This is a genomic window from Leclercia sp. 119287, from assembly GCF_009734485.1.
Lineage (GTDB): Bacteria > Pseudomonadota > Gammaproteobacteria > Enterobacterales > Enterobacteriaceae > Enterobacter > Enterobacter adecarboxylatus_C.
This window is the reverse complement of sequence record NZ_CP046445.1, coordinates 4,811,093-4,868,763: the sequence shown is the minus strand read 5'-3', so window position 1 is coordinate 4,868,763 and position 57,671 is coordinate 4,811,093. Positions and strand designations below refer to the sequence as shown.

The window sequence follows — 57,671 nt, the reverse complement described above, 5'->3', positions numbered from 1 at the left end:
AAAATGGTCGCCTTCTCTAACTACTTTTTTGATACCACCCAGGGACATAGCCAGATAAATGGCTGCACCGTGCGCAACGTGTATATCAAGGAAGCCTTTGATACCGGCATCCGTTACGATTTTAAAGGTAACTTTGACCTGCAGGGCCTGGAAAACGGCATCGAAGAAGTGGGGCCGGGCAACGTCCCTTATATTGTCGCGACCATTACCAGCAACTCCGCCGGTGGGCAGCCGGTGTCGCTGGCAAACCTGAAAGCGATGTACGCGATTGCCAGAAAATACGATATTCCGGTGGTGATGGATTCCGCGCGCTTCGCCGAAAATGCATACTTCATTCAAAAACGTGAAGCGGAATATAAAGACTGGACTATCGCGGAAATTACCCGGGAGACATACAAGTACGCGGATATGCTGGCCATGTCGGCCAAAAAAGATGCCATGGTGCCGATGGGCGGCCTGCTGTGCATTAAGAATGACGACTATTTCGACGTCTATACCGAGTGCAGAACATTGTGCGTCGTCCAGGAGGGCTTCCCGACCTATGGCGGTCTTGAAGGCGGCGCCATGGAGCGTCTGGCGGTAGGCCTGCACGACGGCATGGGTCAGGACTGGCTGGCATACCGTATTAATCAGGTCCAGTACCTGGTGGACGGCCTGGAAGCCATCGGCGTCGTTTGCCAGCAGGCGGGCGGTCATGCTGCCTTTGTGGATGCCGGTAAGCTCTTGCCGCATATTCCTGCAGAGCAGTTCCCGGCGCAGGCGCTGGCCTGTGAGTTATACAAAGTGGCCGGTATTCGGGCAGTGGAAATTGGCTCGTTCTTACTGGGCCGCGATCCGAAAACCGGTAAGCAGTTACCCTGCCCGGCAGAGCTGCTGCGTTTAACCATTCCGCGCGCCACCTATACGCAATCGCATATGGATTTTATCGTCGAAGCCTTTAAGCACGTTAAAGAAAATGCGATGAATATTAAAGGATTAACCTTTACCTACGAACCTAAAGTATTACGTCACTTCACTGCCAGACTCAAAGAAGTTTAACCTTCTGTCCCCGGGTGGCTAAATGATTTTAGCCACCCGCAAAATAAATAGTTCAATAACATCAGGCTTACCATAATTGATGGGGGCACCATGGATAACGCTTTAGAATTAGAGACTAAACACTCATCGGTTTGGGGTGTCATGGTTATAGCAGGTACCGTTATTGGCGGGGGAATGTTTGCTTTACCCGTGGATCTGGCGGGAGCCTGGTTTTTTTGGGGCGCGTTTATTTTAATTATCGCCTGGTTTTCAATGCTTCACTCCGGACTATTATTGTTAGAAGCAAATTTAAACTATCCCGTCGGTTCCAGTTTCAATACCATCACTAAAGATTTGCTTGGCAATAAATGGAATATCGTCAGCGGCTTCACGGTCGCCTTTGTACTTTATATCCTGACGTATGCTTATATCTCCGCAAACGGTGCCATCATCAGTGAAACCATTGCCATGAATCAGGGGACCCATGTTAATCCCCGGATAGTGGGTGTCTGTACGGCAATCTTCGTTGCAGGCGTACTGTGGTTCAGCTCACTGGCGGCCAGCCGCATTACCTCGCTGTTTTTAGGTATTAAGATCATCGCCTTTATCGTTGTGTTCGGCTCCTTCTTCTTTCAGGTCGATTATTCAATCTTACGAGACATCAACGTTACGCCGGCCAGCAATACCACCTACTTCCCCTATATCTTTATGGCCCTGCCCGTCTGTCTGGCATCGTTTGGGTTTCATGGCAACATTCCCAGCCTGATCATCTGCTACGGCAAGCGAAAAGATAAACTGATAAAAAGCCTTGTCTATGGCTCGCTGCTGGCCCTTTTTATCTACCTGTTCTGGCTCTATTGCACGATGGGGAACATTACACGCGACAGCTTCAATGAGATCATCTCGTCCGGGGGCAATGTTGACTCGCTGGTAAAATCCTTCCTCGGCACCCGACAGCATGGGGTGATCGAATTTTGCTTACTGGTTTTCTCCAATTTAGCAGTGGCCAGCTCGTTCTTCGGGGTCACCTTAGGCCTGTTCGATTATCTTGCCGACCTCTTTAAACTCGATAATTCACCGTCCGGTCGCCTGAAAACGATTATGCTGACCTTCCTGCCGCCCACCCTGCTCTACCTGATCTTCCCGAACGGGTTTATCTACGGTATTGGCGGGGCGGGATTGTGCGCCACCATATGGGCGGTGATTGTCCCGGCAATCCTGGCGCTGAAAGCGAGACAGAAATTCCCGAATAAGACTTTCACCGTCTGGGGCGGTAGGGTTGTCCCCTCGCTGGTGATCCTGTTCGGGGTCGTGGTCATCGTTTGCTGGTTTGGGAATACCTTCCATTTCTTACCGCGCTTTGGCTAAACCCGCTCATCAAAAGGTGATTTCCTGTCAGGAAATCACCTTTGTCCAAATGGCAACTCGCCACCTTCCCTTTCTCCCCCTATGCTTCTTGCCTGACTCTATGGGGGTGTTATGGCTCGTTTTCTGTTTTGTAGTTTTGCGCTGGTGCTGCTTTATCCATCGGGCATTGATATGTATCTGGTGGGTTTGCCACACATCGCCCGCGATCTGGATGCCAGCGAAGCGCAGCTGCATATCGCGTTTTCGGCCTACCTGGCGGGGATGGCGTCATCAATGGTGTTTGCCGGAAAGATTGCCGATAAAGCCGGACGGCAGCCGGTCGCCATTACCGGGGCGGTGATTTTTGCACTGGCCTCCGTGCTCTGTTCAATGGCAGAGGAGAGTTCGCTATTCCTTACCGGACGCTTTATCCAGGGCGTCGGCGCAGGCGGCTGCTACGTGGTGGCTTTTGCCATCCTGCGCGATACTTTAAGCACCCAGCGTCGCGCCAAAGTGCTCTCCATGATGAACGGCATCACCTGCATTATCCCGGTGCTGGCGCCGGTGGTGGGTTACCTGATTATGCTGCAGTTTCCGTGGCAGAGCCTTTTCTGGACGATGGCGGCGATGGGGATGCTGGTCTTTATCCTGTCGATCGCGGTACTGAAAGAGACCCACCCCGGAGCGCAAAACCGGGAGCATAGCGCGTCTGTCCCGCCTGACGAGAAGCTGCTCAACCGCTTCTTCATCAGCCGGTTGCTGGTCACCACCCTGAGCGTGGCGGTGATCCTCACCTATGTAAACGTTTCCCCGGTGTTGCTGATGGAAGTGATGGGCTTCGATCGCGGAGAATATTCCACGGTGATGGCATTAACCGCGCTGGTCAGTATGGCGGTCTCGTTCTCGACGCCGTTTGCGCTGAACATCTTCCGCCAGCGCACCTTGATGCTGACCTCCCAGGCGCTGTTCCTGGCGGCAGGTGTGATTCTGGCGACCGCCGGTTCACAGGCGATGATGCTTGTCGGTATTACCCTGATTTGCGCCGGGTTCTCCGTCGGCTTTGGCGTGGCGATGAGTCAGGCACTCGGCCCGTTCTCGCTGCGTGCAGGCGTAGCCAGCTCGGTGCTGGGTATCGCCCAGGTCTGCGGCTCTTCGCTATGGATTTGGCTGGCAGCCATAATGGGACTCAATGCGCTGAATATGCTGATCGGGGTGCTGATTGGCTGTAGCATGCTCTGCATCACCCTACTTTTGTTTATCCGGCCCGCAGCGCATCATGAAGAAGCCCCTCAGCAGTCTCGATCTTAACCTGTTGTTGTGCCTGCAGCTTTTGCTGCAGGAACGCAGCGTCACCAAGGCCGCGAAACGGATGAACGTTACCCCTTCCGCGGTGAGTAAATCGCTGGCGAAGCTGCGCGACTGGTTTGACGATCCGCTGTTTGTGAAGACTCCGCTGGGGCTGCTGCCGACGCCGCTGACGGTGAGTCTGGAACAGGATCTGGCCGACTGGATGCAGATAGGCAACCAGATCCTCGATAAATTCCACCCTGACTCCCCCGGCGGCCTGACGTTTGAGCTGGCGGCGGAAACCCCGCTGATGCTGATCCGCTTTAATGCCCTGCTGGAACAGGTGAACCAGCGCTATCCGCAGGCCACGGTGAAGATGCGCCACTGGGATTATGATTCGCTGGACGCCATAACCCGCGGGGAGGTCGATCTCGGCTTTACCGGGCGCGAAACACATCCCCGCTCCCGCGAGCTGTTAAAGCTGATGCCGTGGTTTATTGACTACGAAATTTTGTTCAGCGATCGCCCGTGCGTCTATCTGCGCGAAGATCATCCTGCGCTACAGGAGGAGTGGAACCTCGAAACCTTCCTGCGCTATCCGCATATCAGTATCTTCTGGGAGCGTAGCGACACCTGGGCGCTGGATGAAGTGCTGAGAGAGATGGGGCGTACGCGCAATATCGCCATGAGCCTGCCCGGCTTTGAGCAATCGATGTTTATGGCGGCGCAGCCGGGCCATAACTACATTGCCACCGCCCCGCACTACTGCCATCACTACAATCAGCTCCACCAGCGGCAGCTGGTTACCCTACCGATCCCCATTGATGAGGCGCAGGCACTGAAGCTCACCGTGCCCTTCACCCTGATCTGGCATAAGCGTAACAGCCACAACCCCAAAATCCTCTGGCTGAGAGAGACCATCAAGGCGTTATACGGCCCGCCGTTGCGTTAGACGCCTTGTTTTCGCCTAAGAAAATGTAAAGTTCCGCCGCAAAACTTCCCTTACTCCCATTTAGCCATTAAAACAGTAAGCGAGTTAAGCGATAATCATGTAACCGTTTAACCTGACGACTGACCATTATCACGGAGCGAAAAATGGCTACGCATTTTGCAAGAGGGACGCTGACCGAGGGGCGGCTGGTTTCAACCAGACTCTCTTTAAACTGTCAAAACGAAGCGCGGATGCTTCCTGAACATCGCCGCACACGGTTTCTGGCTTCCCGGATGTTGCTCGCTGAACTATTGTTTATGCTTTACGGCACCAGCGAGCTGCCGAAGGTGATTACCGAACCAGAGGGTCGCCCTGTGTTCGCCGATCCGGAGCTTCCCCGCTTTTCCATTGCCTACGCCGGCAATATCGTGGGCCTGGCGCTGACAACAGAAGGCGATTGCGGTCTGGATATGGAGCTGCAGCGGGCGCTCCGCAGCCCGGATGGCTCTCACGCCCATGACACCTACCCGCTCTCCAGCAACGAGAACTTATGGGTGCGCAACCAGAACGACCCCCACGAAGCCAGAGCGCAGCTGATTACTCTGCGTCAGAGCATCCGTAAGCTGTCGGGCGACGCCAGCGACTGCGCCAGCCTGCTGCAACTGTTACCGGGCTCCGGCCGTCTACGGGCCGCCAGAGCCGCACAGGTAGAAGCCTTAAGCGACGCTGAAGATGTTCTGATCTGGTCTATCGCCGTCACTCCGGCCATTGAACGGCTAAAAATTTGGGAGTTCGACAGCCGCCTCGGATGGCAGAGTCTGCCGGACGTCCCCGCCCGTGCGAACGAACCGGCCGCGCGCCTGATGCGCCTAACCAGTCTACCGGCGGAAAAAGCGATTATTCTCACCTGACCTTTCAAGAAGGAGTAGTGATGTCTGATACGTTAAAGGTTGTTACGTTACTGGGAAGCCTGCGCAAAGGTTCATTTAACGGGATGGTTGCCCGCACGCTGCCGAAGCTGGCGCCCGAGGGCATGGACATTACCGCCCTGCCGTCGATCGGCGATATTCCGCTGTACGACGCGGATGTGCAGCAGGAAGAGGGGTTCCCGGCTGCGGTAGAAGCGCTGGCAGCGCAGATCCGCGAAGCGGACGGCGTGGTGATTGTCACTCCGGAATATAACTATTCCGTGCCAGGTGGCCTGAAGAACGCCATTGACTGGCTCTCCCGTCTGCCGGAACAGCCGCTGGCGGGTAAACCGGTGCTGATCCAGACCAGCTCCATGGGCGCGATTGGTGGCGCACGCTGTCAGTATCATCTGCGCCAGATCCTGGTGTTCCTGGATGCGATGGTGTTGAACAAGCCGGAGTTTATGGGCGGCGTGATTCAGAACAAGGTCGACCCGCAGACGGGTGAAGTGATTGATCAGAGCACCCTTGACCATCTGACCGGTCAGCTGAGCGCGTTTGGGAAGTATATTCAGCGGGTTAAAGCGTAAGCAGTCCGACCCCCTCCCACAGGGAGGGGGCTTTCTGTTTATCAGGCATCAATAAACGCAATCTTCAGCACGAACAGCAGCGCAACGACCATCACGCATGGGCTGATTTCACGCCAGCGTCCGGTGCCCGCCTTCATCACGCAGTAAGAGATAAAGCCCAGCGCAATCCCTTCGGTAATAGAGAAGCTGAACGGCATCATCACCGCGGTAATAAACGCCGGAACCGCTTCGGTCAGGTCGTCCCACTTCACGCGCGACAGGCTGGAGGTCATCAGCACGCCCACGTAGATCAGCGCACCGGCGGCGGCATACGGCGGTACCATGCCCGCCAGCGGTGAAAGGAAGATCACCAGCAGGAACAGCAGGCCAACCACTACCGCGGTCAGACCGGTACGGCCACCGACCGACACCCCGGAAGAGGATTCGATATAGGCGGTCACGGACGAGGTCCCGATAAAGGAGCCAGTGACGGAAGAGATACTGTCCACGAACAGCGCCTGCTTCATGCGCGGGAATTTGCCCTTCTCATCCGCCAGACCGGCTTTGTCGGTCACGCCAATCAGCGTCCCGGAGGAGTCAAACAGGTTCACCAGCATAAAGGAGAAGATCACCCCGGCCAGACCCAGGTTCAGCGAGCCCGCCAGATCGACGTGGCCAATCACGGTGGTCACGCTCGGCGGCGCAGAGACGATGCCGCTGTAGTGCACGTCGCCCAGCATCCAGCCCAGCAGGGTAGTAACGATAATGGAAACCAGCACCGCCGCGTGGATGTTGCGGGAGGCCAGAATCGCGATGATGAAGAAGCCCAGCACGCCCAGCAGCACGCTGTGGGAGGTCAGTTTACCGATGCTGACCAGAGTTTCCGGGTTTGCCACGATCACACCGGCGTTTTTCAGCCCCATCATGCCGATGAACAGGCCGATTCCGCTGGTGATGCCCACGCGCAGGCTGACCGGGATATTGGCAATCATCCAGTAACGCACGCGGAAAATGGTCAGGATCAGCAGACCGACGGCACCCCAGAAGATAGCGCCCATCCCCACCTGCCACGGCAGGCCCATCGCCTGGACCACCACAAAGGCGAAGAAGGCGTTCAGACCCATCGCCGGTGCCAGCGCAACCGGCAGGTTAGCGAACAGCCCCATCAGGATGCTGCCGAAGGCGGCGATAAGGCAGGTAGTAACGAAGACGGCACTGGTATCCATGCCAGCAACGCCCAGAATTTGCGGGTTCACAAAAACGATATAGACCATCGTCAGGAAGGTGGTGAAACCGGCGATCACTTCGGTGCGTGCCGTCGTGCCGTGTTCGCGCAGTTTAAACACGCGCTCAAGCAAACCCGTGCCAGAAGCCTGGGTAGTGTGTTGTTGACTCATCATCTATTTCCGAACAAGGAGGGAAAATTCGTCGCTATCCTATACCAAAATGCGACAATAGGGGCGGTTGAGAGGCACTTTTTTTCATTGAATTTGCTTATACGGCAACGATTGCGTCTCAACGTTATGCAGCACGTAAACGTTAAACTTGTTAAGAAAGGGAAATGCATGTCTCAGATTGATGCAGTATTTTTCGACTGCGACGGTACGCTGGTCGACAGTGAGGTCATCTGTTCCCGGGCGTATGTCACCATGTTCCAGGAATTTGGTATCACGCTCGATCTCGAAGAGACGTTTAAACGCTTTAAGGGCGTGAAGCTCTACGAAATCATCGACATCATTAACGCCGAACACGGCGTCAGCCTCGCGAAAGCGGATCTGGAGCCTGTTTACCGCGCCGAGGTCGCACGCCTCTTCGACTCCGAACTGGAAGCGATCAATGGTGCCAGCACCCTGCTGGATTCGATGGCGGTGCCGATGTGTGTAGTCTCTAACGGCCCGGTGAGCAAAATGCAGCACTCTCTTGGCAAGCTGCAGATGCTGCACCATTTCCCGGAAAAACTGTACAGCGGCTACGATATCCAGCGCTGGAAACCCGATCCGGCCATGATGTTCCATGCCGCGAAGGCGATGAACGTCAACGTGGAGAACTGCATTCTGGTGGACGACTCCAGCGCGGGTGCGCAGGCGGGGATCGCCGCAGGCATGGAGGTATTCTACTTCTGTGCCGATCCGCACAACCCACCGCTGGACCATCCGAAGGTGACGACCTTTACCGACCTGGCCCAGCTGCCGGAACTGTGGAAAGCGCGCGGCTGGAATATCACCCGCTAAGCCTGATAAGCCGTAAAGCGACTCGCTTTACGGCTTTTTGCTATTTAAACAGTTTCTGGACGAAGTCCGCATAGGCCGGTCGCCAGACATCCATCTCATGATTCAGACCCGGATATTCGTGATAGTCGAACTTAATCTGGCGTTTCTCAAGCTCCTGCTTCAGCCCGGCGATATCCTTGCCCGTCACGGCATCTTTTTCACCTACCACAACGGTGAAATTGCGTAGCTGCTTATTGATGGCCTGCGGATCGTTGAGCCGCGCGCTGACGCCCGCATCCGGTACGCTGGTAGTAGTGACGCCGCTAAAGGTGGCCAGCCAGCCAAAGCGTTCAAGATGGTTCATGCCGGAGACCAGCGCCTGATAGCCACCCTGGGACAACCCCGCCAGCGCACGTCCTTCGGCATCATCACGCACATTAAACCGCTGGCTTATGAGCGGTATGATGTCGTTCATCAGCTCCCGATCGGCAGCCTGGGCATTCAATGGATAGAAGGCTTTGCGTCGCTCGTTCGGCACGAAGGTTTCAGGCACAATGCCGGCGGCGTCGGTTTCGGTATCCGGCACCACCACCAGCATCGGGGCAATCTTTCCGGCCGCGAGCAGGTTATCCATAATCTGCGCAATACGCCCCTGATCGATAGCCGAGCGCCCTGTATCACCAAAGCCGTGATAGAAGTAGAATACCGGCAGCGGTTTCCCCTGTTCGCTGTAGCCCGGCGGCGTCCAGACGAAAAGCTGACGCTCCGACTTTAGCGCCGCCGAATGATAGGTCAGGGTAATAAGATCGCCGTGCGGGACCGGGTTAACGTCCAGAATACTGCCCGGCACCAGCACCATGCTGGTGTTCACCTGACGTTGTGGTTTGGTCATTGCCGTGCCGGTATCAATACTGCGTACACCATCAACGTTGAAGAAATATTCATACAGATTGGGCTGCATCACCGGCCCCCGCCAGCTCCAGATACCCGAAGCGTCTTTGGTCATCGGATGAATGTTTTCCGGGGTCGGGGTCCCCACCACCACCGATACGCTTTTCGCCGCCGGGGCGAAGTAGCGATACGTCACCGTATTATCGGCATTTACCTGGGTGACATACTGGCTCAGCGGATAAGCGGGATCCGGGGCAGCGGGAAGATCTGCCGCGAAAGCCGATGGGCCGAGTGCAAGACAGAGCGTAATAACGGATAAAGCTGTTTTCATTCTTTTCATTAATAGTGTCCTTTATGCGATCCAGTTACCACCAGATTTCAGCCTGCGCGCCAATGGCAAACTGATCCTTTTTTTGGTCTTCGAAGGTGAAATTATCTAATTCCGTCTCTTCGGCTTTAATATAAGTGCCATAAAAACGCAGTTCCGGGCGGGAGGTCAACATACTGGTATTCACTTTGAAAGTATGGAACAGCGTGGTTTTATAGCCTGATTCATAATATTTCTTGCCGGTCAGATCGGTGTTTTGCTGTTTGAAATAACCCAGCTCAACGCCTGACTGATTATATTGATCCCAGATATACGCCGGACGCACAACGGCGCGAATGGACTCGAAATCGGAATGGGCCCCGGTTTCATAGCTGTAAACGTCATTGCCGAAGGAGTACACCAGCGCGCTGGCCATGATGACGTCATCCCGTAGATACATCTCGCCCTGCGAGGTCACGCGCACCGCCGTCCCGTTGGTATGGTCGCCATAATATCTGCCGTTGGAGGTGGTAAAAGGGCTGGAACCGGCATAGCGCGAGAAGCTGCTGGCGATGGAGTTATTCGCCACCAGCACGGAATACTCATTAAATCCGCCGCTATCCAGTTTTTGCGTTAAGGTGGTGCCGACCATCCAGGTGTCTTTCCACGGATAATAGCCGTTATTATCCTGGTTATACTTCTCGCCTGAGCTTTGATTGGCCGCGACGTAGCGCCCGCTGACCATCAGCGAGGCTTTATCCCATAGCGGCAGTTCTTTATAACGCAGGTCGATGGTATTGGTGTTCAACTGCTGCTTGTTTTTGAGCTCGCGATCGTAGTCATCCACGTCTTCCCGCACCAGCGCAATATCCACCTTGCCGGGTCCCACTTTCCAGTTTTCCAGCCCTACGCCCGCTGCGGCATCCGTTCGTTGGGTTTTCCAGTCCAGCATCTGGATTTCGATCTTCGGTGCACCGTGCTTCCCGACCCAGAAATCGGCCTCCGGGGCAAACGGCAGGAACCCCTGAGTAGTCACGTACATATCGGAAAATTGCAGATAGTTTTCGCCGCCCGCGTTATCGCCAAACCAGCCGGTGGAGTACTGTTGGCCGACGTTGCCATCCAGCATCACAATGGCATCGACGCGTTTATTGCCTTCGTTATAGACCCGCTGCTTAAGCTGCAAATCGAACCAGCCCGAATATTCATTACCGAAGCGCCCCAGGGAGCCAATGGCCCAGGATTTTGGCGAACCATGCGATGCGGTGCCCCAGCCGGAGCGGAAATAGCCGTTATAGCTAAAGCCAATTTCATCTTTCACAAATTTACTGAAGTCTTTCATGGTGATGGAGGAATAAACCGCCTCGGTATGGGCATCCTCTGTTTTGACCAGTACGGCGTCGGGTTTTTTCGCCGGGCGGGCGGTCTGCGTTTTGACGATCTCCTTATCTTTATACTGCTGAAGCTCTGCCTGAGTCTCTTTTAGCGCCTTTTCCAGTAATTCGAGGCGCTGCTCCACCGTTAATGGCGCAGACACGGCCTGACCGAGGGGTGCCATCATTAAAATGGCCGAGGTAATAAGGGTTCTCCTGAACATAATATAAGTCCCTGTTAATTTATCTTTTAAAATAAAAAAACCTGAAAGCGATTAGCCTCCGCAAGGAGATAATCACTTTCAGGTTTTGCCCGCTTAATAGCGGTAACAATCCATTTTTGCTTAATAACGTTATTAGCACATTAACGTATTTCAGTGGCTCGCGTTAATATCGGGATGTTTTAGGGTAGAAGAGAAAAGAAAACAACCGGGAAAAGTTTGAAATGTGACTGACGGCAATGTTATTACGTGGGGAGGAACAGCGTTATTCGTAGAGGAAATATTTTGATATTTAAATATAACGCCAGCAAAGCTGGCGTTAGGGGGAAAATTACTCTTTCGGATCTTTTCCGGCGAGCATTTTGTCCAGTTCATCCCCGCCGACGTGACGGAAATCCTGTCCTTTCACGAAGTAGAAGATATATTCGCAAATGTTCTGGCAGCGGTCACCGATACGCTCGATAGAGCGGGCGCAGAACAGGGCGGTCAGGACGCTTGGGATGGTGCGAGTATCTTCCATCATGTAGGTCATCAGCTGACGTACAATGCCTTCGTACTCCTGGTCGACCTTCTTGTCTTCACGGTAAATACGCACCGCTTCATCCAGATCCATACGCGCAAAGGCATCCAGCACGTCGTGCAGCATCTGCACGGTGTGGCGACCCAGCGACTCCAGGCTCACCAGCAGCGGCTGGTGCTGCTGGGAGAACTTCTCCAGCGCGGTGCGGCAGATTTTGTCCGCCACGTCGCCAATACGTTCCAGCTCGGCGATGGTTTTGATGATCGCCATGACCAGACGCAGGTCGCTCGCCGTCGGCTGACGCTTGGCGATGATGCGCACGCAGGCTTCGTCGATCGCCACTTCCATCATGTTGACGTGTTTGTCACCTTCCACCACGCGCTTCGCCAGCTCGCTGTCCTGGTTGTGCATTGCGGTGATCGCGTCAGAAAGCTGCTGCTCGACCATTCCGCCCATGGTCATCACCTGGGTGCGGATGCTTTCCAGCTCTGCGTTGAACTGGCCGGAAATGTGTTTATTAAGATTGAGGTTGTCCATGGTTAACTCCAAATCAACCGTAGCGGCCAGTAATATAATCTTCGGTTTGTTTTTTGGCGGGTTTGGTGAACAGATCGTCCGTGTTACTGAACTCAATCAACTCGCCCAGGTACATAAACGCCGTGTGGTCAGAACAACGCGCAGCCTGCTGCATGTTGTGGGTCACGATCACGACGGTGTAATCCTGTTTTAATTCGGTGATCAGCTCTTCGATACGGCCGGTAGAGATCGGATCCAGCGCTGAGCACGGTTCATCCAGCAATAACACTTCCGGGCGAATGGCGATACCACGCGCAATGCACAGACGCTGCTGCTGACCACCGGAGAGAGAGTATCCGCTCTGGTGAAGTTTATCTTTGGTTTCGTTCCATAATGCGGCCTTGGTCAAGGCCCACTGCACGCGCTCGTCCATATCGGCGCGGGAGAGCTTCTCAAACAGACGCACGCCAAAGGCGATGTTGTCATAGATGGACATCGGGAACGGCGTCGGTTTCTGGAACACCATGCCCACTTTCGCACGCAGCAGGGCGATGTCCTGGGTATTGGTCAGAATGTTGTCGCCGTCCAGCAGGATCTCGCCTTCAGCGCGCTGCTCCGGATAGAGCGAATACATTTTGTTAAAGGTACGCAGCAGCGTGGATTTCCCGCAGCCCGACGGACCGATGAATGCCGTAACCTGGTTTTTGGCAATATCCAGGTTGATGTTTTTCAGGGCATGGAACTTGCCGTAGTAGAAGTTCAGATCACGAACCGCAAGTTTACCCGGGGCAGTATCGACCATACTCATTGACTCATTTCCTCATCCGGCGCCGCAGAGTGCCACGCCGTCAATAATTAACCGTGTTTCTTCTTCGCGAAAATAACGCGCGCCAGAATGTTCAGTAACAGTACGCACAGGGTAATAATCAGGACCCCGGCCCAGGCCAGCGACTGCCATTCGGCAAACGGGCTCATCGCAAATTTAAAGATGGTCACCGGCAGGTTGGCAATCGGCTGCATCATGTCCGTGCTCCAGAACTGGTTGGAGAGCGCGGTAAAGAGCAGCGGCGCGGTTTCACCGGCAATACGGGCCACGGCCAACAGTACGCCGGTCAGGATCCCGGAGATGGACGCCTTCAGAGTAATGGCAGAGATCATCTTCCACTTCGGCGTACCCAGCGCGTAGGCCGCTTCACGCAGGCTGTCCGGTACCAGTTTCAGCATGTTCTCGGTGGTACGGATGACGATAGGCACCTGCAGAAGCGCCAGCGCAATCACCCCGGCCCAGCCGGAGAAGTGCTCCATCTGCGCCACCACGATGGTGTAGACGAACAGACCGACCACAATCGACGGGGCAGAGAGCAGAATGTCGTTAATGAAGCGGATCACTTCCGCAATCCAGGATTTACGGCCGTACTCCGCCAGATAGATCCCCGCCATGATGCCGAGCGGCGTACCGAACACGGTCGCCCACAGGATCAGCAGGCCGCTGCCCGCCAGGGCGTTTGCCAGCCCGCCGCCGGCGGTATTGGGTGGCGGGGTCATCTCGGTGAACAGCGCCAGCGACATGCCGTCGATACCGCGCGTTACCGTGGAGAACAGGATCCAGACCAGCCAGAACAAACCGAATGCCATCGTCGCCATCGAGAGCGTCAACGCGAGGCGGTTCTTCATGCGGCGCTTCGCCTGCATTTTGCGGCGAGATTCCGCCAGCTCCACGGTGTTTTGCATTTCGAGCGTTGCCATTAGCGTGCCCCCTCATTTTTCGCCAGGCGCATGATCATCACTTTGGAGATCGCCAGGACGATGAAGGTGATAACAAACAGAATTAAGCCCAGTTCCATCAGCGCGGCAACGTGCAGGCCCGATTCCGCTTCAGCGAATTCGTTAGCCAGCGCCGAGGTGATGCTGTTGCCCGGCATATAGAGCGAGGCGCTGTCGAGCTGGTAGGTGTTACCGATGATAAAGGTCACGGCCATGGTTTCACCCAGCGCGCGGCCCAGACCCAGCATGACGCCGCCAATTACCCCATTTTTGGTGAACGGCAGAACGATACGCCAGATAACTTCCCAGGTGGTGCAGCCGATGCCGTAGGCCGACTCTTTCATCATCACCGGGGTTTGTTCGAAGACATCGCGCATCACCGCCGCGATGTAAGGAATAATCATGATGGCAAGGATGACGCCTGCGGCCAGGATCCCGATACCGAATGCCGGACCGGAGAAAAGGGCGCCCACAAACGGGATGGCGGAGAGGACGTTGCCCACCGGCTCCTGGAAGTAAGTCGCGAACAGCGGCGCAAAGATAAACAGGCCCCACATGCCGTAAACGATACTCGGGATCGCCGCCAGCAGCTCGATGGCGATACCCAGCGGACGCTTCAGCCAGTTCGGCGCCAGTTCAGTCAGGAACAGGGCGATACCAAAGCTCACCGGCACGGCAATCAGCAGGGCGATAAACGAGGTCACCAGCGTGCCGTAGATCGGCACCAGCGCACCGTAGATATCGTTCGGGGCATCCCACTCTTTGGTCCACAGGAAGGAGAAACCAAATTTCTGGATGCTCGGCCATGAGGAGAAAATCAGAGACACGATGATGCCGCCCAGCAGCAATAGCACAATCAGCGCAGCCAGTCTTACCAGCGCGCTGAAAATCATGTCACCTTTTTTACCCGGAGGGTTAAATGCAGGCTTGGTTGCAGCCATAAATTACTCTTCTGTTTGAGACGTCTTACGAATATGCCCGGTGGCGCTGACGCTTACCGGGCCTACAGGTGGAGCCGTAGGGCGGGTTAGCGCCAGCGCCACCCGCCATCTTCGTCAAAAATATCCTGTTAGTACAGCGCTTTACCGCTGCTGTCTTTCACGTTGGTTTTCCATGCAGCACGAATCTGCTCAACCACGCTGTCCGGCAGGCTGGCGTAATCCAGGTCGTTCGCCTGTTTGTTGCCGTTTTTGTATGCCCAGTCGAAGAACTTCAGCACTTCAGTACCCTGCTCAGGTTTCTTCTGCTCTTTGTGAACCAGGATGAAGGTAGTGGAGGTGATTGGCCACGCGCCTTCGCCTTTCTGGTTAGTCAGGTCCTGAGCGAAAGATTTGCTCCAGTCAGCGCCTTTAGCCGCGTTAGCAAAGTTCTCTTCGGTCGGGCTTACTGGTTTACCGTCAGCAGAAACCAGCTTGGTGTACGCCAGGTTGTTCTGCTTCGCGTAAGCATATTCTACGTAGCCGATTGAGCCAGGCAGACGCTGTACGAAGGCAGCGATACCGTCGTTACCTTTCCCGCCCAGACCGGTTGGCCAGTTAACGGTAGAGCCGGAACCGACTTTCGATTTCCACTCTTCGTTCACTTTCGCCAGGTAGCTGGTGAAGACGAAGGAGGTACCGGAACCGTCAGCGCGACGAACCACAGCGATGTTCTGCGAAGGCAGTTTCACGCCCGGGTTCAGTTTGGTGATGGCTTCGTCATCCCATTTTTTGATTTTGCCGAGGTAGATATCACCCAGGGTTTTGCCATCCAGCACCAGCTCGCCGGACTTCAGGCCAGGGATATTCACGGCCAGCACAACACCACCGATAACGGTCGGGAACTGGAACAGGCCTTCCTGCGTCAGTTTTTCATCAGACAGCGGAGCGTCAGATGCGCCGAAATCAACAGTATTCGCGGTAATTTGTTTAACGCCACCGGAGGAGCCGATACCCTGGTAGTTGACCTTGTTACCAGTTTCTTTCTGGTAGGTATCAGCCCATTTGGCATACACCGGCGCAGGGAAGGTTGCACCAGCGCCAGTCAGGCTTGCCTCTGCGAATACAGAGAACGCGCTCATCGATAAGGTCGCGGCGACAACAGTTGCGACAGTGGTACGCATAACTTTCATAATGTCTCCTGCAAGATTTTCGTAAATCGTTGTTTAGTGGCTACGATGAGCAAAATAGGACAAAGAGGTGACAGATAAATGTACGAATTATGACAGTTTTATGACAGCGAGAATTTCGCTTTGGGAAAATTAAAATAAAGGTTAAATATCAGCAGGTTGAATATCATTATGACGCTAAGATTTCAGAAAAATTTTCTTTCTGTGACACTGAAAAAGTTAGCTGAAGATGACAGTTTGTCATTAAAAAACGCGGATAAAAAAGCTCCACCCGAAGGTGGAGCCTGAAGGGATTACTCTACGGTAACGGACTTCGCCAGGTTACGCGGCTGGTCAACGTCGGTACCTTTAATCAGCGCGACGTGATACGCCAGCAGCTGCAGCGGTACGGTATAGAAGATTGGCGCAATCACCTCTTCCACATGCGGCATCTCGATGATGTGCATGTTGTCGCTGCTGACGAAACCGGCATCTTTATCGGCGAAGACAAACAGCACGCCGCCACGGGCGCGGACCTCTTCGATGTTGGATTTCAGTTTTTCCAGCAGTTCGTTGTTAGGTGCCACCACGATCACCGGCATATCCGCGTCGATCAGCGCCAGCGGGCCATGTTTCAGCTCGCCTGCGGCATAGGCTTCCGCGTGGATGTAGGAGATCTCTTTGAGCTTCAGGGCACCTTCCAGCGCGATCGGGTACTGATCGCCACGACCGAGGAACAGGGCGTGATGCTTGTCGGAGAAGGCTTCCGCCAGCGCTTCAATGCGTTTGTCCTGAGAGAGCATCTGCTCAATACGGCTCGGCAGCGCCTGCAGGCCGTGTACGATGTCATGCTCAACAGAGGCATCCTGGCCTTTCAGACGAGCCAGTTTCGCCACCAGCATCAGCAGGACCGTCAGCTGGGTGGTGAACGCTTTGGTGGAGGCCACGCCGATTTCGGTGCCGGCTTTGGTCATCAGCGCCAGATCGGATTCACGTACCAGAGATGAACCCGGCACGTTACAGATCGCCAGCGAACCGAGGTAACCCAGCTCTTTGGACAGACGCAGCGCCGCCAGGGTGTCGGCGGTTTCGCCGGACTGCGACAGGGTGATCATCAGGCTGTTACGGCGTACGGCCGATTTGCGATAGCGGAATTCAGAGGCGATTTCCACGTCGCACGGCACACCGGCCAGGGCTTCAAACCAGTAGCGGGAGACCATACCGGAGTTGTAGGAGGTACCGCAGGCCACGATCTGAATATGCTCGACGTTAGCCAGCATCTCGTTGGCGTTAGCCCCCAGCTCATTCAAATCCACTTCGCCGTGGCTGATGCGCCCGGTCAGGGTGTTTTTGATGGCGTTTGGCTGCTCGTAGATCTCTTTCTGCATGTAGTGACGGTAAGCGCCTTTATCGCCGGCGTCATACTGCAGATTAGATTCGATATCCTGACGCTTCACCGGCTCGCCAGTTTTATCAAAGATTTTCACGTCGCGACGGGTCACTTCCGCAATATCGCCCTCTTCCATGAAGATAAAGCGACGGGTGACCGGCAGCAGCGCCAGCTGATCGGAGGCGATGAAGTTTTCGCCCATCCCCAGGCCAATCACCATCGGGCTGCCCGAGCGAGCGGCCAGCAGGGTGGACGGGTCACGGCTGTCCAGGATCACGGTGCCGTAGGCACCGCGCAGCTGGGGGATCGCACGCAGTACGGCTTCACGCAGCGTACCGCCCTGCTCCAGCTCCCAGTGAACCAGGTGAGCAATCACTTCGGTGTCGGTTTCAGACACGAAGGTATAACCGCGCTCAGTGAGTACTTCGCGCAGCGGCTCGTGGTTTTCGATGATGCCGTTATGCACCACCACAATGTGTTCAGAGACATGCGGGTGCGCGTTGCCTTCAGAAGGTTCACCGTGGGTCGCCCAACGGGTATGGGCAATGCCTGTGCCACCGTGCAGCGGAGTTTCTTCCGCAGCCTGGGCCAGCATGTTTACTTTACCGAGGCGGCGCAGACGGGTCATGTGCCCTTCTGCATCGACCACTGCCAGACCGGCAGAGTCATAACCACGGTATTCCAGACGACGTAACCCTTCGAGAAGGATTTCAGCAATATCACGCTGCGCGACTGCGCCAACAATTCCACACATAGTTTTAGATTCCGAATAGAGGCTTTCGCCTGCGTTGTCGCTGACCTGTATTTACCCTTCGTCTTTCACGCCGTGACTGCGTTGGCTTCACGTCTTCGCCACGGTCACTTACTTAAGTAAGCTCCCATGGACTCATACGCTTGCCGCCTTGCCACAACGCGAAATCCGTTGGGTATGCCCTTTTCGGGCGCCCCGAGCCTTGTAGAGAGTGGGGTTATTTTTATGGGTACTGCTTATAGGCGGGGGATTATGTTATCCCCTCATCCCGAAAATGCTTTTACTTCTTCACCGGGCGTTTCCAGCCCTGCTTCTGCACCTGCGGCACGCGACTGATGACCAGCTCGTTTTCCGCCACATCGCGCGTAACGGTAGTGCCTGCGGCAATGGTTACGCCTTTGCCGATAGTCACTGGCGCCACCAGCTGCGAATCGGATCCGACAAACACGTCGTCGCCAATGATGGTTTTAAACTTGTTCGCGCCGTCGTAGTTACAGGTGATGGTCCCGGCGCCGATATTCACGTTGTCGCCAATCTCAGCATCTCCCAGATAGGTCAGATGCCCTGCTTTAGAGCCCTTACCCAGACGCGCTTTTTTCATTTCGACGAAGTTGCCGACGTGAGCGCCTTCAAGCAGTTCAGCGCCTGGACGCAGGCGGGCGAACGGCCCAATGGTACAGGCAGCCTCCAGATGGGCATCTTCCACCACGCTGTAAGGGCTGATTTCGCAGTCGTCACCAATCACGCTGTTTTTGATCACGCAACCGGTGCCAATTTTGACGCGGTTACCCAGCGTTACGTTGCCTTCCAGAATAACGTTAGTATCGATTTCGACGTCGCGCCCGTGATTGAGCACCCCACGCAGATCGAAACGCGCCGGATCGCGCAGCATTACGCCCGCCAGCAGCAGCTTTTCTGCCTGCTCGGACTGATAAATACGCTCAAGGCGGGAAAGCTGAAGGCGGTTATTCACACCGTCCGTTTCGCTGATGCGCGCCGGATGAACGGCAGCAATCTCACGGCCTTCCTGATACGCCATCGCAATGATATCGGTGATGTAGAATTCACCCTGCGCGTTGTTGTTGTTCAGCTGCGACAACCAGCGTTTCATGTCCGCGCCGTTGGCGATCAGAATACCGGTGTTAATTTCCTGGATTTCACGCTGCGCATCGGTCGCATCTTTGTGCTCAACAATACCCGTCACCTTGCCGTTTTCACGGGTGATACGGCCATAACCGGACGGATCGTCCAGCTTAACGGTCAGCAGGCCAATGCCGCCCTGCGGCTTCGCGGCACGCAGGCGAGCCAGCGTCTCCACGGAGATCAGCGGCACGTCACCGTAAAGCATCAGGATATCTTCGTCGTCGGAGAAGAACGGGGCCGCCTGCTGCATGGCGTGACCGGTGCCCAGCTGTTCTGCCTGCAGCACCCAGTTGAGCTTGTCATCACGCAGCGTCTGCTTCAGCAGATCGCCACCGTGGCCGTAGACCAGGTGTACCTGGCTCGCGCCCATTTCATTCGCAGCATCAATGACATGCTGCACCATCGCTTTCCCTGCCAGGGTGTGCAGCACTTTTGGAAGATCGGAATACATGCGGGTGCCTTTGCCTGCGGCAAGAATGACCACGCTCATTGCATTATTCAACATACACGTCCTGACTGTAATTTGAGTGAAAAGTAAAACTCTTTGGCGTTGAAAATTCTACATATTTTGCGCCATAAAATGGGGTGGCGCTAAAACGCGCAACTTCGCCTGTTGAGGGCTGTTTAAAGGTTCTTTTTACAGCAGAGTAAAGGACTTTGCCTATGGAATATAGCGTCCTTTAAAGAAGTCTCCAGCCCTCACAGCATGTTAGCTATTTTTTCGCTTCATGAATAAAGCCTTCCATAACCAAAACGCTGTTTTAATTATCGAAATGTGTGACCTGCAAAAAAGAAACGCCGTTTTATTCTGATGATAATAGCGCTCAATTATTACTCAGGAGAATAAGATGAAATCTAGATTACCTCTGGCCCTGATGATGTGTAGCGCATTTTCCGCAACAGCCGCCGAACAGCCTCATGTCTGGAAAGCCATTGCATTCGGGCAATCAACGGATGTGAATTTTTCATCCAACGTGCTGCCCGAAAAAATCGGCACCAACGATGTAACAATCGACGGAAAAAAGCTCACGCCGCAGGATAGCGTGGATCTGACAAAAGCGATCACGGTGGAGAGCCGTGGCGGCAAAATTGCCAACTCCCACGACGGGTTAACCTTTTTCTATACCGAACTGCCGGCGAGCGAGAATTTCGTCCTGCAGGCCAACATCCGGGTGGATCAGTTTGGACCGGAAAATGGCGCGAAACCCGCCGCGCAGGAGGGCGCCGGGCTGCTGGTGCGGGATATCCTCGGCAACCCGCGTCAGCAGCCGTTAAAAACCGGCTATGAAGAGTTCCCCGCGGCGTCGAATCAGGTGATGAATGCCATCATGACCCAGGATAAAAAAGATCATCAGCGGGTAAAAATGCAGGCCATCACGCGGGAGGGGATAACCCGGCCGTGGGGCAATGCCGGGGCAGCCATTAAAAAACAGAGTTACAAAGAAGAGGTGGACCTGAGCCAGACGCCAGAGTTTCGCCTCAAACTGCAGCGCACGGACGACGGATTTATTACTGCCTGGGCCCCGTTGGACAGCGACAGCTGGATCAGTAAGAGCGTGCCGCGCGCGGATCTGATTTCGGTGCAAAACCAGGATCGCTATTACGTCGGCTTCTTCGCATCGCGTAATGCCAAAATCACGGTGACTAATGCCTCGCTGACGACCACCAGCGCCCATACCGTCTCTTCGACGCCGTGGCATCCGGAGCCGCTACCGGTCGTGGTGCAGCTGGCTTCCGGAAACAGCAGCGCTACCGGGGATTATCTTCTGCAGGCGCGCGCCAATGAAGATGGAGTATTCAGCGTCCGGCAAAATGAAGTGGTGATCGGTAATGAGAAAACGGTAAAAGCGGGAGAGATGTACACCCTGCCCGCCCGTCTTGAGCAGACCAGCAGCACCTTTACGGTGGCCTTTACCCCGTCTCAGGGTGAGCCGGTGAGCCAGCAAATCACAGTGGAACGCGTCGCGGACAGGGATACGGCTCTTCTTTATGCCGCACCAGACGGCAAAGCGGACGCAAAAGGCACAGCCGATGCGCCGCTGGATCTCGCCACCGCCATCGCGCTGCTGGCCCCCGGCGGTAAGCTGGTGCTGAAAAGCGGCGATTATCCTCGCAGCGAGATCCCACTCTCAGCCAGCGGCAGCCGCGACAAGCTCAAAACGCTGCAGGCTGAGGGCAAAGTGGTGATCCGCGGCCTCCTGCTGGACGCCAGCTACTGGCATATCCAGGGTATCGACGTCACGGAGAAAAGCTTGCGCATCCAGGGGAGCCATAACCTGATCGAGCGCGTCACGGCGTACCGCAATGACGACACCGGGATCCAGATCTCCTCCCCGGAGAAGATTGGCCGGCCGTTATGGGCGAGCTATAACCGGGTAGTGGATTCCGAATCCTATGCCAATGAGGATCCCGGCAAGATTAATGCCGATGGTTTCGCGGTGAAGATGCGGGTAGGCGATGGCAACAGGCTGGAGCATTGCAATGCCCACGACAATATTGATGACGGTTTTGACCTGTTCAACAAGATTGAAGATGGCGCAAACGGCGTGGTGGTGATCGAAAACTCGGTAGCCAGCAACAATACCAGTAACGGCTTTAAGCTTGGCGGGGAAGGGCAGCCTGTGGCGCACCAGATCCGCAACAGCAAAGCCACTGGCAATCATCTGGACGGGTTCACCGATAACTTCAACCCGGGCAAGCTGGTAGTGGAGAACAACCTGGCGGTGGATAACCAGCGATTTAACTACATCTTCCGCCCGAGCCCGTACGGAGACGTCACAACGCAAGGGACGTTTACCGGCAACCTGTCGATCCGGAATCAGCCTGGTGAATATGATGATGCGGTCGTGGGGACCATTGATAACACTAACTACTTTATCGTGAAGGGGAAAAGCGTGAATACAGACGGGAAGGAGTTAGACAAAACGCAGGTGCAGACCCAATAACCAGAGCGGCGCTTCGCTTATCACACTACGGTAAGCGTGGCGCCACCCGGCACATCAGCACTTAGTGGTTGAACGTACCGAAAGAAACGTTCATGTTGCTGAAGAGGGCGATGATTTTGTTAATGATTTTCATGATGGCATCCTGATATTTTTGGAGTTCAGTTATGTGACCTTCATCACAAAACGAAGTCTACTCCGGACCATTTCGCCGATCAATCTTTTTGTGAGATAAATCACAAAATAATAAAACATCGTTTTAGTTTCACATTTACTGAAACAGAGCCATAAAAAAAGCCAGTCTGGAAACCAGACTGGCTTTCGTACTTTCAAGCCGGTGTTACATCGCTTTTTTGGTCAACTCGATAACGCGCAGTTTCGCGATCGCTTTGGCCAGCTCTGCAGACGCCTGAGCGTAATCCACGTCGCCATGAGAGCTCTTAATGTGCTCTTCTGCTTTACGCTTCGCTTCCAGAGCTCGTGCTTCGTCGAGATCCTGGCCACGAATTGCGGTATCAGCCAGTACGGTCACGCTGCCAGGTTGCACTTCAATCATGCCACCAGACAGATAGATAAACTCTTCATGACCGAACTGTTTAACGATGCGGATCATACCAGGCTTAATGGCGGTGAGCAGCGGGGCGTGTCCCGGGAAGATACCCAGTTCACCTTCGCTACCCGTTACCTGGATTTTCTCGACCAGACCAGAGAACATTTGTTGCTCTGCGCTGACGACGTCCAGGTGGTAAGTCATTGCCATATCACCCTCCGATTAAGGCGTTAAAGTTTTTTGGCTTTTTCCACGGCTTCGTCGATGGAACCCACCATATAGAACGCCTGCTCCGGCAGGTGATCGTATTCGCCTTCCATGATGCCTTTAAAGCCACGGATGGTGTCTTTCAGCGCAACGTATTTGCCCGGGGAACCGGTAAATACTTCTGCTACGAAGAACGGCTGGGACAGGAAGCGCTGGATCTTACGTGCGCGTGCTACCACCAGTTTGTCTTCTTCTGACAGCTCATCCATACCCAGGATGGCGATGATGTCTTTCAGTTCCTGGTAACGCTGCAGCAGGGACTGTACGCCACGCGCGGTGTCGTAGTGTTCCTGACCAACAACCAGTGGATCCAGCTGACGGCTGGTGGAGTCCAGCGGGTCAACGGCCGGGTAGATACCCAGAGACGCGATCTGACGGCTCAGTACCACGGTTGCATCTAAGTGCGCAAAGGTGGTGGCTGGAGATGGGTCAGTCAAGTCATCCGCAGGTACGTATACCGCCTGAACGGAGGTGATAGAACCGGTTTTGGTAGAGGTGATACGTTCCTGCAGAACACCCATCTCTTCCGCCAGGGTCGGCTGGTAGCCTACCGCTGATGGCATACGACCCAGCAGTGCGGATACTTCCGTACCGGCCAGGGTGTAACGGTAGATGTTGTCAACGAACAGCAGTACGTCACGACCTTCGTCACGGAACTTCTCAGCCATGGTCAGGCCGGTCAGCGCAACGCGCAGACGGTTTCCTGGTGGCTCGTTCATCTGGCCGTAAACCAGGGATACTTTGTCCAGAACGTTGGAGTCGGTCATTTCGTGGTAGAAGTCGTTACCCTCACGAGTACGCTCACCCACGCCTGCAAACACGGAGTAACCGGAGTGCTCGATCGCGATGTTACGGATCAGCTCCATCATGTTTACGGTTTTACCCACACCCGCACCGCCGAACAGACCGACTTTACCGCCCTTCGCGAACGGACACATCAGGTCGATAACTTTGATGCCGGTTTCCAGCAGTTCCTGAGAGCTGGACAGCTCTTCATAGGAAGGTGCTGCGCGGTGGATAGCCCAACGCTCTTCTTCACCGATGTCGCCTTTCATGTCGATCGGCTGACCCAGGACGTTCATGATACGGCCCAGGGTTGCTTTACCTACTGGTACTTCGATTGGGTGTTCGAGGTCTTTAACTTCCAGACCACGACGCAGACCGTCGGAAGAACCCATGGCGATGGTACGCACGATACCGCCGCCGAGCTGCTGCTGAACTTCCAGCACCAGGCTCTCATTACCATTCTGAACCTCAAGAGCATCGTACACGCGCGGTACGGCATCCTGAGGGAACTCGACGTCAACCACGGCGCCGATTACCTGGACAATTTTTCCAGTAGCCATCTTGAATCCTCTACGAATTAACCTGGTTATACCGCGGATGCACCACCGACGATCTCGGTGAGTTCCTGAGTAATGCTGGCCTGACGAGCTTTGTTGTATACCAACTGCAGCTCTTTAATCAGGCTGCCGCCATTGTCGGTCGCGGCTTTCATCGCCACCATACGTGCGGCCTGCTCGCTGGCCAGGTTTTCTACCACGCCCTGATAAACCTGAGATTCAACATAACGACGCAGCAGGGTATCCAGCAGCGGTTTTGGATCCGGTTCATACAGGTAATCCCAGGCTTTATGCTTCAACTCTGGCTCGTCTGATGCCGGTAGCGGCAGCAGCTGAGTGAGGGTCGGAGCCTGTGACATGGTGTTAATAAATTTGTTGCTGACAACGTACAGCCTGTCCAGACGGCCTTCATCATAGGCCTGCAACATCACTTTTACCGGGCCGATCAGTTCGGACAGGGACGGGTTATCACCCATACCGGTCACCTGGGCGACAATATTGCCACCTACGGAATTGAAGAAAGAGACGCCCTTGGAGCCGATCATCGCGATATCGCTCTGAACGCCTTTATCGGACCATGCTTTCATATCCGCCAGCAGCTTTTTGAACAGGTTAATGTTCAAGCCACCACACAAACCACGGTCGGTCGACACCACCAGGTAGCCCACGCGCTTAACGTCGCGTTCTTCCAGGTAAGGGTGCTTATATTCCAGATTACCGCTCGCAAGGTGACCAATCACTTTGCGCATGGTATCTGCATAAGGACGGCTGGCCGCCATACGTTCCTGCGATTTACGCATTTTGGAAGCGGCGACCATCTCCATCGCTTTAGTGATCTTTTGCGTGTTCTGGACGCTTGCGATCTTACTACGTATCTCTTTTGCGCCGGCCATGAGCTTCTCCTCAATGCCTTGCGGCCTGCCCTAAGACAGACCGCCAGACGTTACCAGGACTGGGTTGCTTTGAAGGAATCGAGCAGGCTCTTCAGCTTGCCTTCGATTTCGTCGTTATAGCCACCGGACTGGTTGATCTCTTGCATCAGTGGAGCATGGTCACGGTCAGCGAAAGCCAGCAGAGCGGCTTCGAAGCTACCGATTTTCGCCAGTTCTACATCTCCCAGATAACCACGTTCTGCTGCGAACAGTACCAGGCCCTGCTGTGCGACTGACATAGGGGCATACTGTTTCTGTTTCAGCAGTTCGGTCACTTTCTGACCGTGGTCCAGCTGTTTACGGGTTGCATCGTCAAGGTCAGATGCAAACTGGGAGAACGCTGCCAGTTCACGATACTGTGCCAGCGCGGTACGAATACCACCGGACAGTTTCTTGATGATCTTGGTCTGCGCTGCACCACCCACACGGGATACGGAGATACCCGGGTTAACCGCCGGACGAATACCGGAGTTAAACAGGTTGGTTTCCAGGAAGATCTGACCATCGGTAATGGAGATTACGTTGGTCGGAACGAACGCAGAAACGTCACCCGCCTGGGTTTCGATGATTGGCAGCGCGGTCAGAGAACCGGTCTGGCCTTTCACTGCACCTTTGGTGAAGTTCTCAACGTATTCCGCGTTAACGCGGGATGCACGCTCCAGCAGACGGGAGTGCAGATAGAATACGTCGCCCGGGAATGCTTCACGTCCTGGTGGACGACGGAGCAGCAGGGAAACCTGACGGTATGCAACGGCCTGTTTGGACAGGTCATCATAAACGATCAGTGCATCTTCACCGCGGTCACGGAAGTATTCGCCCATTGCGCAACCGGCATACGGTGCCAGGTATTGCAGTGCAGCAGATTCAGAAGCGGTAGCAACAACAACGATGGTGTTAGCCAGCGCGCCGTGCTCTTCCAGTTTACGAACCACGTTAGAAATGGTGGACGCTTTCTGGCCGATAGCCACGTACACACATTTGATGCCGGAGTCGCGCTGGTTGATGATCGCATCGATTGCCATCGCGGTTTTACCGGTCTGACGGTCACCGATGATCAGCTCACGCTGGCCACGGCCGATTGGGATCATGGCGTCAACGGACTTATAACCGGTCTGCACCGGCTGGTCGACGGATTGACGGTCGATTACGCCCGGTGCGATAACTTCGATTGGCGAGAAGCCATCGTTATCAACCGGACCTTTACCGTCGATTGGCGCACCCAGGGTGTTCACCACGCGACCCAGCAGGCCGCGGCCAACTGGAACTTCAAGAATACGGCCAGTACACTTGACCTTCATGCCTTCGGCGAGGTCAGCGTAAGGACCCATCACAACTGCACCTACGGAGTCGCGCTCCAGGTTCAGTGCGATAGCGTAACGGTTACCCGGCAGGGAGATCATTTCACCCTGCATACAATCGGCCAGGCCGTGGATGCGGATAACACCGTCGCTTACAGAAACAATAGTACCTTCGTTGTGAGCTTCACTCACAACACTGAACTGAGCAATGCGCTGCTTGATCAGTTCGCTGATTTCGGTGGAATTCAGTTGCATGCTCCAGTCCCCTTAAGACTGCAAGACGTCTGCAAGGCGCTCAAGACGGCCGCGTACGCTGCCATCAATGACCATATCACCCGCACGGATGATTACGCCCGCCATTACAGACTTATCGATATTGCAATTCAGCTTCACTTTGCGTGACAGACGTTTTTCCATCGCGGCGGTGATTTTCGCAAGCTGTTCGTTACTCAGCTCAGTCGCAGAAGTTACGTGAACTTCAACGGTGGCTTCACTGAGGGCACGCAGGTGCTCGAACTGCTCAAGAACATCCGGGAGCGCTTTCAGACGACCATTTTCTGCCATTACCCGAATCAGGTTCTGACCGTTGGTGTCCAGCTGCTCACCGCAAATGGCGATGAACGAAGTGGCGAGGGTTTCCGGTGCCAGTGCACCCGAAAGCATCTCAGCCATGTGTTCGTTTTTCGTTACCTCAGCGGCAAACGCCAGCATGTTCTGCCAGCGATCGACATTTTGGTGTTCGATAGCAAAGTCAAAAGCTGCTTTGGCGTAGGGGCGAGCTACCGTAACAAATTCAGACATCAGCCCCTCCCTCCTTACAGTTCAGCGACAAGTTTGTCCACGATGTCGCTGTTAGCAGCTTCATCCACGGAACGTTCGATGATCTTCTCGGCGCCAGCAACAGCCAGAATCGCGACCTGCTTACGCAGCTCTTCGCGAGCACGTTTACGCTCGGCATCAATTTCTGCCTGCGCTTGCGTCACGATTTTAGTACGTTCCTGTTCTGCTTCAGCTTTCGCTTCGTCCAGGATCTGAGAACGACGTTTGTTCGCCTGCTCGATGATTACCTGGGCTTCCGCTTTCGCTTTTTTCAGCTGGTCGGTCGCGTTGGCCTGTGCAAGGTCCAAATCTTTCTTAGCGCGTTCTGCAGAAGCCAAGCCGTCAGAGATTTCTTTCTGACGTTTTTCGATGGCTGCCATTAATGGCGGCCATACATACTTCATGCAGAACCAGACAAAGATAACAAACGCGATGGCCTGGCCGAGGATTGTTGCGTTCATGTTCACAGCACAATACCTCTTTAAATTTACAACTGTGGCTTAGGGTTTAAATCTACTTACTACGCGACAGCAAACATCACGTACAGACCCAGACCTACAGCGATCATCGGGATAGCATCCACCAGACCCATAACGATAAAGAACTGAGTACGCAGCAGAGGAATCAGATCCGGTTGACGCGCTGCGCCTTCCAGGAATTTGCCCCCGAGGATGCCGATACCGATCGCAGCACCGATAGCCGCCAGACCCATCATCACAGCGGCAGCCATGTACAGCAGATCCATATTCAGGTTTTCCATGACAGTCTCCAGTTTGTTTCAGTTAAAACGTAGTAGTGTTGGTAAAGAATCAGTGCTCTTCAGACGCCATCGACAGATAGACGATCGTCAGAACCATGAAGATAAAGGCTTGCAGCGTAATGATCAGGATGTGGAAAATGGCCCATGGCACATTCAGAACCCACTGTGACCACCACGGCAGAAGACCCGCGATCAGAATGAAAATCAGCTCACCCGCATACATGTTGCCGAACAGTCGCAGACCGAGAGAAATCGGTTTGGACAGCAGGCTAACGCCTTCCAGGATCAGGTTGACCGGAATAAACGCCCAGTGGTTGAACGGCTGCAAGGTAAGCTCTTTCACGAAGCCGCCTACACCTTTCATTTTGATGCTGTAGAAAAGAATCAGGATGAATACGCCCAGTGCCATAGACAGGGTGATGTTCACGTCAGCAGACGGCACCACACGCAGAGCAGGCAGACCGAAGATATGCTCGCCGATAAACGGCAGCAGGTCGATCGGCAGCAGGTCCATCAGGTTCATCAGGAAGACCCACACAAAGACGGTCAGCGCCAGCGGTGCAATCACCTTGCTCTTGCCGTGGTACATGTCTTTGACGCTGCCATGGACGAAGCCAATGATCATTTCGATGAAAGTCTGGAATTTCCCTGGCACGCCGCTGGTTGCGCGTTTGGCAACGCCGCGGAAAATGGCCAGGAACAACAGACCCAGTACCACCGAGAAGAACATGGAGTCGATATTGATCGTCCAGAAGGTGGCTGGGGGGTTATGCGGATCCACCAGCGAGAATGTACGCAGGTCGATCTGAAGGTTGTTCAGATGGTGACCTATGTAATCCTGCGGCGTCATATTTTCTGAAGCCATGATGCCTTTTACCCTTTGTTATTGATTACAGCTGGCGCCAGAATTTGTACCACCAGCACCAAAACCCACGTCACTATCAGCGGCAAAAATACCACTTTAAAAACAGCCAGCGCCACCACCAGAAGGGCAAAGGTCAGCAACACCTTACACACTTCGCCCAGAGCGAAGGACCAGGCCATGCGGCCTTTGGCAGGTGTATGCGCCTGATGACGCCAGGCAAAAATCATAAACAACATATTCGGCACAACAACAGCCAAACCTCCGCTTACCGCAGAGATGCCCCAGAAGGGGTCTTTGAGGCAGAACAGCAATCCGCTTGCTATCACCGCCAGAAACTGAATGAACAGAAGCTTACGAGCAACGTTTCGACTCAAGAGCGACACAGACATCACGTTTTTACTCCTGCTCCCTTCGAGGTATGCCGCGTGTCGTATAAAACGTCCTTTAGGGCTCAGAGTCAAGCAGCAAAAAGCGGTCAAATTATACGGTGCGTCCCCGTGATTTCAAACAATAAGTAGCGAAAAGGTGAATAAATGTTTAAATATTTTTCCCCAGCGCTATTTCTTAACTTTTCGTCAAACTGTGAATGACTCGTCAAAACTGCAAACTGCGCGGAAACGTTGGCGATAAAGCGTGCACGAGATCACAAAATACACATTTACGATAAGGTCGAATAAATTAAATCAGTAAATCGTTATATTTCATCTTTCTGATATTAAAGCGTAATTTCAGCAACTATTTTCAAAACAGCCCTGTATACAAGAGAAACCTTTTATTGACATTTATAATAAATATTTAACATTGCAATCTGGTTACTCTTTCCTACTTTTAGCAAGCTGATATTTTCGGTGTTTATTATATTATGGGTTAACTACACGCTCAGGTTAACCCAAAGAAAATCCATAGTAAAAAAGCGGTTAAATTAAAGCTGTTTATTTCTTAAGCATTCGTCTGTTTTTTAACATACTAAGAACAGCACAAATTCCACATTTTTTATTATTTTTTTAAAAATTGTTTGGCTTAACGATCACCAGATGACGTTCACCTTCCAGCTGCGGAACGCGCAATTTAATAGCGGACTCTAGTTCAAACCCGGCAGGCAACTGTGCAATTTCGTCTTCCGGCAGGATCCCTTTCAGCGCATAAAAGCGCCCATTCTGCGCAGGCAGATGCTTACACCAGTCGATCATGTCATTGAGCGAAGCAAATGCCCGGCTGATCACGCCGTCAAACGGCGGTTCGGCGGGAAACTCCTCTACCCTACTCTGCACCGGATGAATATTTTCCAGCTTCAGCTCATGTTGAACCTGTCGCAGGAAGCGCACGCGCTTGCCCAGGCTGTCCAGCAACGTGAACTGACACTCAGGACGCACGATAGAGAGCGGGATACCAGGCAAGCCCGGACCGGTGCCTACATCAATAAAACGTTCGCCCTGGAGGTGAGGCGCCACGACGATGCTGTCGAGAATGTGACGCACCAGCATCTCATTCGGGTCGCGAACCGAGGTGAGGTTATAGGCCTTGTTCCATTTGTGCAGCATATCGACATACCCCACCAGCTGATTTTTCTGGTGATCGGTGAGCGAAATACCGGCTTGATCCAGCAGACGAGTGAGTTTGTTGAGCACGGTGAATACCTGTTGAGATGCGTTTTGGCGGGTGGCGCTACGCTTACCCGCCCTACGGAGTTCTGTAGGCCCGGATCGCTACGCATCACCGGGCAGTTCTTACGATTATGCGCTGCGGCGCAGCATACCCTGTTTTTTCAGCCACACCAGCAGAATGGAGATGGCCGCAGGGGTGACGCCGGAAATACGCGATGCCTGGCCGATGGATGACGGCTTATGGTCATTCAGCTTGGCGATCACCTCGTTGGAGAGGCCGTTAACCTGACGATAATCCAGCGTGGCCGGGAGGATGGTACTCTCGTTGCGCTGCTGTTTCTCGATTTCATCCTGCTGACGGGCGATATAGCCTTCGTATTTCACTTGGATTTCAACCTGCTCGGCGGCCTGCACGTCTTCCAGACCCGGCGCGAACGGCGTCATCTGGATCAGCTGGTCGTAGGTCATCTCCGGACGACGGAGCAGATCTTCCCCGCTGGCTTCACGCGAAAGTGGCGCAGACAGGTGAGCGTTCACTTCGTCTACAGACTCGGCGGTTGGGTTGACCCAGGTGGACTTCAGGCGCTGACGTTCACGCTCGATGTTCTCCAGCTTCTCGTTGAAACGCGCCCAGCGCGCGTCATCCACCAGACCCAGCTCACGGCCGATTTCGGTCAGGCGCAGATCGGCATTGTCTTCACGCAGCATCAGACGATATTCCGCGCGAGAGGTAAACATGCGGTACGGCTCTTTGGTCCCCAGGGTGCAGAGGTCATCCACCAGCACGCCAAGGTAAGCCTGAGAACGGCCCGGCGCCCAGCCCTCTTTCTCGGCCGAGAAGCGCGCGGCGTTCAGACCGGCCAGCAGACCCTGCGCAGCAGCTTCTTCGTAGCCGGTGGTACCGTTGATCTGGCCCGCGAAGAACAGCCCCTGGATATATTTGCTCTCCAGGGTTGGCTTCAGGTCACGCGGATCGAAGAAGTCATACTCGATGGCATAGCCCGGACGGACAATCTTCGCATTCTCCATCCCCTGCATCGAACGGACGATCTGCATCTGTACGTCGAAAGGCAGGCTGGTGGAGATACCGTTCGGGTAGATCTCGTTGGAGGTCAACCCTTCCGGCTCGAGGAAGATCTGGTGCTGGTTACGATCGGCAAAGCGCATCACCTTGTCTTCGATCGACGGACAGTAGCGTGGGCCGATCCCTTCGATCACCCCGGCATACATCGGGCTGCGATCGAGGTTACTGCGGATCACGTCATGGGTTTTCTCGTTAGTGTGCGTGACATAGCACGGCACCTGGCGCGGATGTTGATCCACGTTGCCCATGAACGAGAAGACCGGCATTGGATTATCACCATGCTGCTGTGCCAGCACGCTGAAATCAATGGTGCGGGCGTCAATACGCGGCGGCGTGCCGGTTTTCAGGCGGCTGACGCGCAGCGGCAGCTCGCGCAGACGGCGCGACAGCGGAATGGACGGCGGATCGCCAGCACGGCCACCGCTGTAGTTATCCAGTCCGATATGAATTTTGCCATCAAGGAAAGTCCCGACGGTCAGCACCACGGCTTTGGCACGGAACTTCAGACCCATCTGGGTCACGGCACCGACGACACGATCGTTTTCGACGATCAGATCCTCAACTGCCTGTTGGAAGATCATCAGGTTCGGCTGATTCTCCAGCGCGGTACGCACCGCCTGACGATAGAGCACGCGGTCTGCCTGTGCACGGGTGGCACGAACGGCGGGACCTTTGCTCGCGTTTAGTATCCTAAACTGAATGCCGGCATGGTCGATCGCGGTTGCCATCAGGCCGCCAAGTGCATCCACTTCTTTTACCAGGTGTCCTTTCCCAATGCCGCCAATCGCCGGATTACAGGACATCTGTCCTAGCGTGTCGATATTGTGTGTCAAAAGCAGGGTCTGTTGACCCATTCGCGCCGCGGCCATTGCGGCCTCGGTGCCTGCATGACCCCCGCCAATGATGATGACGTCAAAAGGATCCTGATAAAACATGGTGGTCTGCCTCGCGTAAAGCGGTAAGAAAATGGATTGAAGCCCGGGCCGTGGATTCTACTCAACTTTAGTCGATCGAGAAAGCACTGGGATCCTGGCTATTAAAAAGAAGATCTTTTTATTTAGAGATCTGTTTTATTGTGATCTCTTATTAGGATCGCGGGTTTCTGTGGATAAGCCGGATCTCCCGAAGAAGATCATGCGTTTAGAGAGGATCGTTTGCTGTGAATGATCGGTGATCCTGCAACGTATAAGCTGGGATCAGATCGCGATGTTATACACAGCACAAAAAGTCATCAAGGGTTGTTCTTGGGATAACTACCGGTTGATCCAAGCTTTTAACCAGAGTTATCCACATCTGATCGCACGATCTTTAATCGGTTTTGAGTAAATTTTTCCATTCAGCCAGCCAAAGTTCCGCTGGATCTTCCGGAATATCGTGATCGAGGATGTTGATCTTCAGCGTTTCACCGATCTGTTGTGCCCCACAGGATTTCAGTTCGGTCTCGACTTTCTCAACTGCGCCGCAGAAGGTGTCATATTCCCGGCTGCCGATGCCGATCGCCCCAAAACGGACGTTCGCCAGGTCGGGCTGCTGTTCTTTTAACTCTTCATATAAAGGAAGAAGGTTATCCGGAAGATCGCCTGCACCGTGGGTGGAGGTGATCAACAGCCAGATCCCGTCGTTCGGCAGATCTTCTAACAACGGCCCGTGCAGCGTTTCAGTGGAAAAACCCGCGTCTTCCAGCTTTTCAGCCAGGTGTTCCGCGACATATTCAGCCCCGCCAAGGGTGCTGCCGCTGATTAGAGTAATATCTGCCATGGATCGCTCGCTCATATAAAGAGGGATCATTGTACGCTGTGAGCGAGCTGGGATCTACCTGTGGAAAATGTGGGTATGAATTTGCTCGATCAGGGGCGGATGGTACGCATGATCGGGTTCTGCAGGGAGATCAACGTCTCGGTGGACTGAATTTCATCGATTGTTTGGATCTTGTTGATAAGTACCTGCTGCAGGGCGTCGATCGATCGGCACATCACCTTAATAAAGATGCTGTAGTGACCGGTGGTGTAGTAGGCCTCGGTCACTTCATCCAGTGCGTTGAGCTTTGCCAGTGCGGAAGGATAGTCTTTGGCGCTCTTCAGGATGATGCCGATAAAGCAGCAGACGTCGTACCCCAACTGTTTAGGGCTGACGTCGATATGTGCCCCGGTGATGATACCCGCCTGCTTCATCTTCTCTACGCGCACATGAATAGTCCCTGGACTGACGCCAAACTGTTTGGCCAGTTCGGCATAGGCAGTACGGGCGTTAGCCATCAGGGCCTCAAGGATGCCGCGGTCCAGATTGTCGATCTGATAATTTTCCATAGTTTTTTCTTATGAAGATTAATGAATCACTCTATTTTAGCGGGTAATTTTATCGAATCAAAAGTGATAGCGGAGTTTTATTGTTGGATTATTGAAAGAGGTTCTTTTTTGTTGCTTAATCAATGCCAACAGGACGCAGGAGTATAAATAATGAAAACCGCTTACATCGCACAACAACGCCAGATCAGTTTCGTTAAATCCCATTTTTCCCGCCAGCTGGAAGAGAAGCTCGGTCTTATTGAAGTTCAGGCACCGATCTTAAGCCGCGTGGGCGACGGGACGCAGGACAACCTGTCTGGTTGCGAAAAAGCGGTACAGGTGAAAGTGAAAACACTGCCAGACGCCCAGTTCGAGGTGGTTCATTCCCTCGCGAAGTGGAAGCGTCAAACCCTGGGACAACACGACTTCAGCGCGGGCGAAGGGCTTTACACGCACATGAAAGCTCTTCGCCCCGATGAAGACCGCCTTACCGCCATTCACTCTGTGTACGTTGACCAGTGGGACTGGGAACGCGTTATGGGTGATGGGGAACGTCATACCCGCACGCTGAAGGCGACGGTAGAAGCCATTTATGCCGGGATCAAAGAGACCGAAGCGGCGGTCAGCAAAGAGTTTGGTCTGACCCCGTTCCTGCCGGAGACGATCCAGTTTGTTCACAGCCAAGAGCTGCTGACCCGCTTCCCGGATCTGGATGCCAAAGGTCGTGAGCGCGCGATCGCTAAAGAGTTAGGGGCCGTATTCCTGATTGGGATCGGCGGCAAGCTTTCTCATGGTCAGCGTCACGACGTTCGTGCGCCGGATTATGATGACTGGAGCAGCGAAGGCGAGAGCGGCCTGGCGGGCCTGAATGGCGATATTCTGGTGTGGAACCCGATTCTGGAAGATGCGTTTGAGCTCTCTTCCATGGGGATCCGCGTCGATGCCGAAGCGCTGCAGCGCCAGCTGGCAATCACCGGTGATGAAGATCGTCTCAAGCTGGAATGGCACCAGGCACTGCTGCGTGGTGAGATGCCTCAGACCATCGGCGGCGGCATTGGCCAGTCTCGCCTGACCATGTTACTGCTGCAGCTCTCCCACATCGGCCAGGTTCAGTGTGGCGTATGGCCGCAGCAGGTGCGTGACAGCGTGGATGCGCTGCTGTAATTAGCGTTTCCAGCGCCGCAACAGGCGGCTACGCAGCCCGGTATCAAAGCGCCAGATATGATCGAAGATGCGCATGATGCCGGGTTTTCCATGAGTGGACATCGCCACCGCGTGAAAACGATGCTGATGCTCCCGCTGCAACACCTTCACCTTACTCACCACCTCATCCGGCAGCCGCTGGGCAATAAAATCCGAGATCACCACCGCGTCGGCGTCATACCACTCTCCGCCCTGCATCCGCTCGATAATGGCGCGAAAACAGCTGGCGAGATCGGTCCCGCCGCGAAAACGCTGGCTTAAGAAGCGGATCGCCTGCTCGAGGCCATGCTGGCCTGACAGCTCGTAGCCCACCACCTCGCTGGAAAACAGCATGATAAAGCAGCGTCGTCTGTCGGCCAGCGCCACACGCATCAGCGCCAGGCAAAATGCTTTGGCGCACTGTTCATTGAAGCCGCCCATTGAACCGGAAGTGTCCACGCAGACGATAAACGGCCCGCGGGGCTGTTCGTCGAAATCCTGATGCACCGCCGGACGCTGGCTGACCTTCTCCCGCCACGCATCGCCATGCAGCCGGTAGGTCAGGAGCTGCTTCTCCACCAGCCGACGGTAAAATTCATACTCCAGCTCGGTGATACCCAGGGTTGCCAGCTCGGGCGGCAGCAGGCGCAAAATGTCGTCGCTCTGCTGCAGTCCATCCACCTGCTCCGGCACCGTTGCCGGTTCACGCACCAGGGTGCGGAAGGTTTCCAGCGGGGCATCCTTTTTTGGCACCGACTTCGCCTCCCGGGAGCGGCCCAGCTGTTCTGCCAGCTGCATCAGCTCCGGCTGCTGGGCCAGGAAGTCGCCATAGCGAACGATAAGCTGATAGTCCCCGCGCTTGAGCTGACCGGCGCTCATATCCCACAGGCGACCGGCAGCGTTTTCATTTTCAACCAGCACTGGCTCCAGCGCCCCGGCTAAGGTCATGCGCTCCTGCACTTCGCTGAGCAGCTGTTCGCGCTCCTCTTCCAGTAGCTGCTGATTCAGGGAAGTGGCCTGTACCACCAGGCTCAACCGCCAGCGCTGTAAAAAGAGGGTATGCAGTGCGGGCGTAAAGGTGGCGTTATCCACCACCAGCTGCCGGGCCTGGCTGGCGTACGGGGAGTGAAGCTTGTCCAGCAGGGTTAAAATCTGCGGCAGCTGGACGATCAGCTGGGGCGTGGAGAGCAGTTGGCTTTGCTGATAGCACATCACCTCTTCGGTGAGCTCTGGCGGGACGCGGGTATCTTTCAGCCTTTTGCGCAAGTTTTCCCGCCAGCACGGGAGATCGTCAGTAATGGCGGTTTTAAGCCGGGGAAATTTTTCGAAAAAGATCGCCAGCTGCGGCGAGGCCAGCAGGGTCAGGATGATCTCTTCGATCATGCCCTCCTCGCCGACGGCGAGCATAACGTTGAGCGTATCCAGCGTCAGCATTGACGCGCCTGTTTGATCTGCGCGCTCACATCCTGCAGGCTGGATTCAATTCGCCCCAGCCAGTCGCTGTGGATAAACAGACATTTTTGCTGCTCGCTAAAGCGGGTGTGCTGCAGATGCCACTGGTTATCCAGCGCTTCCAGCTGCTGTTTGATCTCTTCCGGGACGCTGTCAGAGGCGGTCCCTGGCAGCGCAAGGCGCGATCCCTGCAGGCTGACGTCGCGGATCACCAGATGCAGACTCCCGTCCACTTCCATATTGAGCTGCTGGGCAAAGCCGATGCCGTTGAGTTTGCCGCGGATCTCGCCGCCTTTAGTCAGCCACAGCGACAGGGCTTCGCGCTCAATGGTGATGTGAATCACCTGCATATCATGAAGCTTAAGCGGCTGCTGGAGGAGTAGCGTCAGGGTGGTCTCGCTCAGTTCGGCCGGTAATTCATAGTGCGGACGCCGGGCAAACATGCCGCTCTGACGGCTGACGCGCAGGGCGGTTTTGTCGCTTTGCTGCTGCTGAAGCTGAAGGCGGCGCTGGGTGATGGCCCCGAGCTGGTTCAGCATCTCCTGCTGTCCCCAGGCGTGCCCGGTCATCAATATTTCCAGCTGCTGCTGCATCAGGTTCATGCCGTTGGCGTCATGCCACAGGCAATCCTTCAACAGGATCAGATCGATAGGGGCAACCGCATCGCGACCGCTGAACAGGGCGCTGGCCTGCAACAGGCGAATGGCTTTCTTCCAGCGGCGATCGGAGACGTAAGGCGCACCCGGCAGGGCATCCAGCTGCTGGCGCAGCATAAAGACCAGGTCGAACACCGCATCCGGCAGTTTGATTTTGCCAATGTCCTGCTGCCACTGCTGGTACTCTTCGTCAGTGACCTGTAGCGCAGCGGGCACCGGGTTATCGTTTTCATCCTGCTGGCTAATCAGCAGCGAGCGGAAGTTCGCTTTGTCCTGCACCTTGTCGAGCCAAAGGCGGATCAGCATGCGGTCATATAAGGCTTCCAGACTGCTGTCGGCTTCCGGCAGTTCGTTGGAGGCTGCCACCAGCAGGCGCATTGGGATTTTTTCTTCAAACGCGCCATTGCGGAACCGGCGTTCGTTGATGGCGGTGAGCAGGGTATTCAGGATCGCCGGGCCAGCTTTCCAGATTTCATCGAGAAACACGATCTCCGCTTCCGGGAGATAGCCCGCCGTTAAACGTTCATAGCGTCCTTCATCTTTAAGCGCCTGGATGGATAGCGGGCCGAACACCTCTTCCGGCGTGGAAAAACGGGTCATCAGATACTCAAAGGCTCTGGCATGCTGAAACGCGAATTTCAGCCGGCGGGCAATCAGGCTTTTTGCGATGCCGGGCGGCCCCAGCAGAAAGACGCTTTCGCCGCTCAATGCCGCAAGTAAACAGAGGCGGATGGCATGGCTACGTTCAAAGAGCCCTTTTTCCAGCGCGCCGCTGAGACGGGAAATTCTTTCTGCTAATAAATGAGTGTGAGCCATAATTGTTTTGCATCCTTTCGCCGTAAACCCGGCTAATTGAAGCGAGTATAGACGTTTCGTTCGGGGCTGGTAATAGACTGAACTACGGTGCTATTTTCTTTGCGCTATGTTAATGACGGCGCATTTAGGGGTACGATTCTACGATTAATCGTGCATACTGTGCGCTTTTTGTGGGCCAAGGGACTAAGCACACATTTGTTATATAAACGAAAAGACTAGTCTATGAGCACTGATAATAAGCAATCATTACCCGCAATCACGCTTGCGGCGATCGGGGTTGTCTACGGTGATATCGGCACCAGCCCGCTTTATACGCTTCGTGAATGTTTGTCCGGTCAGTTTGGTTTTGGCGTGGAACGCGACGCTGTTTTTGGTTTTTTGTCTCTCATCTTTTGGCTCCTTATCTTAGTCGTCTCCGTTAAATATCTCTCCTTCGTCATGCGTGCTGATAACGCCGGTGAAGGTGGGATCCTGACCTTGATGTCGCTGGCCGGGCGCAACACCTCGCCCAAGATGACCTCTTTCCTGGTCATTATCGGGTTGATTGGTGGCAGCTTCTTCTATGGCGAAGTGGTGATCACGCCGGCGATCTCCGTGCTGTCGGCAATCGAAGGGCTGGAGATTATCGCGCCGCAGCTCGATGAGTGGGTGGTTCCGCTGGCCATTATTGTGCTGACCCTGCTGTTTGTGATTCAGAAACACGGTACCGGGCTGGTGGGGAAACTCTTCGCGCCAATTATGCTCGCCTGGTTCCTGATCCTGGCGGTGCTGGGGTTACGCAGCATTATTGCTAACCCGGACGTGCTGCATGCGCTGAACCCGATGTGGGCAGTGCACTTCTTCCTCGAATACAAAACTGTATCGTTTATTGCGCTGGGTGCCGTGGTGCTGTCCATCACCGGGGTTGAAGCGCTGTATGCCGATATGGGGCATTTCGGCAAACTGCCTATTCGCGTGGCATGGTTTATTGTGGTGCTGCCATCGCTGGTGCTGAACTACTTCGGTCAGGGTGCGCTGCTGCTCAAACATCCGGAAGCGATTAAAAACCCGTTCTTCCTGCTGGCGCCGGACTGGGCGCTGGTGCCGATGCTGATCCTCGCGACGCTGGCAACGGTGATTGCCTCCCAGGCGGTGATTTCAGGCGTCTTCTCCCTGACGCGTCAGGCGGTACGTCTGGGTTATCTCTCCCCGATGCGCATCATTCATACGTCGGAGATGGAGTCGGGCCAGATCTACATCCCGTTCATTAACTGGCTGCTCTATTTCGCGGTGGTGATTGTTATCGTCAGCTTTGAACACTCCAGTAACCTGGCGGCCGCCTACGGTATAGCCGTTACCGGGACGATGGTGCTGACTTCAATCCTCTCCACTACGGTGGCCTACCGGAACTGGCACTGGAATAAATTCCTCGTGGGGATGATTCTGGTTGGCTTCCTCTGTATTGACGTGCCGCTGTTCTCAGCTAACCTCGACAAGATTGTCTCCGGCGGCTGGCTGCCGTTGACGCTGGGGATGGTGATGTTCCTGGTGATGACCACCTGGAAGAGCGAGCGTTTCCGCCTGCTGCGCCGGATGCACGAACACGGTAATTCTCTCGAGGCGATGATTGCCTCGCTGGAGAAATCTCCGCCGGTGCGCGTGCCTGGCACCGCGGTCTATATGTCGCGCGCGCTGAACGTGATCCCCTTTGCCCTGATGCACAACCTCAAGCACAATAAGGTGCTGCACGAGCGGGTGATCCTGCTGACCCTGCGAACGGAAGATGCGCCGTACGTGCATAACGTTCGCCGCGTGCAGATAGAGCAGCTGTCGCCCACCTTCTGGCGGGTGGTGGCCAGCTACGGCTGGCGCGAAACCCCGAACGTGGAAGAGGTGTTCCACCGCTGCGGTCTGGAAGGCTTAAGCTGCCGAATGATGGAAACCTCGTTCTTTATGTCGCACGAGTCGCTGATCATCGGTAAACGTCCGTGGTATCTGCGCCTGCGCGGCAAGCTCTATCTTATCCTCCAGCGTAACGCCCTGCGTGCGCCCGACCAGTTCGAGATCCCGCCTAACCGCGTGATTGAGTTAGGGACCCAGGTCGAGATTTAGTTAGTGCCCGGCGGCGCTTCGCTTGCGCGGGCCTACGGTTTTGTAGGCCGGGTAAGCGCAGCGCCACCCGGCAAATCCCCTCTTAAATCCCTCCCTCATTTCACTTAGCGAAACGTTTCGACGACGATCACAAATCTGCAACGCCATGGTGGTTTTCTGCGCATCGGTGAGATTAAACTGACGCCAGCGAAACGTTTCGCTAGTGGAGCAAGAATATGAAGAAAGGCACGGTACTCAACTCTGAAGTCTCATCGGTCATCTCCCGTCTTGGGCATACCGATACGCTGGTGGTGTGTGATGCGGGTTTACCCATTCCCCACAGCACAACGCGTATTGATCTGGCGTTAACCCAGGGCGTGCCCTCGTTTATGCAGGTGCTGGATGTGGTGACAACCGAGATGCAGGTTGAGGAAGCCATTCTCGCAACGGAAATCCAACAACATAATCCGCAGCTCCACGAAACGTTGCTTGGCCATATCAAGCAACTGCAACAACACCAGGGAAACACCATAAAAATAAGCTACATAACGCACGAGCAGTTCAAGAAAAATACCGCTGACAGCCAGGCGGTTATCCGCAGCGGGGAGTGTTCCCCGTATGCGAATATCATTCTCTGTGCTGGCGTCACCTTCTGAGGCCATCATGGACGCACTCCTGCAACTGAAAGGGATCGATAAGTCGTTCCCGGGCGTTAAAGCCCTCTCTGGTGCCGCACTGAATGTCTACGCCGGCCGCGTGATGGCGCTGGTGGGTGAAAACGGCGCCGGCAAATCCACGATGATGAAAGTGCTGACCGGCATCTATCAACGCGACGCCGGTTCGCTACTGTGGCTGGGAAAAGAGACCACCTTCAACGGCCCGAAATCCTCCCAGGAAGCCGGGATTGGCATCATTCACCAGGAGCTGAATCTCATTCCGCAGCTGTCCATCGCGGAGAACATCTTCCTGGGTCGTGAGTTCGTTAACCGCTTTGGCAAAATCGACTGGAAACAGATGTATGCCGAAGCCGACAAGCTGCTGGCGAAGCTGAATCTGCGCTTTAAAAGCGATCGGCTGGTGGGCGAACTCTCCATTGGCGATCAGCAGATGGTGGAGATCGCCAAGGTGCTGAGCTTCGAATCCCGGGTCATTGTGATGGATGAGCCGACCGACGCCCTCACCGATACCGAAACCGACTCCCTGTTCCGCGTGATCCGCGAGCTGAAAGCGCAGGGGCGCGGCATCGTTTATATCTCCCACCGTATGAAAGAGATCTTCGAGATCTGCGATGACGTGACCGTCTTCCGCGACGGGCAGTTTATTGCCGAGCGTGAAGTGGTGACCCTCACCGAAGACACGCTGATTGAGATGATGGTGGGCCGTAAGCTGGAAGACCAGTATCCGCGTATCGATAAAGCCCCGGGCGATATACGTCTGAAGGTCGATAATCTCTGCGGCCTTGGGGTGAATGATGTCAGCTTTATCCTGCGTCAGGGGGAGATCCTTGGCGTGGCCGGGCTGATGGGTGCCGGACGTACCGAGCTGATGAAAGTGCTGTATGGCGCCAGCCCACGCGCCAGCGGATACGTCACCCTTGATGGGCATGAAGTTATCACCCGTACACCGCAGGATGGCCTGGCGAACGGCATCGTCTACATCTCCGAAGACCGTAAGCGCGATGGCCTGGTGCTGGGCATGTCGGTGAAAGAGAACATGTCCCTGACCGCGCTGCGCTACTTCAGCCGCAGCGGCGGGGGTCTGAAGCATAAAGACGAACAGCAGGCCGTCAGTGATTTTATCCGCCTCTTCAACGTCAAAACCCCGTCGATGGAACAGGCCATCGGTCTGCTTTCGGGCGGTAATCAGCAGAAAGTGGCGATTGCCCGCGGCCTGATGACCCGTCCGAAAGTGCTGATCCTCGATGAGCCAACCCGCGGCGTGGACGTTGGCGCGAAGAAAGAGATTTATCAGCTCATCAACCAGTTTAAGGCTGACGGGCTGAGCATCATTCTGGTCTCTTCCGAGATGCCAGAGGTATTAGGCATGAGCGATCGCATTATCGTCATGCATGAAGGGCATCTCGGCGGTGAATTCAGTCGCGAGCAGGCCACCCAGGAAATTCTGATGGCTGCCGCTGTGGGCAAGCTTAATCGCGTGGATCAGGAGTAAGAAGATGACTACCCAGGCTGTTTCTGGACGCCGTTATTTCACTAAGGCATGGCTGCTGGAACAAAAATCGCTGATTGCCCTGCTGGTGCTGATCGCGATTGTCTCCACCATGAGCCCGAACTTTTTTACCGTTAATAACCTGTTCAACATTCTTCAGCAGACTTCCGTCAACGCCATTATGGCGGTAGGGATGACGCTGGTGATTTTGACGTCGGGTATCGACCTGTCCGTCGGTTCCCTGCTGGCGCTCACCGGCGCGGTTGCCGCTTCAATTGTAGGGATTGAAGTCAACGCGCTGGTGGCCGTAGCAGCGGCGCTGGCGCTGGGTGCCGTAATTGGTGCTGTCACCGGAATGATTGTGGCGAAAGGCCGCGTGCAGGCGTTTATTGCTACCCTGGTGATGATGCTGCTGCTGCGCGGTGTGACCATGGTCTACACCAACGGCAGCCCGGTTAACACCGGCTTCACCGACAATGCCGATCTGTTTGGCTGGTTCGGTATCGGCCGCCCGCTGGGTATCCCGACGCCGGTCTGGATCATGGGTCTGGTGTTCCTGGCGGCGTGGTACATGCTGCATCACACCCGTCTCGGTCGCTATATCTATGCTCTGGGCGGTAACGAAGCGGCAACGCGTCTGTCCGGTATCAGCGTCAATAAAGTCAAAATTATCGTCTACTCCCTGTGCGGCCTGCTGGCCTCGCTGGCGGGCATTATCGAGGTGGCGCGTCTCTCCTCTGCCCAGCCAACGGCGGGTACCGGTTATGAGCTGGACGCCATCGCTGCGGTGGTGCTCGGCGGTACCAGCCTGGCGGGGGGTAAAGGTCGTATCGTGGGGACGCTGATCGGTGCGCTGATCCTTGGCTTCCTGAACAATGGTTTGAATTTGTTAGGTGTTTCTTCCTATTACCAGATGATCGTCAAAGCGGTAGTGATTTTGCTGGCGGTACTGGTAGACAACAAAAAACAGTAACTGACGACACTACAGGACATCTTTGATATGAACATGAAAAAACTGGCTACCCTGGTTTCTGCTGTCGCGCTGAGCGCAACCGTGAGTGCAAACGCCATGGCGAAGGACACCATCGCGCTGGTGGTTTCTACCCTGAACAACCCGTTCTTCGTCTCCCTGAAGGATGGCGCGCAGAAAGAAGCCGACAAACTGGGCTACAACCTGGTGATCCTGGACTCCCAGAACAACCCGGCGAAAGAGCTGGCTAACGTGCAGGACTTAACCGTTCGTGGCACCAAAATTCTGCTGATCAACCCGACCGATTCCGATGCGGTAGGTAACGCCGTGAAGATGGCAAACCAGGCCAACATCCCGGTGATCACCCTGGACCGTCAGGCGTCTAAAGGCGAAGTGGTCAGCCACATTGCCTCTGATAACGTGCTGGGCGGCAAAATCGCCGGTGACTATATCGCTAAGAAAGCGGGTGAAGGCGCCAAAGTTATCGAACTGCAGGGCATCGCCGGGACTTCCGCAGCGCGTGAGCGTGGCGAAGGCTTCCAGCAGGCCGTTGCGGCCCATAAATTCAACGTGCTGGCCAGCCAGCCGGCAGATTTCGACCGTACTAAGGGTCTGAACGTGATGCAAAACCTGCTGACCGCTCACCCGGACGTTAAAGCGGTATTCGCACAGAACGACGAAATGGCGCTGGGCGCGCTGCGTGCCCTGCAGACCGCCGGTAAATCTGATGTGATGGTGGTTGGATTTGACGGCACGCCTGATGGTGAAAAAGCGGTAAACGATGGCAAACTGGCTGCGACCATTGCTCAGCTTCCGGAGCAGATCGGCGCGACTGGCGTGCAGACTGCTGACAAAGTGCTGAAGGGCGAGAAAGTTCAGGCCAAATACCCTGTTGACCTGAAACTGGTCATCAAGCAGTAATATGCGATTCAGGCAGCTCCCGGGTGCCTGAGGGACAATATATAAAGAAAAGCGTGGCATACGCCACCGGGTAACTCCGGTGGCGCTCTCTGATGGACACTTCAATGATGAAAACCGCAGGTAAGCTCGTCGTCCTTGGCAGTATTAATGCCGATCACATTCTTAACCTTGACGCTTTCCCGACGCCGGGCGAGACCGTAACGGGTCATCGCTATCAGGTCGCCTTTGGCGGCAAGGGCGCAAACCAGGCGGTCGCAGCCGGACGCAGCGGTGCCAACATCGCCTTTATCGCCTGTACCGGCGATGACGATACCGGTGAGCGCGTGCGTAAACAGCTGGCAAGCGACAACATCGATATTGCACCGGTCAGTGTGGTGGAAGGCGAATCAACCGGCGTGGCGCTGATTTTCGTCAACGCGGAAGGTGAGAATGTCATCGGTATTCATGCGGGTGCCAATGCGGCGCTAACGCCGGAACGCGTGGTGGCGCAACAGGCGCGTATCGCCGATGCCGACGCCCTGCTGATGCAGCTGGAATCGCCGGTAGAAAGCGTGCTGGCGGCGGCAAAAATTGCCCATAAAAATCATACCACTGTCGTACTTAATCCCGCGCCTGCCCGTGTATTATCAGACGAGCTGCTGGCGCTGGTGGATATCATCACCCCTAACGAAACCGAAGCCGAAAAGCTGACGGGCATTCGCGTTGAAAACGATGACGATGCGGCGCGCGCGGCGAAAGCCCTGCACCAGAAAGGCATCGGTACGGTCATCATTACCCTTGGCAGCCGTGGCGTATGGGCCAGCGTTGAGGGAGAAGGTCGTCGCATTCCCGGCTTTAAGGTGAAAGCTGTCGATACCATCGCGGCGGGCGATACCTTTAATGGTGCGCTGGTCACGGCGCTGCTGGAAGGTGAGCCGCTGGACACCGCGATCCGTTTTGCCCATGCGGCGGCGGCCATTGCGGTAACGCGCCCTGGCGCACAGCCTTCTGTACCATGGCGCAATGAGATCGATGAATTTTTCAGTCAGCAGAGGTAGCGTTTGGCCACAATGAAAGATGTCGCCCGCATGGCGGGCGTCTCTACTTCGACGGTCTCCCATGTCATTAATAACGATCGCTTCGTCAGCGAGGCGATCCGGGAGAAGGTTGAAGCCGCAGTTAAATCCCTCAATTATGCACCTTCCGCCCTGGCGCGCAGTCTGAAGCTCAACCAGACCCGCACCATTGGCATGCTCATCACCGCCAGTACCAACCCCTTTTACTCTGAGCTGGTGCGCGGCGTGGAGCGCAGCTGTTTTGAGCGCGGCTACAGCCTGGTGCTCTGCAATACCGAAGGCGACGAGCAGCGCATGAACCGTAACCTGGAGACGCTGATGCAAAAGCGCGTCGACGGCTTATTACTTCTGTGTACCGAAACGCATCAACCCTCACCCGAGATTATGCAGCGTTATCCTTCCGTTCCCACGGTGATGATGGACTGGGCACCGTTCGACGGTACCAGCGACCTGATTCAGGATAACTCGCTGCTGGGCGGGGACATGGCGACACAGCATCTGATTGATAAGGGCCATACCCGCATCGCCTGTATTACCGGTCCGCTGGATAAAACCCCTGCCCGCCTGCGGCTGGAGGGCTTTCTGGTCGCGATGGCGCGCGCCGGTCTGCCTGTGCCTGACGGCTATCAAATTACCGGTGACTTTGAATTTAGCGGCGGGTTTGAGGCGATGCAGTCGTTACTGGCGCAGAAAGATCGCCCGCAGGCGGTCTTTATCGGTAACGATGCGATGGCGGTGGGAGCTTATCAGGCGCTCTATCAGGCGGGACTTCGTGTCCCGGATGATATCGCCGTGGTGGGGTATGACGATATCGAACTGGCGCAGTATATGACGCCGCCGCTCACCACCATTCATCAGCCAAAGGATGAACTGGGCGAGCTGGCGATTGACGTGTTAATCCATCGAATCGCCCAGCCCGGGCTGCAACAACAGCGGCTGCAGCTTACTCCTGTTCTGATGGAACGCGGGTCGGTTTAGGTTTGTGCCGTTCTTTAATGAGGTTACGACCGTCTTTCGGTTTTAACAGCATAAAGACCAGGGCAGAAACCACCGTCAGCACGCCCATGGTGATAAAGGTGGAGTGGAACTGTTCGACAGTGTTGTTACTGTCGAACCCTTCGTAAAAACGCAAGACCGCCGCACTGACCGCCACCCCCAGACTGATCGACAGCTGCTGCGTGACTGCCAGCATACTGTTACCGCCGCTGGCGTTCTCGTCGCTGAGGTCGGCAAGGGTAATGGTGTTCATTGAGGTGAACTGGATGGACATCGCCATCCCCAGCACAAACAGCGGCAGGATCAGCATCCACACCGGCAGCGCTGCCGACTGTAGTGAAAATTGCGCAATCATCACGCCGATAAACACCGTCACCCCGACCAGCGTCCGGCGGTATCCCAGGCGGCGTAACAGCTGGGTCACGCCGGATTTAGCCAGGATCGACCCCACCGCCGTGGGCGCCATCATGCAGCCCGCAATCAGCGCCGGATAACCGAACCCGACCTGCAACATCAGCGGCATCAGGAAAGGAACACAGCCGGTACCCAGGCGTGAAGCGATATTTCCGGCAATGCCTACCGAGAAGGTGCGCGTGTTAAACAGCGAGAGTGAAATCAGCGGCGTAGGATGGCGGCGCGCATGACGTATATAAAGAAGAAAAAGAACAATACCGCTGAAGATGATGGAGACGGCCAGCCAGGTCGCCACCACTTTCTCACCGAACAGCTCCATGCCGCTGGAAAACAGCACCAGGCTCAGTCCAAACAGGAAGAACCCGCCCATATCGAATTTGCGCCGCGGGGTGGTGAAGTTCGGCATAAATTTGCGGGCATAGAAAATACCGGCGATCCCAATAGGAATATTAATGAGGAATATCCAGTGCCAGCTGGCCCAGGTAATCAGCACGCCCCCCAGCACCGGACCGAGGATCGGCCCGACCAGACCGGGCATGGTGACGAAGTTAAGCACCGGCAACAGTTCGCTGCGCGGATAGGCCCGTAACAGCGCCAGGCGCGCAACCGGCATCATCATCGCACCGCCAACCCCCTGAATTACCCGGAACACAACCAGTTCACCCAGCGAACTGGAGAGTGCGCAGGCCAGTGAGCCCAGCGTAAACAAGGTGACCGCCAACATAAAAACACGCCGCGTGCCAAAGCGATCGGCCAGCCAGCCGCTTACCGGGATCAGCATCGCAACGGTAAGGGTATAGCTGATGATGGCCGACTGCATTGCCAGCGGAGAACGGTTAAGGCTTTGGGCAATCGCCGGGAGAGCGGTATTGAGGATGGTGGCGTCCAGCGCCTGCATAAAGAAAGCCATTGCCGCGATCCATGGCAAACCCGCCATGCTGCGTGCTTTTTTTACTGTCATTCGATTTCCTGTTGTTTGTTGCTACCGTGTCGGTGTGGCAAGCAGTGCCTGGCTGGCCGTCATGGCGCGCAGCCCATCTCTATCCTGAATGGCATCAACGATAGCCTGGTGTAAATCCAGCTTCACCACCTCGTCCTGAGTAATAGAGGTAAAGTAGGTGTGATAGACAGAGTGAAAGAGCGAGGCAAAAGAGGTCAGGAACGGATTACCGCTCATCTCATAGATATGCTCGTGCCAGGCCATATCCACTTCTATCCAGCGTTCGCGGTTAAAGTGTTTCTTCAGATGCACCATCTCATCCATCAGGGTATTTAGCCGCGCTTTTTGTTCTGCCGTACCGATCGTGGCGGCCAGCAGGCAGGCCTGCGGCTCCAGGCTGCTGCGCATGACCAGGAAATGGTCGATGACCTGATGGAAGTTGTCTTCCGTCATCCACCAGGAGAGTAACTCCTGATCGAGGAAGTTCCAGTTGCCCTGAGGCATAACGCGCGTACCGATGCGCGGACGGGGAAGTACCATCCCTTTCGCGGTTAAGGTTTTTACAGCTTCACGCACGGCGGTTCGGCTCACGCCAAACTGCTCACCCAGTTCCAGTTCGCCCGGCAGGATACTGCCTGGCAGATATTCACCCGCCAGGATCCGCTGTGCCAGCTTTTCTGCCAGCACATAGGAGAGGTTTTTTTGTGCCGCCAGCTGTTGCGCGCTCAAAGGCATAACGCATATTCCTTGATTCTTAATGCTAGTAAGTATGCCATCTGCAGGATAGTTGTGGTTGGTAAAACGACAATTAGCGCAATTTCTGGCTAAAAGATGGGTCTTTTGGTGAAAAAAAGCACGGTTGATTAGTTTTTTTAAATTTACTCTTGTCACCGCCGAAGAACTCCCTATAATGCGCCTCCACTGACACGGAATAACGGCAAACAAGCCGCCGGGTCAGCAGGGAAAAGCGTGAAATTATCGCTTGACTCTGAAAGAGGAAAACGTATTATACGGGACCTCGCAACGGTGAGCGAAAGCCGCGTTGCACTGCTCTTTAACAATTTATCAGACAATCTGTGTGGGCACTCAAAGTGACATGGATTCTTAATGTCTCCGGACAATAAATGAATACCAAAGTCTCTGAGTGAACATACGTAATTCATTACGAAGTTTAATTCACGAGCATCAAACTTAAATTGAAGAGTTTGATCATGGCTCAGATTGAACGCTGGCGGCAGGCCTAACACATGCAAGTCGAGCGGTAGCACGGGGGAGCTTGCTCCCTGGGTGACGAGCGGCGGACGGGTGAGTAATGTCTGGGAAACTGCCTGATGGAGGGGGATAACTACTGGAAACGGTAGCTAATACCGCATAATGTCGCAAGACCAAAGAGGGGGACCTTCGGGCCTCTTGCCATCAGATGTGCCCAGATGGGATTAGCTAGTAGGTGGGGTAACGGCTCACCTAGGCGACGATCCCTAGCTGGTCTGAGAGGATGACCAGCCACACTGGAACTGAGACACGGTCCAGACTCCTACGGGAGGCAGCAGTGGGGAATATTGCACAATGGGCGCAAGCCTGATGCAGCCATGCCGCGTGTATGAAGAAGGCCTTCGGGTTGTAAAGTACTTTCAGCGAGGAGGAAGGCATTGTGGTTAATAACCACAGTGATTGACGTTACTCGCAGAAGAAGCACCGGCTAACTCCGTGCCAGCAGCCGCGGTAATACGGAGGGTGCAAGCGTTAATCGGAATTACTGGGCGTAAAGCGCACGCAGGCGGTCTGTCAAGTCGGATGTGAAATCCCCGGGCTCAACCTGGGAACTGCATTCGAAACTGGCAGGCTAGAGTCTTGTAGAGGGGGGTAGAATTCCAGGTGTAGCGGTGAAATGCGTAGAGATCTGGAGGAATACCGGTGGCGAAGGCGGCCCCCTGGACAAAGACTGACGCTCAGGTGCGAAAGCGTGGGGAGCAAACAGGATTAGATACCCTGGTAGTCCACGCCGTAAACGATGTCGACTTGGAGGTTGTTCCCTTGAGGAGTGGCTTCCGGAGCTAACGCGTTAAGTCGACCGCCTGGGGAGTACGGCCGCAAGGTTAAAACTCAAATGAATTGACGGGGGCCCGCACAAGCGGTGGAGCATGTGGTTTAATTCGATGCAACGCGAAGAACCTTACCTACTCTTGACATCCAGAGAACTTAGCAGAGATGCTTTGGTGCCTTCGGGAACTCTGAGACAGGTGCTGCATGGCTGTCGTCAGCTCGTGTTGTGAAATGTTGGGTTAAGTCCCGCAACGAGCGCAACCCTTATCCTTTGTTGCCAGCGGTCCGGCCGGGAACTCAAAGGAGACTGCCAGTGATAAACTGGAGGAAGGTGGGGATGACGTCAAGTCATCATGGCCCTTACGAGTAGGGCTACACACGTGCTACAATGGCGCATACAAAGAGAAGCGACCTCGCGAGAGCAAGCGGACCTCATAAAGTGCGTCGTAGTCCGGATTGGAGTCTGCAACTCGACTCCATGAAGTCGGAATCGCTAGTAATCGTAGATCAGAATGCTACGGTGAATACGTTCCCGGGCCTTGTACACACCGCCCGTCACACCATGGGAGTGGGTTGCAAAAGAAGTAGGTAGCTTAACCTTCGGGAGGGCGCTTACCACTTTGTGATTCATGACTGGGGTGAAGTCGTAACAAGGTAACCGTAGGGGAACCTGCGGTTGGATCACCTCCTTACCTTAAAGAACCTGCCTTTGCAGTGCTCACACAGATTGTCTGATGAAAAGCAACGAGCAAGACGGCTGCGAAGTCGCGACACATCGTGTCCCCTTCGTCTAGCGGTTAGGACTCCGCCCTTTCACGGCGGCAACAGGGGTTCGAATCCCCTAGGGGACGCCACTTGCTGGGTGTGAGTGAAAGGCACAACCAATCAGTATCTCAAAACTGACTGTTAAGTCATGTTTGAGATATTTGCTCTTTAAAAATCTGGATCAAGCTGAAAATTGAAACGACACGCCGTGTCTGTTCTCCGTAATAAGAGCAGATAAGCGGTGTGTCAGAGTCTCTCAAATTTTCGCAATCATGAAGTGAAACATCTTCGGGTTGTGAGGTTAAGCGACCAAGCGTACACGGTGGATGCCTAGGCAGTCAGAGGCGATGAAGGACGTGCTAATCTGCGATAAGCGTCGGTAAGGTGATATGAACCGTTACAGCCGACGATTTCCGAATGGGGAAACCCAGTGTGACTCGTCACACTATCGTTAAGTGAATACATAGCTTAACGAAGCGAACCAGGGGAACTGAAACATCTAAGTACCCTGAGGAAAAGAAATCAACCGAGATTCCCCCAGTAGCGGCGAGCGAACGGGGAGCAGCCCGGAGTCTGAATCAGCATGTGTGTCAGTGGAAGCGTCTGGAAAGTCGCAGGGTACAGGGTGATACTCCCGTACACGAAGATACACCTGCTGTGAACTCGAAGAGTAGGGCGGGACACGTGGTATCCTGTCTGAATATGGGGGGACCATCCTCCAAGGCTAAATACTCCTGACTGACCGATAGTGAACCAGTACCGTGAGGGAAAGGCGAAAAGAACCCCGGCGAGGGGAGTGAAAAAGAACCTGAAACCGTGTACGTACAAGCAGTGGGAGCACCCTTGTGGTGTGACTGCGTACCTTTTGTATAATGGGTCAGCGACTTATATTCTGTAGCAAGGTTAACCGTATAGGGGAGCCGAAGGGAAACCGAGTCTTAACTGGGCGTTAAGTTGCAGGGTATAGACCCGAAACCCGGTGATCTAGCCATGGGCAGGTTGAAGGTTGGGTAACACTAACTGGAGGACCGAACCGACTAATGTTGAAAAATTAGCGGATGACCTGTGGCTGGGGGTGAAAGGCCAATCAAACCGGGAGATAGCTGGTTCTCCCCGAAAGCTATTTAGGTAGCGCCTCGTGAATTCATCTCCGGGGGTAGAGCACTGTTTCGGCTAGGGGGCCATCCCGGCTTACCAACCCGATGCAAACTGCGAATACCGGAGAATGTTATCACGGGAGACACACGGCGGGTGCTAACGTCCGTCGTGAAGAGGGAAACAACCCAGACCGCCAGCTAAGGTCCCAAAGTCATGGTTAAGTGGGAAACGATGTGGGAAGGCACAGACAGCCAGGATGTTGGCTTAGAAGCAGCCATCATTTAAAGAAAGCGTAATAGCTCACTGGTCGAGTCGGCCTGCGCGGAAGATGTAACGGGGCTAAACCATGCACCGAAGCTGCGGCAGCGACACTATGTGTTGTTGGGTAGGGGAGCGTTCTGTAAGCCGTTGAAGGTGTGCTGTGAGGCATGCTGGAGGTATCAGAAGTGCGAATGCTGACATAAGTAACGATAAAGCGGGTGAAAAACCCGCTCGCCGGAAGACCAAGGGTTCCTGTCCAACGTTAATCGGGGCAGGGTGAGTCGACCCCTAAGGCGAGGCCGAAAGGCGTAGTCGATGGGAAACAGGTTAATATTCCTGTACTCGGTGTTACTGCGAAGGGGGGACGGAGAAGGCTATGTTGGCCGGGCGACGGTTGTCCCGGTTTAAGCATGTAGGCGGAGGTTCCAGGTAAATCCGGAACCTTGTTAACGCTGAGGTGTGATGACGAGGCACTACGGTGCTGAAGCAACAAATGCCCTGCTTCCAGGAAAAGCCTCTAAGCATCAGGTAACATCAAATCGTACCCCAAACCGACACAGGTGGTCAGGTAGAGAATACCAAGGCGCTTGAGAGAACTCGGGTGAAGGAACTAGGCAAAATGGTGCCGTAACTTCGGGAGAAGGCACGCTGATGTGTAGGTGAAGCCCCTGCGGGTGGAGCTGAAATCAGTCGAAGATACCAGCTGGCTGCAACTGTTTATTAAAAACACAGCACTGTGCAAACACGAAAGTGGACGTATACGGTGTGACGCCTGCCCGGTGCCGGAAGGTTAATTGATGGGGTTAGCGGCAACGCGAAGCTCTTGATCGAAGCCCCGGTAAACGGCGGCCGTAACTATAACGGTCCTAAGGTAGCGAAATTCCTTGTCGGGTAAGTTCCGACCTGCACGAATGGCGTAATGATGGCCAGGCTGTCTCCACCCGAGACTCAGTGAAATTGAAATCGCTGTGAAGATGCAGTGTACCCGCGGCAAGACGGAAAGACCCCGTGAACCTTTACTATAGCTTGACACTGAACACTGGTCCTTGATGTGTAGGATAGGTGGGAGGCTTTGAAGCGTGGACGCCAGTCTGCGTGGAGCCATCCTTGAAATACCACCCTTTAATGGCTGGTGTTCTAACGTAGACCCGTGATCCGGGTTGCGGACAGTGTCTGGTGGGTAGTTTGACTGGGGCGGTCTCCTCCTAAAGAGTAACGGAGGAGCACGAAGGTTAGCTAATCCTGGTCGGACATCAGGAGGTTAGTGCAATGGCATAAGCTAGCTTGACTGCGAGAGTGACGGCTCGAGCAGGTGCGAAAGCAGGTCATAGTGATCCGGTGGTTCTGTATGGAAGGGCCATCGCTCAACGGATAAAAGGTACTCCGGGGATAACAGGCTGATACCGCCCAAGAGTTCATATCGACGGCGGTGTTTGGCACCTCGATGTCGGCTCATCACATCCTGGGGCTGAAGTAGGTCCCAAGGGTACGGCTGTTCGCCGTTTAAAGTGGTACGCGAGCTGGGTTTAGAACGTCGTGAGACAGTTCGGTCCCTATCTGCCGTGGGCGCTGGAGAATTGAGGGGGGCTGCTCCTAGTACGAGAGGACCGGAGTGGACGCATCACTGGTGTTCGGGTTGTCATGCCAATGGCACTGCCCGGTAGCTAAATGCGGAAGAGATAAGTGCTGAAAGCATCTAAGCACGAAACTTGCCCCGAGATGAGTTCTCCCTGAGCCTTTAAGGCTCCTGAAGGAACGTTGAAGACGACGACGTTGATAGGTCGGGTGTGTAAGCGCAGCGATGCGTTGAGCTAACCGATACTAATGAACCGTGAGGCTTAACCTTACAACGCCGAAGCTGTTTCGGCGGATTTGAGAGATTTTCAGCTGATACAGATTAGTCACTGCGCCTGCGGGCGGGGTGAACAACAGAATTTGCCTGGCGGCTGTAGCGCGGTGGTCCCACCTGACCCCATGCCGAACTCAGAAGTGAAACGCCGTAGCGCCGATGGTAGTGTGGGGCCTCCCCATGCGAGAGTAGGGAACTGCCAGGCATCAAATCATGCGAAAGCCCATCCTCCCGGATGGGCTTTTTGCGTTGCGCCGGGAACCCCCCCGGGCGGCGGCTGCGCCTTATCCGGCCTACAATACCTTCATCCACTGCAGGATGAAATCAACCATCCCCTCCGCATCATTGATATCTAATACCGGTACCTGAAGCGACAGTGGAGCGTCACTCCCCACTGCGATAACGTGATCATCAAGCGTCAACTCATTAATATCATGCCCGGTATCGCTTCTGAAAAGCAGGATCTTTGCCACCGCCTCATGCTTAAAACCTTCCACCAGTACCAGATCCAGCTTCGAATGATCCATCCGACTGATGAGATAAGCCAGATCGATCTCCTCTTCGGCGGGTGTTTCCGTCATTAAGGCCCATCGCTGACTGCTGGCAACGAGGGTTTGTGCCGCACCGGCCTTACGCAGTTCGTAGCTGTCCTTCCCGGGAGTATCGACATCCATGTTGTGGTGGGTATGTTTGATAAGCCCCGGACGAATACCTCTGGCACAGAGTGCCGGAATGATGGTCTTTAACAGGGTGGTTTTCCCCGTACCGCTCCAGGCGGCAATCGCTAAAACGGGTATCATTTGTGCCTCTGAATAGTTTGTATCTCTTCGAGTGTATTCATATTAATAAATGCCTGTTTCATATCGCTAAATTCAACGGAATGCCCACCTGCCTGACGCATAAAGTCCATCACACGGCGCTCGCCAGCGGCTAAATAGCTCTCTAATACCGGCATCAGCTGGCGATGCATTAACGCAATGGTTGGATGATCGCGATCGCCGTCATGCGCCCAGACTACAGGTGCCGTTTCCCTGTATTTAACCAGCCGCTCAGCCAGGTAATCCGGGATAAAGGGTGTATCGCAAGGGCAAAACAGGAACCATTCCGCATCGCACTGCTGCATAACCGAAAGCATGCCCGCCAGTGGTCCGGGGTAATCGGCCAGCAGATCCGCGTAAACGGGATACCCACTTTCCTGATAAGTGGCGATATTGCGGTTGGCACTTACTACGAGTGTACTGACCTGCTTATGCAGCGTTCGCGCAACATGCTGCCATAACGGCATGCCGTTCAGCTCCTGCAAGCCCTTATCTTTTCCTCCCATACGGGACGCCTTGCCTCCGGCTAATACCACCCCGGTGATGCTGCTTATCTGGCTCAACAATATCGCCTCTTTTCTTGTGGGATTGACCCTGCTAACGTGTCACTCTAAATGAAAGGAGCATTACCATGAAATGTAAACGTCTGAACGAAGTTATTGAACTCCTCCAGCCAGCCTGGCAGAAAGAGCCAGAACTTAACCTGGTGCAATTTTTACAGAAACTGGCGCAGGAGTCAGGTTATGACGGTGAACTGGCCGACCTTTCTGATGACATCCTGATCTATCACCTGAAAATGCGTGATTCCGGAAAAGATGCGGTTATCCCGGGGATCCAGAAAGATTACGAAGAAGATTTCAAAACCGCACTGCTGCGCGCGCGTGGCGTAATTAAAGAGTAAAAGCTTGTAAGAGGCACCACCGTAAACGCCGTTAAATGATATCCTCAATCATTCGTATAATTTCCGGATGATCGGATGAACGACCAGGCTTTTACTTTCCAGACCTTACACCCGGATACCATTATGGATGCGCTGTTTGAACAGGGCATCCGGGTGGACTCAGGCCTGACTCCATTAAACAGCTATGAGAACCGCGTCTACCAGTTTCAGGACGAGGATCGCCGGCGCTTTGTGGTGAAATTTTACCGCCCGCAGCGCTGGTCAGCTGAACAAATTCAGGAAGAGCATCAGTTCGCTCTCGACCTGGTGGCCGATGATGTTCCCGTCGCTGCTCCTCTTAAATTCAATAATCAGACGCTGCTGACACACCTGGGTTTTTATTTTGCTGTCTTCCCCAGCCTCGGTGGCCGGCAATTTGAAGCCGATAATATCGATCAAATGGAGTGGGTTGCCCGCTATTTAGGGCGCATTCATCAAACAGGGCAGAAAAGCGCATTTACCGCGCGCCCTGGCATCGGCATTCAGGAATATTTGCTCGAACCGCGACAGGTATTTGAAACGTCCACGCTCATCCCTTCCGGGCTGAAGGCACAATTCCTTACCGCAACGGATGGCTTAATTAACGCCGTCATACCGCGCTGGGATAACAACGTACAAACGCTGCGTTTGCATGGCGATTGCCATGCCGGAAATATTCTCTGGCGTGATGGGCCATTATTTGTCGATCTCGATGATGCGCGAATGGGACCAGCCATTCAGGATCTCTGGATGCTGCTGAATGGCGATAAAGCCGAACAGCGGATGCAGCTGGAGACGATTATCGAGGCCTATGAAGAGTTCAGTTCTTTTGATTCAGACGAAATTGCATTAATCGAACCTTTACGCGCCATGCGTTTTGTTTATTATCTTGCATGGTTAATCAGGCGTTGGGACGACCCCGCTTTTCCCAGAAACTTCCCGTGGCTTACCGGGGAAGATTACTGGCGTAACCAGATATCCACATTTATTGAACAGGTAAAGGTTCTGCAGGAACCCCCTTTGCAATTAACGCCAATGTATTAATCGAACACACCCAGGAGAGAGTTGATCATGAAAAAAATATGGCTGGCGCTGGCAGGTATGATTCTGGCTTTTAGCGCATCGGCTGCACAGTTCACCGATGGCAAGCAGTATATTACCCTCGACAAACCGGTTGCCGGAGAACCTCAGGTCCTTGAGTTCTTCTCATTTTACTGCCCGCACTGCTATGAGTTCGAGCAGGTTCTGCACGTTTCCGATAGCGTGAAGAAAAAGCTGCCGGAAGGCACCAAGATGACCAAGTATCACGCTGAGTTCCTTGGCCCGTTGGGCAAAGACCTGACTCAGGCATGGGCCGTTGCGATGGCGCTTGGTGTGGAAGACAAAATTACTGCGCCGATGTTTGAAGCGGTTCAGAAAACCCAGACCGTTCAGACCACTGCCGATATCCGTAAAGTATTTGTTGATGCCGGCGTTAAAGGCGAAGAATACGATGCAGCCTGGAATAGCTTTGTCGTGAAATCCCTGGTGGCTCAGCAGGAAAAAGCTGCTGCCGATCTGGAGCTGCGCGGCGTGCCAGCCATGTATGTTAACGGCAAATATCAGCTGAATATGCAGGGTATGGATACCAGCAGCATGGACATCTTTGTCCAGCAATATGCCGATACAGTGAAGTATCTGGTTGAGAAGAAGTAATAAAGAAAACGCCGGTCAATGACCGGCGTTTTTGAATTCCGCTTTAATCGTGTTTATCAGCGCGTCTTTCTCACTCCAGAGCGTATTCAGCCAGAGCTGGAAACGTCGTTTAAAGTTCTTATCACTGACATAGTCCCCGTGTAATTCCTCCGCCACAGGCACCAGATTAATACGCACCACGATCCGGGTTAACTTGCCGCTGAGCATATCGTAAAACGGCGTCTTATCGTTTTCGGGATAGCAGAGCGTCACGTCCAGTAATTTATCGAACTGTTGACCCAGCACGTTAAGCGCCATGGCGATCCCGGCCGCTTTGGGCGGCAGCAGGTTGGCATAGGGAGAGCGGGTTTGCTGCTGCTTCACTTCGGTAAAGCGAGAGCCTTCGACAAAGTTGACGATCGTGGTAGGGTGCGCGCGAAACTTCTCGCACGAGCGGCGGGTCGTTTCAACATCTTTGCCACGACGCTCAGGATGACGAATCAGATAGCTACGCGAATAGCGTTTCATGAAAGGCATATCCAGCGCCCAACAGGCCAGGCCAATAAAGGGCACCCAGGCAAGCTGCTGCTTAAGAAAATATTTATTCATGGGGATATGTTTGCGGA

The 57,671-nt window shown here is 54.5% G+C and carries 49 protein-coding genes, 1 tRNA gene and 3 rRNA genes (2 of these 53 running past the window's edge); 23 read left to right on the top strand and 30 right to left on the bottom strand.

Features of this window, described 5'->3' with window-relative positions:
- The 6 genes from tnaA to GNG27_RS23375 all read left to right on the top strand — a co-directional run.
- Nucleotides 1–1,038 carry the 3' portion of a tryptophanase gene (gene tnaA, locus GNG27_RS23400; protein ID WP_156265009.1) on the top strand. The gene continues 378 nt to the left of window position 1, outside the view, so 1,038 of the gene's 1,416 nt are visible here — the last part of the coding sequence; its start codon lies beyond the left edge, outside the window; the stop codon is at nucleotides 1,036–1,038.
- Nucleotides 1,039–1,128: 90 nt separating this feature from the next.
- The gene (gene tnaB / locus GNG27_RS23395; protein WP_156265007.1) at nucleotides 1,129–2,385 is read left to right on the top strand and encodes a low affinity tryptophan permease TnaB; all 1,257 of its coding nucleotides are present in this window, start codon (nucleotides 1,129–1,131) and stop codon (nucleotides 2,383–2,385) included.
- A gap of 111 nt (nucleotides 2,386–2,496) precedes the next feature.
- Nucleotides 2,497–3,672: an MFS transporter gene (locus GNG27_RS23390; protein ID WP_156265006.1), complete on the top strand. Its 1,176-nt coding sequence runs from the start codon at nucleotides 2,497–2,499 to the stop codon at nucleotides 3,670–3,672.
- A complete protein-coding gene (yidZ, locus tag GNG27_RS23385; RefSeq protein WP_156265004.1) occupies nucleotides 3,641–4,603 on the top strand; it encodes an HTH-type transcriptional regulator YidZ in 963 nt (320 codons plus the stop codon). The genes GNG27_RS23390 and yidZ overlap by 32 nt, the downstream gene beginning before the upstream one ends.
- Before the next feature lie 143 nt (nucleotides 4,604–4,746).
- Nucleotides 4,747–5,493 carry a 4'-phosphopantetheinyl transferase superfamily protein gene (locus GNG27_RS23380; protein WP_142487654.1) on the top strand — a complete coding sequence of 249 codons (747 nt, stop codon included), beginning with the start codon at nucleotides 4,747–4,749 and terminating at the stop codon, nucleotides 5,491–5,493.
- Nucleotides 5,494–5,513: 20 nt separating this feature from the next.
- Nucleotides 5,514–6,080 carry an NADPH-dependent FMN reductase gene (locus GNG27_RS23375; protein ID WP_142487653.1) on the top strand — a complete coding sequence of 189 codons (567 nt, stop codon included), beginning with the start codon at nucleotides 5,514–5,516 and terminating at the stop codon, nucleotides 6,078–6,080.
- 41 nt (nucleotides 6,081–6,121) lie between these two features.
- Here GNG27_RS23375 and GNG27_RS23370 read toward each other — a convergent pair whose 3' ends face one another.
- Nucleotides 6,122–7,456, bottom strand: coding sequence for an NCS2 family permease (locus tag GNG27_RS23370; RefSeq protein WP_156265002.1), 1,335 nt, complete (start codon nucleotides 7,454–7,456; stop codon nucleotides 6,122–6,124).
- 168 nt (nucleotides 7,457–7,624) lie between these two features.
- On the opposite strand from GNG27_RS23370, the gene yieH reads away from it, so the two are divergent.
- On the top strand, nucleotides 7,625–8,290 hold the full coding sequence (gene yieH / locus GNG27_RS23365; RefSeq protein WP_156265001.1) for a 6-phosphogluconate phosphatase: 666 nt from the start codon (nucleotides 7,625–7,627) through the stop codon (nucleotides 8,288–8,290).
- 40 nt (nucleotides 8,291–8,330) lie between these two features.
- Here yieH and GNG27_RS23360 read toward each other — a convergent pair whose 3' ends face one another.
- The 9 genes from GNG27_RS23360 to glmU form a co-directional block, all read right to left on the bottom strand.
- Nucleotides 8,331–9,491: an esterase family protein gene (locus tag GNG27_RS23360; protein ID WP_156265201.1), complete on the bottom strand. Its 1,161-nt coding sequence runs from the start codon at nucleotides 9,489–9,491 to the stop codon at nucleotides 8,331–8,333.
- Nucleotides 9,492–9,525: 34 nt separating this feature from the next.
- The gene (locus tag GNG27_RS23355; protein WP_142487650.1) at nucleotides 9,526–11,064 is read right to left on the bottom strand and encodes a carbohydrate porin; all 1,539 of its coding nucleotides are present in this window, start codon (nucleotides 11,062–11,064) and stop codon (nucleotides 9,526–9,528) included.
- A 328-nt stretch (nucleotides 11,065–11,392) separates the two neighbouring features.
- The gene (phoU, locus tag GNG27_RS23350) at nucleotides 11,393–12,118 is read right to left on the bottom strand and encodes a phosphate signaling complex protein PhoU (RefSeq protein WP_103177617.1); all 726 of its coding nucleotides are present in this window, start codon (nucleotides 12,116–12,118) and stop codon (nucleotides 11,393–11,395) included.
- A gap of 13 nt (nucleotides 12,119–12,131) precedes the next feature.
- Nucleotides 12,132–12,905, bottom strand: coding sequence for a phosphate ABC transporter ATP-binding protein PstB (gene pstB, locus GNG27_RS23345; RefSeq protein ID WP_142487649.1), 774 nt, complete (start codon nucleotides 12,903–12,905; stop codon nucleotides 12,132–12,134).
- A 47-nt stretch (nucleotides 12,906–12,952) separates the two neighbouring features.
- On the bottom strand, nucleotides 12,953–13,843 hold the full coding sequence (pstA, locus tag GNG27_RS23340) for a phosphate ABC transporter permease PstA (RefSeq protein ID WP_142487648.1): 891 nt from the start codon (nucleotides 13,841–13,843) through the stop codon (nucleotides 12,953–12,955).
- Entirely contained in the window at nucleotides 13,843–14,802 is a 960-nt protein-coding gene (pstC, locus tag GNG27_RS23335) for a phosphate ABC transporter permease PstC (protein ID WP_142487647.1), read from the bottom strand. The genes pstA and pstC overlap by 1 nt, the downstream gene beginning before the upstream one ends.
- A 128-nt stretch (nucleotides 14,803–14,930) precedes the next feature.
- The gene (pstS, locus tag GNG27_RS23330; protein ID WP_142487646.1) at nucleotides 14,931–15,971 is read right to left on the bottom strand and encodes a phosphate ABC transporter substrate-binding protein PstS; all 1,041 of its coding nucleotides are present in this window, start codon (nucleotides 15,969–15,971) and stop codon (nucleotides 14,931–14,933) included.
- Nucleotides 15,972–16,261: 290 nt separating this feature from the next.
- Nucleotides 16,262–18,091 carry a glutamine--fructose-6-phosphate transaminase (isomerizing) gene (gene glmS / locus GNG27_RS23325; RefSeq protein WP_142487645.1) on the bottom strand — a complete coding sequence of 610 codons (1,830 nt, stop codon included), beginning with the start codon at nucleotides 18,089–18,091 and terminating at the stop codon, nucleotides 16,262–16,264.
- Between the two features lie 277 nt (nucleotides 18,092–18,368).
- Entirely contained in the window at nucleotides 18,369–19,736 is a 1,368-nt protein-coding gene (gene glmU, locus GNG27_RS23320) for a bifunctional UDP-N-acetylglucosamine diphosphorylase/glucosamine-1-phosphate N-acetyltransferase GlmU (RefSeq protein WP_142487644.1), read from the bottom strand.
- Nucleotides 19,737–20,079: 343 nt separating this feature from the next.
- Here glmU and GNG27_RS23315 point away from each other — a divergent pair, with 343 nt between their 5' ends.
- Nucleotides 20,080–22,176 carry a right-handed parallel beta-helix repeat-containing protein gene (locus GNG27_RS23315; protein WP_156264999.1) on the top strand — a complete coding sequence of 699 codons (2,097 nt, stop codon included), beginning with the start codon at nucleotides 20,080–20,082 and terminating at the stop codon, nucleotides 22,174–22,176.
- 337 nt (nucleotides 22,177–22,513) lie between these two features.
- Here GNG27_RS23315 and GNG27_RS23310 read toward each other — a convergent pair whose 3' ends face one another.
- The 13 genes from GNG27_RS23310 to asnC form a co-directional block, all read right to left on the bottom strand.
- Nucleotides 22,514–22,933 carry a F0F1 ATP synthase subunit epsilon gene (locus GNG27_RS23310; RefSeq protein WP_106995541.1) on the bottom strand — a complete coding sequence of 140 codons (420 nt, stop codon included), beginning with the start codon at nucleotides 22,931–22,933 and terminating at the stop codon, nucleotides 22,514–22,516.
- A gap of 20 nt (nucleotides 22,934–22,953) precedes the next feature.
- Entirely contained in the window at nucleotides 22,954–24,336 is a 1,383-nt protein-coding gene (gene atpD, locus GNG27_RS23305) for a F0F1 ATP synthase subunit beta (protein WP_039032216.1), read from the bottom strand.
- 26 nt (nucleotides 24,337–24,362) lie between these two features.
- On the bottom strand, nucleotides 24,363–25,226 hold the full coding sequence (gene atpG / locus GNG27_RS23300) for a F0F1 ATP synthase subunit gamma (protein WP_156264997.1): 864 nt from the start codon (nucleotides 25,224–25,226) through the stop codon (nucleotides 24,363–24,365).
- Nucleotides 25,227–25,276: 50 nt separating this feature from the next.
- Nucleotides 25,277–26,818, bottom strand: coding sequence for a F0F1 ATP synthase subunit alpha (atpA, locus tag GNG27_RS23295; RefSeq protein WP_142487641.1), 1,542 nt, complete (start codon nucleotides 26,816–26,818; stop codon nucleotides 25,277–25,279).
- A 12-nt stretch (nucleotides 26,819–26,830) separates the two neighbouring features.
- Complete coding sequence (atpH, locus tag GNG27_RS23290) at nucleotides 26,831–27,364, bottom strand: F0F1 ATP synthase subunit delta (RefSeq protein ID WP_142487640.1); 534 nt, start codon at nucleotides 27,362–27,364, stop codon at nucleotides 26,831–26,833.
- 14 nt (nucleotides 27,365–27,378) lie between these two features.
- A complete protein-coding gene (atpF, locus tag GNG27_RS23285; protein ID WP_032615498.1) occupies nucleotides 27,379–27,849 on the bottom strand; it encodes a F0F1 ATP synthase subunit B in 471 nt (156 codons plus the stop codon).
- A gap of 53 nt (nucleotides 27,850–27,902) precedes the next feature.
- Nucleotides 27,903–28,142 carry a F0F1 ATP synthase subunit C gene (gene atpE / locus GNG27_RS23280; protein ID WP_000429386.1) on the bottom strand — a complete coding sequence of 80 codons (240 nt, stop codon included), beginning with the start codon at nucleotides 28,140–28,142 and terminating at the stop codon, nucleotides 27,903–27,905.
- 49 nt (nucleotides 28,143–28,191) lie between these two features.
- Entirely contained in the window at nucleotides 28,192–29,007 is an 816-nt protein-coding gene (atpB, locus tag GNG27_RS23275) for a F0F1 ATP synthase subunit A (protein ID WP_142487639.1), read from the bottom strand.
- Nucleotides 29,008–29,015: 8 nt separating this feature from the next.
- Entirely contained in the window at nucleotides 29,016–29,396 is a 381-nt protein-coding gene (atpI, locus tag GNG27_RS23270; protein WP_103824374.1) for a F0F1 ATP synthase subunit I, read from the bottom strand.
- 615 nt (nucleotides 29,397–30,011) lie between these two features.
- Nucleotides 30,012–30,635 (bottom strand): 16S rRNA (guanine(527)-N(7))-methyltransferase RsmG, encoded by a 624-nt coding sequence (gene rsmG, locus GNG27_RS23265; protein ID WP_142487637.1) that lies wholly within the window; start codon nucleotides 30,633–30,635, stop codon nucleotides 30,012–30,014.
- Nucleotides 30,636–30,740: 105 nt separating this feature from the next.
- Nucleotides 30,741–32,630 carry a tRNA uridine-5-carboxymethylaminomethyl(34) synthesis enzyme MnmG gene (gene mnmG, locus GNG27_RS23260; protein WP_156264995.1) on the bottom strand — a complete coding sequence of 630 codons (1,890 nt, stop codon included), beginning with the start codon at nucleotides 32,628–32,630 and terminating at the stop codon, nucleotides 30,741–30,743.
- Nucleotides 32,631–33,003: 373 nt separating this feature from the next.
- Complete coding sequence (gene mioC, locus GNG27_RS23255; RefSeq protein ID WP_142487635.1) at nucleotides 33,004–33,453, bottom strand: FMN-binding protein MioC; 450 nt, start codon at nucleotides 33,451–33,453, stop codon at nucleotides 33,004–33,006.
- A gap of 89 nt (nucleotides 33,454–33,542) precedes the next feature.
- A complete protein-coding gene (asnC, locus tag GNG27_RS23250; RefSeq protein ID WP_032615488.1) occupies nucleotides 33,543–34,001 on the bottom strand; it encodes a transcriptional regulator AsnC in 459 nt (152 codons plus the stop codon).
- Between the two features lie 150 nt (nucleotides 34,002–34,151).
- Between asnC and asnA the strand changes: the two genes are divergently transcribed.
- Nucleotides 34,152–35,144: an aspartate--ammonia ligase gene (gene asnA, locus GNG27_RS23245; RefSeq protein ID WP_156264994.1), complete on the top strand. Its 993-nt coding sequence runs from the start codon at nucleotides 34,152–34,154 to the stop codon at nucleotides 35,142–35,144.
- On the opposite strand, the gene viaA is transcribed toward asnA, so the two are convergent.
- Together viaA and ravA are read right to left on the bottom strand one after the other, a co-directional pair.
- On the bottom strand, nucleotides 35,145–36,596 hold the full coding sequence (gene viaA, locus GNG27_RS23240) for an ATPase RavA stimulator ViaA (RefSeq protein ID WP_156264992.1): 1,452 nt from the start codon (nucleotides 36,594–36,596) through the stop codon (nucleotides 35,145–35,147).
- Entirely contained in the window at nucleotides 36,590–38,086 is a 1,497-nt protein-coding gene (gene ravA / locus GNG27_RS23235; RefSeq protein ID WP_156264990.1) for an ATPase RavA, read from the bottom strand. Before ravA ends, viaA begins: the two co-directional genes overlap by 7 nt.
- Before the next feature lie 222 nt (nucleotides 38,087–38,308).
- Here ravA and kup point away from each other — a divergent pair, with 222 nt between their 5' ends.
- The 7 genes from kup to rbsR all read left to right on the top strand — a co-directional run bounded on the left by kup (nucleotide 38,309) and on the right by rbsR (nucleotide 46,246).
- Nucleotides 38,309–40,177 carry a low affinity potassium transporter Kup gene (kup, locus tag GNG27_RS23230; protein WP_142487631.1) on the top strand — a complete coding sequence of 623 codons (1,869 nt, stop codon included), beginning with the start codon at nucleotides 38,309–38,311 and terminating at the stop codon, nucleotides 40,175–40,177.
- A gap of 215 nt (nucleotides 40,178–40,392) precedes the next feature.
- Nucleotides 40,393–40,812 (top strand): D-ribose pyranase, encoded by a 420-nt coding sequence (gene rbsD, locus GNG27_RS23225; RefSeq protein WP_142487630.1) that lies wholly within the window; start codon nucleotides 40,393–40,395, stop codon nucleotides 40,810–40,812.
- 7 nt (nucleotides 40,813–40,819) lie between these two features.
- The gene (rbsA, locus tag GNG27_RS23220; protein ID WP_156264988.1) at nucleotides 40,820–42,325 is read left to right on the top strand and encodes a ribose ABC transporter ATP-binding protein RbsA; all 1,506 of its coding nucleotides are present in this window, start codon (nucleotides 40,820–40,822) and stop codon (nucleotides 42,323–42,325) included.
- Between the two features lie 4 nt (nucleotides 42,326–42,329).
- Nucleotides 42,330–43,295, top strand: coding sequence for a ribose ABC transporter permease (rbsC, locus tag GNG27_RS23215; RefSeq protein WP_156264987.1), 966 nt, complete (start codon nucleotides 42,330–42,332; stop codon nucleotides 43,293–43,295).
- Between the two features lie 27 nt (nucleotides 43,296–43,322).
- Complete coding sequence (gene rbsB, locus GNG27_RS23210; RefSeq protein WP_032615470.1) at nucleotides 43,323–44,213, top strand: ribose ABC transporter substrate-binding protein RbsB; 891 nt, start codon at nucleotides 43,323–43,325, stop codon at nucleotides 44,211–44,213.
- A gap of 107 nt (nucleotides 44,214–44,320) precedes the next feature.
- Nucleotides 44,321–45,250 (top strand): ribokinase, encoded by a 930-nt coding sequence (rbsK, locus tag GNG27_RS23205; RefSeq protein WP_156265199.1) that lies wholly within the window; start codon nucleotides 44,321–44,323, stop codon nucleotides 45,248–45,250.
- A gap of 3 nt (nucleotides 45,251–45,253) precedes the next feature.
- The gene (gene rbsR / locus GNG27_RS23200) at nucleotides 45,254–46,246 is read left to right on the top strand and encodes a ribose operon transcriptional repressor RbsR (RefSeq protein WP_142487628.1); all 993 of its coding nucleotides are present in this window, start codon (nucleotides 45,254–45,256) and stop codon (nucleotides 46,244–46,246) included.
- On the opposite strand, the gene mdtD is transcribed toward rbsR, so the two are convergent.
- Both mdtD and GNG27_RS23190 read right to left on the bottom strand, forming a co-directional pair.
- On the bottom strand, nucleotides 46,212–47,639 hold the full coding sequence (gene mdtD, locus GNG27_RS23195) for a multidrug transporter subunit MdtD (protein ID WP_156264985.1): 1,428 nt from the start codon (nucleotides 47,637–47,639) through the stop codon (nucleotides 46,212–46,214). The two genes, rbsR and mdtD, sit on opposite strands and share 35 nt — an antisense overlap.
- A 21-nt stretch (nucleotides 47,640–47,660) precedes the next feature.
- Nucleotides 47,661–48,353 (bottom strand): FadR/GntR family transcriptional regulator, encoded by a 693-nt coding sequence (locus tag GNG27_RS23190; protein WP_156264984.1) that lies wholly within the window; start codon nucleotides 48,351–48,353, stop codon nucleotides 47,661–47,663.
- A gap of 458 nt (nucleotides 48,354–48,811) precedes the next feature.
- Between GNG27_RS23190 and GNG27_RS23185 the strand changes: the two genes are divergently transcribed.
- From GNG27_RS23185 to rrf, 4 genes are all read left to right on the top strand, one after another.
- Nucleotides 48,812–50,353, top strand: a 16S ribosomal RNA gene (locus GNG27_RS23185).
- Nucleotides 50,354–50,440: 87 nt separating this feature from the next.
- Nucleotides 50,441–50,515: transfer RNA gene (locus GNG27_RS23180), tRNA-Glu, on the top strand.
- 210 nt (nucleotides 50,516–50,725) lie between these two features.
- Nucleotides 50,726–53,631, top strand: a 23S ribosomal RNA gene (locus GNG27_RS23175).
- 92 nt (nucleotides 53,632–53,723) lie between these two features.
- Nucleotides 53,724–53,839: ribosomal RNA gene (gene rrf / locus GNG27_RS23170) — 5S ribosomal RNA — on the top strand.
- Together the 16S, 23S and 5S rRNA genes with 1 tRNA gene alongside form the textbook arrangement of a ribosomal RNA operon.
- A gap of 88 nt (nucleotides 53,840–53,927) precedes the next feature.
- On the opposite strand, the gene mobB is transcribed toward rrf, so the two are convergent.
- Nucleotides 53,928–54,434 (bottom strand): molybdopterin-guanine dinucleotide biosynthesis protein MobB, encoded by a 507-nt coding sequence (gene mobB, locus GNG27_RS23165; RefSeq protein WP_156264982.1) that lies wholly within the window; start codon nucleotides 54,432–54,434, stop codon nucleotides 53,928–53,930.
- Nucleotides 54,431–55,015, bottom strand: coding sequence for a molybdenum cofactor guanylyltransferase MobA (gene mobA, locus GNG27_RS23160; RefSeq protein ID WP_156264980.1), 585 nt, complete (start codon nucleotides 55,013–55,015; stop codon nucleotides 54,431–54,433). Before mobA ends, mobB begins: the two co-directional genes overlap by 4 nt.
- Before the next feature lie 68 nt (nucleotides 55,016–55,083).
- Between mobA and GNG27_RS23155 the strand changes: the two genes are divergently transcribed.
- The 3 genes from GNG27_RS23155 (at nucleotide 55,084) to dsbA (ending at nucleotide 57,066) form a co-directional block, all read left to right on the top strand.
- Nucleotides 55,084–55,353 carry a YihD family protein gene (locus tag GNG27_RS23155; protein ID WP_142487623.1) on the top strand — a complete coding sequence of 90 codons (270 nt, stop codon included), beginning with the start codon at nucleotides 55,084–55,086 and terminating at the stop codon, nucleotides 55,351–55,353.
- Between the two features lie 75 nt (nucleotides 55,354–55,428).
- Nucleotides 55,429–56,415 (top strand): serine/threonine protein kinase, encoded by a 987-nt coding sequence (locus GNG27_RS23150; protein ID WP_156264978.1) that lies wholly within the window; start codon nucleotides 55,429–55,431, stop codon nucleotides 56,413–56,415.
- A 27-nt stretch (nucleotides 56,416–56,442) separates the two neighbouring features.
- Nucleotides 56,443–57,066, top strand: a complete 624-nt coding sequence (dsbA, locus tag GNG27_RS23145; protein ID WP_156264977.1) for a thiol:disulfide interchange protein DsbA — start codon at nucleotides 56,443–56,445, stop codon at nucleotides 57,064–57,066.
- Nucleotides 57,067–57,081: 15 nt separating this feature from the next.
- Here the strand turns inward: dsbA and GNG27_RS23140 are convergent, their stop codons facing one another.
- Nucleotides 57,082–57,671, bottom strand: partial view of an acyltransferase gene (locus GNG27_RS23140; RefSeq protein ID WP_156264975.1) — the 3' portion only. The gene runs 319 nt beyond the window's last position; 590 of the gene's 909 nt are visible here — the last part of the coding sequence; its start codon lies off the right edge, out of view — the gene reads right to left on this strand; the stop codon is at nucleotides 57,082–57,084.

Bases quoted from the DNA above. Each gene is read 5' to 3' on its own strand.
- tnaB (WP_156265007.1), top strand. From the start codon at position 1,129: ATGGATAACGCTTTAGAATTAGAGACTAAACACTCATCGGTTTGGGGT.
- GNG27_RS23390 (WP_156265006.1), top strand. From the start codon at position 2,497: ATGGCTCGTTTTCTGTTTTGTAGTTTTGCGCTGGTGCTGCTTTATCCA.
- yidZ (WP_156265004.1), top strand. From the start codon at position 3,641: ATGAAGAAGCCCCTCAGCAGTCTCGATCTTAACCTGTTGTTGTGCCTG.
- GNG27_RS23380 (WP_142487654.1), top strand. From the start codon at position 4,747: ATGGCTACGCATTTTGCAAGAGGGACGCTGACCGAGGGGCGGCTGGTT.
- GNG27_RS23375 (WP_142487653.1), top strand. From the start codon at position 5,514: ATGTCTGATACGTTAAAGGTTGTTACGTTACTGGGAAGCCTGCGCAAA.
- GNG27_RS23370 (WP_156265002.1), bottom strand. From the start codon at position 7,456: ATGAGTCAACAACACACTACCCAGGCTTCTGGCACGGGTTTGCTTGAG.
- yieH (WP_156265001.1), top strand. From the start codon at position 7,625: ATGTCTCAGATTGATGCAGTATTTTTCGACTGCGACGGTACGCTGGTC.
- GNG27_RS23360 (WP_156265201.1), bottom strand. From the start codon at position 9,491: ATGAAAACAGCTTTATCCGTTATTACGCTCTGTCTTGCACTCGGCCCA.
- GNG27_RS23355 (WP_142487650.1), bottom strand. From the start codon at position 11,064: ATGTTCAGGAGAACCCTTATTACCTCGGCCATTTTAATGATGGCACCC.
- phoU (WP_103177617.1), bottom strand. From the start codon at position 12,118: ATGGACAACCTCAATCTTAATAAACACATTTCCGGCCAGTTCAACGCA.
- pstB (WP_142487649.1), bottom strand. From the start codon at position 12,905: ATGAGTATGGTCGATACTGCCCCGGGTAAACTTGCGGTTCGTGATCTG.
- pstA (WP_142487648.1), bottom strand. From the start codon at position 13,843: ATGGCAACGCTCGAAATGCAAAACACCGTGGAGCTGGCGGAATCTCGC.
- pstC (WP_142487647.1), bottom strand. From the start codon at position 14,802: ATGGCTGCAACCAAGCCTGCATTTAACCCTCCGGGTAAAAAAGGTGAC.
- pstS (WP_142487646.1), bottom strand. From the start codon at position 15,971: ATGAAAGTTATGCGTACCACTGTCGCAACTGTTGTCGCCGCGACCTTA.
- glmS (WP_142487645.1), bottom strand. From the start codon at position 18,091: ATGTGTGGAATTGTTGGCGCAGTCGCGCAGCGTGATATTGCTGAAATC.
- glmU (WP_142487644.1), bottom strand. From the start codon at position 19,736: ATGTTGAATAATGCAATGAGCGTGGTCATTCTTGCCGCAGGCAAAGGC.
- GNG27_RS23315 (WP_156264999.1), top strand. From the start codon at position 20,080: ATGAAATCTAGATTACCTCTGGCCCTGATGATGTGTAGCGCATTTTCC.
- GNG27_RS23310 (WP_106995541.1), bottom strand. From the start codon at position 22,933: ATGGCAATGACTTACCACCTGGACGTCGTCAGCGCAGAGCAACAAATG.
- atpD (WP_039032216.1), bottom strand. From the start codon at position 24,336: ATGGCTACTGGAAAAATTGTCCAGGTAATCGGCGCCGTGGTTGACGTC.
- atpG (WP_156264997.1), bottom strand. From the start codon at position 25,226: ATGGCCGGCGCAAAAGAGATACGTAGTAAGATCGCAAGCGTCCAGAAC.
- atpA (WP_142487641.1), bottom strand. From the start codon at position 26,818: ATGCAACTGAATTCCACCGAAATCAGCGAACTGATCAAGCAGCGCATT.
- atpH (WP_142487640.1), bottom strand. From the start codon at position 27,364: ATGTCTGAATTTGTTACGGTAGCTCGCCCCTACGCCAAAGCAGCTTTT.
- atpE (WP_000429386.1), bottom strand. From the start codon at position 28,142: ATGGAAAACCTGAATATGGATCTGCTGTACATGGCTGCCGCTGTGATG.
- atpB (WP_142487639.1), bottom strand. From the start codon at position 29,007: ATGGCTTCAGAAAATATGACGCCGCAGGATTACATAGGTCACCATCTG.
- atpI (WP_103824374.1), bottom strand. From the start codon at position 29,396: ATGTCTGTGTCGCTCTTGAGTCGAAACGTTGCTCGTAAGCTTCTGTTC.
- mnmG (WP_156264995.1), bottom strand. From the start codon at position 32,630: ATGTTTTATCAGGATCCTTTTGACGTCATCATCATTGGCGGGGGTCAT.
- mioC (WP_142487635.1), bottom strand. From the start codon at position 33,453: ATGGCAGATATTACTCTAATCAGCGGCAGCACCCTTGGCGGGGCTGAA.
- asnC (WP_032615488.1), bottom strand. From the start codon at position 34,001: ATGGAAAATTATCAGATCGACAATCTGGACCGCGGCATCCTTGAGGCC.
- asnA (WP_156264994.1), top strand. From the start codon at position 34,152: ATGAAAACCGCTTACATCGCACAACAACGCCAGATCAGTTTCGTTAAA.
- viaA (WP_156264992.1), bottom strand. From the start codon at position 36,596: ATGCTGACGCTGGATACGCTCAACGTTATGCTCGCCGTCGGCGAGGAG.
- ravA (WP_156264990.1), bottom strand. From the start codon at position 38,086: ATGGCTCACACTCATTTATTAGCAGAAAGAATTTCCCGTCTCAGCGGC.
- kup (WP_142487631.1), top strand. From the start codon at position 38,309: ATGAGCACTGATAATAAGCAATCATTACCCGCAATCACGCTTGCGGCG.
- rbsD (WP_142487630.1), top strand. From the start codon at position 40,393: ATGAAGAAAGGCACGGTACTCAACTCTGAAGTCTCATCGGTCATCTCC.
- rbsA (WP_156264988.1), top strand. From the start codon at position 40,820: ATGGACGCACTCCTGCAACTGAAAGGGATCGATAAGTCGTTCCCGGGC.
- rbsC (WP_156264987.1), top strand. From the start codon at position 42,330: ATGACTACCCAGGCTGTTTCTGGACGCCGTTATTTCACTAAGGCATGG.
- rbsB (WP_032615470.1), top strand. From the start codon at position 43,323: ATGAACATGAAAAAACTGGCTACCCTGGTTTCTGCTGTCGCGCTGAGC.
- rbsK (WP_156265199.1), top strand. From the start codon at position 44,321: ATGAAAACCGCAGGTAAGCTCGTCGTCCTTGGCAGTATTAATGCCGAT.
- mdtD (WP_156264985.1), bottom strand. From the start codon at position 47,639: ATGACAGTAAAAAAAGCACGCAGCATGGCGGGTTTGCCATGGATCGCG.
- GNG27_RS23190 (WP_156264984.1), bottom strand. From the start codon at position 48,353: ATGCCTTTGAGCGCGCAACAGCTGGCGGCACAAAAAAACCTCTCCTAT.
- mobB (WP_156264982.1), bottom strand. From the start codon at position 54,434: ATGATACCCGTTTTAGCGATTGCCGCCTGGAGCGGTACGGGGAAAACC.
- GNG27_RS23155 (WP_142487623.1), top strand. From the start codon at position 55,084: ATGAAATGTAAACGTCTGAACGAAGTTATTGAACTCCTCCAGCCAGCC.
- GNG27_RS23150 (WP_156264978.1), top strand. From the start codon at position 55,429: ATGAACGACCAGGCTTTTACTTTCCAGACCTTACACCCGGATACCATT.
- dsbA (WP_156264977.1), top strand. From the start codon at position 56,443: ATGAAAAAAATATGGCTGGCGCTGGCAGGTATGATTCTGGCTTTTAGC.